The sequence below is a fragment of the Acidimicrobiia bacterium genome (assembly GCA_041676705.1).
In the GTDB taxonomy this organism is placed as follows: domain Bacteria; phylum Actinomycetota; class Acidimicrobiia; order Acidimicrobiales; family SKKL01; genus Actinomarinicola.
In genome coordinates, this window is record JBAYRL010000002.1 from 403,313 (window position 1) to 460,983 (window position 57,671).

General features: G+C 55.2%; 53 protein-coding genes, 1 tRNA gene and 1 pseudogene (2 of these 55 running past the window's edge). 17 read left to right on the plus strand and 38 right to left on the minus strand.

The window, feature by feature from the left end; all coding sequences use genetic code 11:
* The 4 genes from WC184_05390 to WC184_05405 form a co-directional block, all read right to left on the minus strand.
* On the minus strand, positions 1–1,027 hold the 5' portion of the coding sequence (locus WC184_05390) for an LPXTG cell wall anchor domain-containing protein (GenBank protein MFA7477310.1). It extends 803 nt beyond the left edge of the window; the window shows 1,027 of its 1,830 coding nt (coding positions 1–1,027); its start codon is at positions 1,025–1,027; its stop codon lies off the left edge, out of view.
* Between the two features lie 412 nt (positions 1,028–1,439).
* Positions 1,440–3,923, minus strand: a complete 2,484-nt coding sequence (locus WC184_05395; GenBank protein MFA7477311.1) for an AAA family ATPase — start codon at positions 3,921–3,923, stop codon at positions 1,440–1,442.
* A gap of 221 nt (positions 3,924–4,144) precedes the next feature.
* The gene (locus WC184_05400; protein ID MFA7477312.1) at positions 4,145–4,558 is read right to left on the minus strand and encodes a PaaI family thioesterase; all 414 of its coding nucleotides are present in this window, start codon (positions 4,556–4,558) and stop codon (positions 4,145–4,147) included.
* Positions 4,559–4,679: 121 nt separating this feature from the next.
* Positions 4,680–5,456, minus strand: coding sequence for a helix-turn-helix transcriptional regulator (locus WC184_05405; GenBank protein ID MFA7477313.1), 777 nt, complete (start codon positions 5,454–5,456; stop codon positions 4,680–4,682).
* A gap of 284 nt (positions 5,457–5,740) precedes the next feature.
* On the opposite strand from WC184_05405, the gene WC184_05410 reads away from it, so the two are divergent.
* On the plus strand, positions 5,741–6,238 hold the full coding sequence (locus WC184_05410; GenBank protein MFA7477314.1) for an ImmA/IrrE family metallo-endopeptidase: 498 nt from the start codon (positions 5,741–5,743) through the stop codon (positions 6,236–6,238).
* Between the two features lie 16 nt (positions 6,239–6,254).
* Positions 6,255–7,211: a hypothetical protein gene (locus WC184_05415; GenBank protein MFA7477315.1), complete on the plus strand. Its 957-nt coding sequence runs from the start codon at positions 6,255–6,257 to the stop codon at positions 7,209–7,211.
* Between the two features lie 62 nt (positions 7,212–7,273).
* Here WC184_05415 and WC184_05420 read toward each other — a convergent pair whose 3' ends face one another.
* The 4 genes from WC184_05420 to dnaK form a co-directional block, all read right to left on the minus strand.
* Positions 7,274–7,672: a helix-turn-helix transcriptional regulator gene (locus tag WC184_05420; GenBank protein ID MFA7477316.1), complete on the minus strand. Its 399-nt coding sequence runs from the start codon at positions 7,670–7,672 to the stop codon at positions 7,274–7,276.
* Positions 7,673–7,676: 4 nt separating this feature from the next.
* A complete protein-coding gene (gene dnaJ / locus WC184_05425) occupies positions 7,677–8,861 on the minus strand; it encodes a molecular chaperone DnaJ (GenBank protein MFA7477317.1) in 1,185 nt (394 codons plus the stop codon).
* 105 nt (positions 8,862–8,966) lie between these two features.
* The gene (locus WC184_05430) at positions 8,967–9,671 is read right to left on the minus strand and encodes a nucleotide exchange factor GrpE (protein ID MFA7477318.1); all 705 of its coding nucleotides are present in this window, start codon (positions 9,669–9,671) and stop codon (positions 8,967–8,969) included.
* Positions 9,668–11,524 carry a molecular chaperone DnaK gene (gene dnaK / locus WC184_05435; GenBank protein MFA7477319.1) on the minus strand — a complete coding sequence of 619 codons (1,857 nt, stop codon included), beginning with the start codon at positions 11,522–11,524 and terminating at the stop codon, positions 9,668–9,670. The genes WC184_05430 and dnaK overlap by 4 nt, the downstream gene beginning before the upstream one ends.
* A gap of 444 nt (positions 11,525–11,968) precedes the next feature.
* Between dnaK and WC184_05440 the strand changes: the two genes are divergently transcribed.
* The gene (locus WC184_05440) at positions 11,969–12,730 is read left to right on the plus strand and encodes a phosphoglyceromutase (GenBank protein MFA7477320.1); all 762 of its coding nucleotides are present in this window, start codon (positions 11,969–11,971) and stop codon (positions 12,728–12,730) included.
* Between the two features lie 78 nt (positions 12,731–12,808).
* Here WC184_05440 and WC184_05445 read toward each other — a convergent pair whose 3' ends face one another.
* Positions 12,809–14,578: a sodium:proton antiporter gene (locus WC184_05445; protein ID MFA7477321.1), complete on the minus strand. Its 1,770-nt coding sequence runs from the start codon at positions 14,576–14,578 to the stop codon at positions 12,809–12,811.
* Positions 14,579–14,733: 155 nt separating this feature from the next.
* Here WC184_05445 and WC184_05450 point away from each other — a divergent pair, with 155 nt between their 5' ends.
* Positions 14,734–17,010, plus strand: coding sequence for a heterodisulfide reductase-related iron-sulfur binding cluster (locus WC184_05450; protein MFA7477322.1), 2,277 nt, complete (start codon positions 14,734–14,736; stop codon positions 17,008–17,010).
* Positions 17,011–17,155: 145 nt separating this feature from the next.
* The gene (locus WC184_05455) at positions 17,156–17,638 is read left to right on the plus strand and encodes a hypothetical protein (protein MFA7477323.1); all 483 of its coding nucleotides are present in this window, start codon (positions 17,156–17,158) and stop codon (positions 17,636–17,638) included.
* A gap of 98 nt (positions 17,639–17,736) precedes the next feature.
* Here WC184_05455 and dcd read toward each other — a convergent pair whose 3' ends face one another.
* Positions 17,737–18,303 carry a dCTP deaminase gene (dcd, locus tag WC184_05460; GenBank protein ID MFA7477324.1) on the minus strand — a complete coding sequence of 189 codons (567 nt, stop codon included), beginning with the start codon at positions 18,301–18,303 and terminating at the stop codon, positions 17,737–17,739.
* Between the two features lie 321 nt (positions 18,304–18,624).
* On the opposite strand from dcd, the gene WC184_05465 reads away from it, so the two are divergent.
* Positions 18,625–18,695, plus strand: a tRNA-Gly gene (locus WC184_05465).
* Positions 18,696–18,809: 114 nt separating this feature from the next.
* Here WC184_05465 and WC184_05470 read toward each other — a convergent pair.
* From WC184_05470 to WC184_05490, 5 genes are all read right to left on the minus strand, one after another.
* Positions 18,810–20,027 (minus strand): CoA transferase, encoded by a 1,218-nt coding sequence (locus tag WC184_05470; GenBank protein MFA7477325.1) that lies wholly within the window; start codon positions 20,025–20,027, stop codon positions 18,810–18,812.
* 66 nt (positions 20,028–20,093) lie between these two features.
* Positions 20,094–21,290: an acyl-CoA dehydrogenase family protein gene (locus tag WC184_05475; GenBank protein ID MFA7477326.1), complete on the minus strand. Its 1,197-nt coding sequence runs from the start codon at positions 21,288–21,290 to the stop codon at positions 20,094–20,096.
* An 89-nt stretch (positions 21,291–21,379) separates the two neighbouring features.
* On the minus strand, positions 21,380–22,117 hold the full coding sequence (locus WC184_05480) for an enoyl-CoA hydratase/isomerase family protein (GenBank protein ID MFA7477327.1): 738 nt from the start codon (positions 22,115–22,117) through the stop codon (positions 21,380–21,382).
* A 158-nt stretch (positions 22,118–22,275) separates the two neighbouring features.
* Positions 22,276–22,719 (minus strand): hypothetical protein, encoded by a 444-nt coding sequence (locus WC184_05485; protein ID MFA7477328.1) that lies wholly within the window; start codon positions 22,717–22,719, stop codon positions 22,276–22,278.
* Between the two features lie 173 nt (positions 22,720–22,892).
* Positions 22,893–23,390 carry an OsmC family protein gene (locus WC184_05490; GenBank protein MFA7477329.1) on the minus strand — a complete coding sequence of 166 codons (498 nt, stop codon included), beginning with the start codon at positions 23,388–23,390 and terminating at the stop codon, positions 22,893–22,895.
* A 178-nt stretch (positions 23,391–23,568) separates the two neighbouring features.
* On the opposite strand from WC184_05490, the gene WC184_05495 reads away from it, so the two are divergent.
* A complete protein-coding gene (locus WC184_05495; GenBank protein MFA7477330.1) occupies positions 23,569–24,822 on the plus strand; it encodes a TrpB-like pyridoxal phosphate-dependent enzyme in 1,254 nt (417 codons plus the stop codon).
* 211 nt (positions 24,823–25,033) lie between these two features.
* Here WC184_05495 and WC184_05500 read toward each other — a convergent pair whose 3' ends face one another.
* The 3 genes from WC184_05500 to WC184_05510 form a co-directional block, all read right to left on the minus strand.
* Positions 25,034–26,224, minus strand: a complete 1,191-nt coding sequence (locus WC184_05500; protein MFA7477331.1) for a Fic/DOC family N-terminal domain-containing protein — start codon at positions 26,222–26,224, stop codon at positions 25,034–25,036.
* A gap of 135 nt (positions 26,225–26,359) precedes the next feature.
* Complete coding sequence (locus WC184_05505) at positions 26,360–28,117, minus strand: ABC transporter substrate-binding protein (GenBank protein MFA7477332.1); 1,758 nt, start codon at positions 28,115–28,117, stop codon at positions 26,360–26,362.
* 293 nt (positions 28,118–28,410) lie between these two features.
* On the minus strand, positions 28,411–30,174 hold the full coding sequence (locus WC184_05510; protein ID MFA7477333.1) for an ABC transporter substrate-binding protein: 1,764 nt from the start codon (positions 30,172–30,174) through the stop codon (positions 28,411–28,413).
* A 256-nt stretch (positions 30,175–30,430) separates the two neighbouring features.
* Between WC184_05510 and WC184_05515 the strand changes: the two genes are divergently transcribed.
* The gene (locus tag WC184_05515; protein ID MFA7477334.1) at positions 30,431–31,156 is read left to right on the plus strand and encodes a hypothetical protein; all 726 of its coding nucleotides are present in this window, start codon (positions 30,431–30,433) and stop codon (positions 31,154–31,156) included.
* A gap of 32 nt (positions 31,157–31,188) precedes the next feature.
* A complete protein-coding gene (locus WC184_05520; protein ID MFA7477335.1) occupies positions 31,189–32,505 on the plus strand; it encodes an SPFH domain-containing protein in 1,317 nt (438 codons plus the stop codon).
* On the opposite strand, the gene WC184_05525 is transcribed toward WC184_05520, so the two are convergent.
* Entirely contained in the window at positions 32,502–32,870 is a 369-nt protein-coding gene (locus WC184_05525) for a nuclear transport factor 2 family protein (protein MFA7477336.1), read from the minus strand. The genes WC184_05520 and WC184_05525 overlap by 4 nt on opposite strands.
* Before the next feature lie 100 nt (positions 32,871–32,970).
* Between WC184_05525 and WC184_05530 the strand changes: the two genes are divergently transcribed.
* From WC184_05530 to WC184_05540, 3 genes are read left to right on the plus strand one after another with little or no spacing between them, the layout of a single operon-like run.
* The gene (locus WC184_05530; GenBank protein ID MFA7477337.1) at positions 32,971–33,576 is read left to right on the plus strand and encodes a Maf family protein; all 606 of its coding nucleotides are present in this window, start codon (positions 32,971–32,973) and stop codon (positions 33,574–33,576) included.
* A gap of 9 nt (positions 33,577–33,585) precedes the next feature.
* A complete protein-coding gene (locus WC184_05535; protein MFA7477338.1) occupies positions 33,586–34,509 on the plus strand; it encodes a carbohydrate kinase family protein in 924 nt (307 codons plus the stop codon).
* Between the two features lie 22 nt (positions 34,510–34,531).
* Positions 34,532–35,446, plus strand: coding sequence for a pseudouridine-5'-phosphate glycosidase (locus WC184_05540; GenBank protein MFA7477339.1), 915 nt, complete (start codon positions 34,532–34,534; stop codon positions 35,444–35,446).
* 116 nt (positions 35,447–35,562) lie between these two features.
* Here the strand turns inward: WC184_05540 and WC184_05545 are convergent, their stop codons facing one another.
* From WC184_05545 to WC184_05555, 3 genes are all read right to left on the minus strand, one after another.
* Positions 35,563–35,769, minus strand: coding sequence for a hypothetical protein (locus WC184_05545; GenBank protein MFA7477340.1), 207 nt, complete (start codon positions 35,767–35,769; stop codon positions 35,563–35,565).
* Between the two features lie 74 nt (positions 35,770–35,843).
* Positions 35,844–36,089, minus strand: a complete 246-nt coding sequence (locus WC184_05550; GenBank protein MFA7477341.1) for a hypothetical protein — start codon at positions 36,087–36,089, stop codon at positions 35,844–35,846.
* 78 nt (positions 36,090–36,167) lie between these two features.
* Positions 36,168–36,860, minus strand: coding sequence for a hypothetical protein (locus tag WC184_05555; protein MFA7477342.1), 693 nt, complete (start codon positions 36,858–36,860; stop codon positions 36,168–36,170).
* Between the two features lie 80 nt (positions 36,861–36,940).
* On the opposite strand from WC184_05555, the gene WC184_05560 reads away from it, so the two are divergent.
* Entirely contained in the window at positions 36,941–37,840 is a 900-nt protein-coding gene (locus WC184_05560) for an alpha/beta hydrolase (protein ID MFA7477343.1), read from the plus strand.
* Here WC184_05560 and WC184_05565 read toward each other — a convergent pair.
* The 5 genes from WC184_05565 to WC184_05585 all read right to left on the minus strand — a co-directional run bounded on the left by WC184_05565 (position 37,806) and on the right by WC184_05585 (position 42,499).
* Positions 37,806–38,753, minus strand: a complete 948-nt coding sequence (locus WC184_05565; protein ID MFA7477344.1) for a type I phosphomannose isomerase catalytic subunit — start codon at positions 38,751–38,753, stop codon at positions 37,806–37,808. The genes WC184_05560 and WC184_05565 overlap by 35 nt on opposite strands.
* Positions 38,754–38,755: 2 nt before the next feature.
* The gene (gene hisG, locus WC184_05570; GenBank protein ID MFA7477345.1) at positions 38,756–39,595 is read right to left on the minus strand and encodes an ATP phosphoribosyltransferase; all 840 of its coding nucleotides are present in this window, start codon (positions 39,593–39,595) and stop codon (positions 38,756–38,758) included.
* Positions 39,592–39,870, minus strand: a complete 279-nt coding sequence (gene hisE / locus WC184_05575; GenBank protein MFA7477346.1) for a phosphoribosyl-ATP diphosphatase — start codon at positions 39,868–39,870, stop codon at positions 39,592–39,594. The genes hisG and hisE overlap by 4 nt, the downstream gene beginning before the upstream one ends.
* 46 nt (positions 39,871–39,916) lie before the next feature.
* On the minus strand, positions 39,917–41,125 hold the full coding sequence (locus WC184_05580; GenBank protein MFA7477347.1) for a CoA transferase: 1,209 nt from the start codon (positions 41,123–41,125) through the stop codon (positions 39,917–39,919).
* A 63-nt stretch (positions 41,126–41,188) separates the two neighbouring features.
* On the minus strand, positions 41,189–42,499 hold the full coding sequence (locus WC184_05585; protein MFA7477348.1) for an inositol-3-phosphate synthase: 1,311 nt from the start codon (positions 42,497–42,499) through the stop codon (positions 41,189–41,191).
* Between the two features lie 67 nt (positions 42,500–42,566).
* On the opposite strand from WC184_05585, the gene WC184_05590 reads away from it, so the two are divergent.
* Positions 42,567–43,484, plus strand: coding sequence for a LysR family transcriptional regulator (locus WC184_05590; protein MFA7477349.1), 918 nt, complete (start codon positions 42,567–42,569; stop codon positions 43,482–43,484).
* On the opposite strand, the gene dnaB is transcribed toward WC184_05590, so the two are convergent.
* The 9 genes and pseudogenes from dnaB to WC184_05635 form a co-directional block, all read right to left on the minus strand.
* Positions 43,481–45,838 carry a replicative DNA helicase gene (gene dnaB, locus WC184_05595; protein ID MFA7477350.1) on the minus strand — a complete coding sequence of 786 codons (2,358 nt, stop codon included), beginning with the start codon at positions 45,836–45,838 and terminating at the stop codon, positions 43,481–43,483. The two genes, WC184_05590 and dnaB, sit on opposite strands and share 4 nt — an antisense overlap.
* Before the next feature lie 249 nt (positions 45,839–46,087).
* Positions 46,088–46,537 (minus strand): 50S ribosomal protein L9, encoded by a 450-nt coding sequence (gene rplI / locus WC184_05600; protein ID MFA7477351.1) that lies wholly within the window; start codon positions 46,535–46,537, stop codon positions 46,088–46,090.
* Between the two features lie 158 nt (positions 46,538–46,695).
* Positions 46,696–46,947 (minus strand): annotated as a pseudogene (rpsR, locus tag WC184_05605) (30S ribosomal protein S18).
* Positions 46,947–47,393 carry a single-stranded DNA-binding protein gene (gene ssb / locus WC184_05610; GenBank protein MFA7477352.1) on the minus strand — a complete coding sequence of 149 codons (447 nt, stop codon included), beginning with the start codon at positions 47,391–47,393 and terminating at the stop codon, positions 46,947–46,949. Before ssb ends, rpsR begins: the two are co-directional and overlap by 1 nt.
* A gap of 14 nt (positions 47,394–47,407) precedes the next feature.
* A complete protein-coding gene (gene rpsF / locus WC184_05615) occupies positions 47,408–47,752 on the minus strand; it encodes a 30S ribosomal protein S6 (GenBank protein MFA7477353.1) in 345 nt (114 codons plus the stop codon).
* 128 nt (positions 47,753–47,880) lie between these two features.
* Entirely contained in the window at positions 47,881–48,510 is a 630-nt protein-coding gene (locus tag WC184_05620; protein ID MFA7477354.1) for a DUF192 domain-containing protein, read from the minus strand.
* 36 nt (positions 48,511–48,546) lie between these two features.
* Entirely contained in the window at positions 48,547–49,401 is an 855-nt protein-coding gene (panB, locus tag WC184_05625; protein ID MFA7477355.1) for a 3-methyl-2-oxobutanoate hydroxymethyltransferase, read from the minus strand.
* An 84-nt stretch (positions 49,402–49,485) separates the two neighbouring features.
* Complete coding sequence (locus tag WC184_05630; protein ID MFA7477356.1) at positions 49,486–51,636, minus strand: transglycosylase domain-containing protein; 2,151 nt, start codon at positions 51,634–51,636, stop codon at positions 49,486–49,488.
* A gap of 62 nt (positions 51,637–51,698) precedes the next feature.
* Entirely contained in the window at positions 51,699–52,103 is a 405-nt protein-coding gene (locus WC184_05635; GenBank protein ID MFA7477357.1) for a DUF5318 family protein, read from the minus strand.
* An 83-nt stretch (positions 52,104–52,186) separates the two neighbouring features.
* On the opposite strand from WC184_05635, the gene WC184_05640 reads away from it, so the two are divergent.
* Positions 52,187–52,927, plus strand: a complete 741-nt coding sequence (locus WC184_05640; protein MFA7477358.1) for a class I SAM-dependent methyltransferase — start codon at positions 52,187–52,189, stop codon at positions 52,925–52,927.
* On the opposite strand, the gene WC184_05645 is transcribed toward WC184_05640, so the two are convergent.
* Together WC184_05645 and WC184_05650 are read right to left on the minus strand one after the other, a co-directional pair.
* Positions 52,916–54,298, minus strand: a complete 1,383-nt coding sequence (locus tag WC184_05645; GenBank protein ID MFA7477359.1) for a CCA tRNA nucleotidyltransferase — start codon at positions 54,296–54,298, stop codon at positions 52,916–52,918. The genes WC184_05640 and WC184_05645 overlap by 12 nt on opposite strands.
* Before the next feature lie 35 nt (positions 54,299–54,333).
* Entirely contained in the window at positions 54,334–55,335 is a 1,002-nt protein-coding gene (locus WC184_05650; GenBank protein ID MFA7477360.1) for a histone deacetylase, read from the minus strand.
* 95 nt (positions 55,336–55,430) lie between these two features.
* On the opposite strand from WC184_05650, the gene WC184_05655 reads away from it, so the two are divergent.
* Together WC184_05655 and WC184_05660 are read left to right on the plus strand one after the other, a co-directional pair.
* On the plus strand, positions 55,431–56,156 hold the full coding sequence (locus WC184_05655) for a GNAT family N-acetyltransferase (GenBank protein ID MFA7477361.1): 726 nt from the start codon (positions 55,431–55,433) through the stop codon (positions 56,154–56,156).
* Positions 56,153–57,671, plus strand: the 5' portion of a protein-coding gene (locus tag WC184_05660; protein MFA7477362.1) for a DUF6049 family protein. It continues 587 nt past the right edge of the window; only the first 1,519 of its 2,106 coding nucleotides appear in the window; the start codon lies at positions 56,153–56,155; its stop codon lies off the right edge, out of view. The genes WC184_05655 and WC184_05660 overlap by 4 nt, the downstream gene beginning before the upstream one ends.

Here is a 57,671-nt window from a genome sequence, read left to right on the forward strand (position 1 = left end):
CAGGCTTTTCGGCGCATTCCTGGCCCGAATCCTTGGGATCAAGTTCGGTCTTCCAGATGTAGCTGCGACCTTTCTTATTCCACCCACTAGGAATGTCCGAGCCCCACTTGTAACTATCTTGCAAAGAGGCCGTTACCGTGGTCCAACCATTCTGTTTTGAGGTGGTGTAGTTGATACCGGGAGTCTGTGGGAGGTTCAACGATGCTGGATCGTCACAGGTAGCCGGGTTGACTGTAGGAGTTACGGGAACCACCGGGGTCTTACACTGCTTGCCAGTCAACTTCGCAATACTGAACGTCCAGGTTCTCTGAACATTATTCCCAAAGGTTACATTCGCAGCGGGCGTCGCCGTGACCTTTGTTTTCCCGTTCTCTACGGTCTCATGCCAGGTGTAGTAGTCCGATACAGACTTGGTGATCACACCGGGAGCGTCACAGGTGGCAGGTGTAGCCGACGCGGTGGGGCAGTCGATCGGCTCATTCACGGTCTTTGCATTACCAAAGGGCTGCCACCCGTCACCGTCTGGCGGTGTACTCCGGTAACCGGTCGTTTCGGGTGGGCCGTCCACCTCACGAGTAACTCCGGTGGCAACATACTTATATTCGGTAGTTATCTTCCGGTAGTACGTCTTATCCCACCAAGACCCAGTTTCCCATTCTTCCAGCACTGCGTTGTGTGATCCTTCGGAAGGGCTGGGTTGACCCCAGACTGGGCCAGCGCCGGGGTAATCCTCCCAATCGAACGTGTCGTAAGTGGTCCACCACCAACCGCTCTTTTCTTGGAACACTCCCTTAACCCACTTCTCATATTGATGTTGGGTTACGGTCGTAGGGCGCTTGTACATGCGTTGCTCAACTTGAACCGAGCACTCGTTCTTGCCACCACTGCCTTCGTGTCCGCCTCGGGCACCAGCATCGGCTAAGGGTGAGAAGGTTACAAGGCTTGCAAGCAGCGCCAGGGCCAGCAGGGCGGTGCTTAATATCTTGCCTCGACCGGCATCCGGTCGAGACTTGGGGTTCGTACCCATAAATGGTCTCCTAGACGTGACTTACAAAATGTCACCGGATACCAAATCCCACAGCACCCGGCTTAACGTCGGGGCCGGGTTCGCTCTCGCTCCCCACAAGCTCAAGCGACCAGTTAGCAGCCTGTGGATCAACACTCCCCTGCCAGCCAAAACACCCAAAGGGCTGTGACTGACACAACACAAGTTAACCACTCAGAGTGGTAAAAGCCATAGCCCGAACCAATATTAGGCCGAATGACTTATACGGCTGAACCACCAACAAGACGGTAAATTCAGCCCTATTTCTTTACAAATGCCCAGGTAGAAGCGGGTTTAAGCTACAACCACCTAGAGTGGCCAGAGGTTTACCCGTTGGCCACTCACAGTGATAATTACTCTTTTAATTCAACCCAGAAGCTCGCTGAAAAGTAGTTCAAGCCCCTGAAATGTGCAGCTCGCCATCGACAACACTCACCTTCACTGTGGCACCATCGGCCACCTGGCCATCGAGAATCATCAGCGCCAAAGCATCGCCCAACTCACGCTGGATAACCCGCTTCAATGGCCGAGCCCCAAAAGCCGGATCATAACCAAGCGCTGCCAAATGTGCTGACGCTTCACTACTAACCACCAGCGTTATACGGCGCTCAGCCAAACGCACCCGCAACCGATCTAGCTGAATATCAATAATCCGGCGCAGATCGTCTTCGTCTAGGGCACGGAAACGCACAATGTCGTCCACCCGGTTGATGAACTCGGGCTTAAAGAAATCACGCGGATCGCCAGGCAGGTTCGAGGTCATGATAAGCACCACGTTGGTGAAATTCACCGTGCGGCCCTGACCATCGGTTAGTCGCCCATCATCCAACAGTTGCAACAACACGTTGAATACATCGGCGTGCGCCTTCTCAATTTCATCCAGCAACACCACCGCATAGGGCCTGCGCCGCACCGCTTCGGTTAGCTGGCCACCTTCGTCGTAACCCACATAACCCGGAGGGGCACCAATTAGGCGACTAACCGAATGCTTCTCCATGTACTCCGACATGTCGATGCGCACCATGGCCCGCTCATCATCAAAGAGGAAATCAGCCAACGAACGGGCCAACTCGGTTTTACCCACTCCAGTGGGGCCCAAGAACAGGAACGAACCAATTGGCCGATCAGGGTCGGAAAGCCCGGCCCGGCTACGACGAATAGCATTCGCCACCACACCAACGGCGGCTTCTTGGCCAATAACCCGTTCTCCTAGTACCTCTTCAAGACGAACCAGTTTGGCCATCTCGCCTTCCATCAAACGAGAAACCGGCACCCCAGTCCACTTCGACACCACCTCGGCAATGTCTTCCTCGTCGACCTCTTCTTTCAGCATCTTCTCATCGGCCTGCAACACCGCCAACGCCTCGGTGGCTTCTTCCACCTCACGCTCAAGCGCCGGCAGCTGCCCATATCGAATTTCAGCGGCACGCTCTAAGTCATCTTCACGTTCAAGCTCAACTCGTTTGGATTCCAGGGTTGACTTCAACTCTTGAATCCGAGAAATGGCGTCTTTTTCGGCCTGCCAATGCGCCACCATGCCCGACTTTTGCTCGCGCAGTTCCGCAAGCTCGGCATCAAGAGCACTTAGACGCTCTGCCGAAGCGGCATCGGTTTCTTTAGCCAGCGCTACCCGCTCAATTTCGAGTTGGCGGATGCGTCGCTCGACCACATCTATCTCGGTGGGCATCGAGTCGATCTCGATCCGCAGCTTAGAAGCCGCCTCATCCACCAAGTCGATAGCTTTATCGGGCAAGAACCGCCCAGTTATATAGCGATCAGACAACACGCCCGCCGCCACGAGCGCCGCGTCTTGAATCCGTACCCCGTGGTGAACCTCGTAACGCTCTTTTAAGCCGCGCAGAATGCCAATGGAATCTTCCACAGTGGGTTCACCCACAAAAACCTGTTGGAAACGACGTTCAAGGGCCGGGTCTTTTTCAATATGTTCACGAAACTCGTCGAGCGTGGTAGCGCCAATCATGCGCAGCTCGCCACGGGCCAGCATGGGTTTAATCATGTTGCCCGCATCCATGGCGCCTTCGGCAGCCCCGGCACCCACAATGGTGTGCAGCTCGTCGATAAAGGTAATCACTTCGCCCTCAGCATCGGTAATTTCCTTCAAGACCGCCTTTAAGCGCTCTTCAAACTCACCCCGATATTTGGCACCGGCCACCATAGAAGAAAGGTCGAGCGAGATAAGTCGCTTGTTCTTTAAGCTCTCGGGCACATCACCCTCGGCAATACGGCCCGCTAGGCCCTCCACAATGGCGGTTTTACCCACACCAGGCTCACCGATAAGAACCGGGTTGTTTTTGGTGCGACGGCTAAGCACCTGAATGGTGCGGCGGATCTCTTCATCACGACCAATAACCGGGTCGAGCTTGCCCGCCCGAGCGGCTTCGGTGAGATCGCGGCCATATTTTTCTAGGGCCTGATACTGGTCTTCTGGGTTCTGGCTGGTGACCCGGTGGCTACCCCGCACCTCACGCAAGGCCACCAACAGGTCTTCACGGTTGATCTGGAGATGGTCGGCTAGCGCTAGCAGTAGGTGTTCGGTAGAGATGTATTCATCACCCAGCTCGGCCCGAGCCTTGTCGGCCTCATCAAGGGTGCGGGTGAAATCTCGTGACGCCCTGGCTTCTGAACCATAGGCCTTTGGCAGTTTGTCGATGGCGTCGTTGGTTTTATTCCGCAAGCTAAGCGGGGTGACCCCCAGCTTTTGCAGAATCGGAAGGACGACGCCTTCTTCTTGACCCAGCAGGGCCGCCACCAAATGGTCGGGGGTAACTTCGGGGTTCGAATTATCTCGGGCGGCACTAATAGCCGCGTTAACTGCCTCTTGGGTTTTTAAGGTCCAATGATTGGGATCAAGAGCCATTGACATCACACTTTCTTCTAAAAATTAACCTAGAAAACAAACTCGAAGAACACGATTCAATTAACAATGCCGCACCCGCCTGGCTCGCAGGTTTCTGCCAAGCGCTTCTAATTCATTCAACAGTTTTTGTTGCAGTTTCATGCCAAGGCGAGCTGGGTCGGTTCATCTTGCGGCAGCCGTAGGCGCCGGGTTGGCAGCAGCGGTGGCTTGTTTCCGTTGCGTTATCGAAAAATGCGGCTGTTCACCTGTCCGGTTGCCACAAGATTCTCGTTGGCATCTGTAACGTGCACTTCAGTGAGCGTCGCCGAACGAGTCCGGTGCACAACCTTGCCTGCCGCCGTGAGGTCGGTTTGTGCTGAGACTAGGTAGTTCACTGCGAGGTTTGCCGTCGCACCTCCGGAGGCTTCATCATCGGGCGAGATGCCAGATGCCGAGGCGGCAGCACCCACAATGTCGATCAAAGTAGCGATGACGCCCCCATGCAGCACGTTGGGAATAGTGGTCAGTTCTTCAGAAAACGGCATCGTCAGCGTAACTTGATCTACTTCTGCCGATCGTACCGAAATGCCCAGGGCCCGCGCTACGGGTGATTGGAGAACGACATTCTCGATCCAGTGCTGTGCAAGCGGGTGCATGTTGGACTCACTCCTCAAAGTTTGAGACGACTGGCTTCTTGGCGATCCAGCGTGGTCTCTTCATCAGCGCCTGTCGATAACCTCCCAGGTCATGCTCTCAAAATTATCAAGGCCCTATCCCTCATGACATCACGATAATAGAGTTTCTCGTGAACTCATCGGCTGGGTAGAACGCCTCGATTCGCAACTCGTCTACGGTGACATCCAGTGCTGATTCAACCATGGCGGAGACACTAAAAAATCGTAGCTCTGCGCCACCGACGGTGATTTCGAGCGGTAGAACGACGTCGGTTAGCACCGGTCGCCCAACGTCTTCACCTGGGTAGGAGGAAACTTCCGCTACAAGATCACGCAGCCGGGGGTCTCCATCACGTTCAGACCTGCTCTGCACCTGGGAAAGTAGATGCGCCCGCCACTGGCCAAGGTTCGCGATACGAGGAGCTAGGCCGTCGGGGTGCAAGGTCAGCCGCAATGCGTTAAGTGGAGACTCAAGGAGATAGGTAGCGCAGCCATCGAGCAGGAAATCAGTCGCGGCGTTGCGATCGACAATATTCCACCACCGGTCGAGGATGAGAGCGGGAAACGGCGTGTGGGCTTCCATCAGCGACTGCAGTGCCTTACTCACCGCCAGCAACTCTGGGGCGTCGAGCCCGCGCTCGGGATAAATCGGTGCAAGACCTGCCGCAAGCATTAACTGGTTACGCTCTCGAAGTGGAATCTCTAAGTGGTCTGCGAGACGCTCAATCATCGTGAGCGTTGGCTTTGACCGCCCCGTCTCCAAGTAGCTCAGATGGCGGGTTGACACGTTGGCACGGACCGCCAACTGGAGCTGACTTAACTGTCGTCTAGTCCTCCAAGCCCGTAGAAGCTCGCCAACCGGTGTAGTGCTGATCTTCATCACCTTCATCGTTCTAAAAGCCCGTTTGGTCCCCAGCGCCCGCTTTGCTTCTGCTTCTTGGGCACATAGACCAATTGAGCACTTCACAAGCTCGGCTTGTTAAAACACCTAACGTATCCGGCGTAACAAAGTGTCACAGCTAGTAGCTATCTTTGATATACACTTAATAGCACTGGCTCTAAGTCGATAGAATGCTTGGCTAACCAGCTATCGAAACTTGTCTTACGGCCTCAATCGTTAGCCCGATAATCTTGGTGCAACCTGCATTGTTAAGGACTGGGGAAATGCAGAATTTAACCATCAGCCAGATTGAAGAAAAAGCACAGGAACTGCTGGCCAAACACTTCGGTCGACAGTTTGAACCACCCATCAAAGTGGAAGACTTGCTGCACCGCCTCAGAGGTTCCATTGAGGTTCGTTACACCGAAGAAGCCGATCCCGAGTCGCTTCGCATAAAGGATGACGGCTCATTTACGGTTTTTCTTCCTATCAACACTTCGTACCGACGTGATCGTTTCACGATTGCCCACGAGCTTGGCCACCTCGTCCTGCACTACCCTCATGCCGAGGAAACAAAGGCCTATCGCCGCTATGGACAATCGCGGCAAGAAACCGAAGCCAACGCTTTCGCAGGTGCGCTCCTAATGCCAGAAAAAGCATTCCGCGATTTTTGGTATGAGCATCGACACCTCACCCATGACGCAAGACTTGATGCTGTCGTACGGCAATTTCAGGTTTCAAAATCCGCCGCAGATGTACGGCGTCAAGTTCTCAACGTTTAAAAATAAAAACCGAAACATGCAAGATCACGATACTGGGACCTCGCGGCTATTCCTTTCGGCCGACCTGGTGGGTTCGACCGCGTTCAAACAACGCGATCCCGAGGGTTGGCTGAACACAACGCTCGGCTTCTACCAACAATTTCCAAGCTTGCTAGCCGAAAAACTCATTGAGACATCGGGTCCAGATCAATCGGCTAGCTCTGTTATTCCTGATCCCATCGAACTGTGGAAGGCCCTAGGCGATGAGCTCGTCTTTTCGTGTTTGATCAAAGAAGAAGCACACGCCGCAGTAGCCATTAAGAGTTTCGTTGCGGCACTTGCACATTGGTCTAACGAGGTTGTAAGTGGCAAAAATCAGTTAGCGTTAAAAGGTGGCGCTTGGGTGGCAACCTTTCCGCTACCCGACCGAGCTATCGCTGTCATGTCGACCCCTTCATCGTTAACTCCAGCGTGGTTCGACCCCGACAAGGCACCTGAAGAGAACAACCGGTCGCTAATCGATGCAATTGGGAAAGGCGACTCATCAAAAGCTCTTTGGCTGGATTTCATTGGTCCAGGAATGGACCTTGGCTTTCGCATTGTTCAATATGCATCGGCCCGCAAATTTGTACTCAGTTTAGAAGCTGCTTGGCTTATTGCCGAGGCCGAAAGTGAGACCCAAATCTATTTTGACGGTGAGGTAGAGCTACGAGGTTTTGACCATGGCGGTGGTTATCCACTTTTTTGGCTCGATGTCGCGCTCCAACGGAGCGGCGACAACATTCTCGACCAAATACAGGGCCTAGCACCTGTGCAACTATCGCAAGTTTGTGAACTAGCCACTGCACTTTGTGCCGATAAGAGATGGCCCACGAAGCTCTACCTACCTGGTTCTAACAAGGCTCACCTCCAGGTTCACCATGATGCGGTTGAGCAAGAGGTTCACCGGTTGAATGAGATTCGAGACACACAGGGTCAGATTCCAGATCTCTAAAGACGTGTCCTACGCCTTGTTGTGGCTGTGTGCCGGGCGCCTTATTCGGGGCCGTTTACGTGCTAGCGGCGGCGACGACGGCGAGGGTCGTACAGCACTACCGCTTGGCTCACCGGCACTAAATCACGCCGATACTGCCGATGCGCAGCTTCCACCGCCTCTTCCGCTTGGCGTTGCAACGCCACCAACTCGGCCCGCAAACGGTCCATTTCGGCTTCCATTTCGAGCACCCGCTTCACCCCTTCTAGGTTTAACCCGTCGTTGGTGAGCGCTTGAATGCGGCGCAACAACCGCACATCAGCATCGCTATAGCGGCGATTACCACCGTCGGTGCGGGCCGGCTCTACCAAACCTTTACGTTCATAAATACGCAAAGTTTGTGGATGAACACCGGCCAGCTCGGCCGCCACAGAAATTACATAGACGGCCCGGTCTGAATATTTAGATTCATGCTGTGCCATCACTTCACACTCCTAAATGAGCACGAGGAGATTCATCGGATTGAACATCGGCCAAAGCCTTAATAGCAGTGCGTTCTTCATCGCTCAGCTTCTTCGGTACCGCCACTTCAACCGTCACCAACAAATCACCCTTGGTGCCCTTAGTTGGCACCACACCCCGGCCTTTCACCCGAAATGTTCGCCCTGAGGGAGTACCAGCAGGCACCTTCAAAGTGACCGGTGAACCGCCCAGGGTCGGCACCTTGATGTTGGCCCCTAAAACAGCTTCGGGGTAGGTAATTGGTGCTACCAAAGTTAGGTTTTTGCCACTACGGCCAAAGATTGCGTGTGGTTCGACCCGAACCGTTACGAACAGATCTCCAGCCGGACCACCGTTGCGACCAGGGCCACCCCGGCCAGCTAAACGAATACGCTGCCCATCATCAACCCCAGCCGGAATACGAACCTTAACGGCACGTGATTTCCGCTCGGTACCGCTGCCATGACAAGTGGGGCAGGCCTCTTCAATTACCGTGCCGCGCCCACCACAAGCTGGGCAAGGTTGGCTGAACGAGAAGAAACCTTGGTTGTCATCCAAGCTGCCTTTACCGCCACAGCGAGAACAGATTTTAGGGCTAGTGCCAGGTTTAGAGCCCGAACCGGAACAGGTTTCACAACGAACGTCAGAAACCAGGTTCACTTCGGTGGTAACCCCACCCACGGCTTCGGTAAAATCGAGATGCAACTCGGCTTCAATGTCGGCACCTTTAACCCCTTGGCGAACACCGCCACCAGCGGTTCCACCAGGCGCTGTGGGCCCACCGCGACCACCACGGCCACGGTTAAACAGCCCACCCAAAAGGTTGCCTAAATCATCGGTGGTGAAGGTGAACCCTGTGGTGCCATCACCAAAATTGGCACCACCTGGCGCAAAGCCGCCAAAGCCACCCGGACCACCCGCAGCGCCCATGGGCCCCAACCGACGAACCTCGTCGTATTCTTTGCGTTTCTCGGCATCGCCCACCACATCATAAGCGGCCGATACCTCTTTGAAACGCTCTTCCGCCGTGGCGTCATCGGGGTTAGCGTCGGGGTGTAGTTGGCGAGCCAGCTTCCGATAGGCCGACGTTATTTCTTTCTGCGTTGCCGTGTCCGACACGCCAAGGACCTGGTAATAGTCCTTTTCAAACCATTCTCGCTGAGCTGCCACTACACCTCCTCCATTTCTTCGTTACTTTGACGTTGCTTCACCAGAGGCCTTCAATACCTCATCTATTAGCGCAGGTAGCCAGGGTAATTAGCCCTCCACCTTCGCTTAGCCCTTCACCTTCACCATGGCTGCACGTAGCACTTGGCCTTTCCACACATAACCAGGGCGCATGACTTCAACCACCAGATGCTCGCCCTCATCACCATCGGCCGCTTCAAACATCACGGCTTCATGCAAGTTCGGATCGAACGGTTCATTCAACGGATCGACACGCTCTAAACCCTGTGCCGCCAGCGCACCCAAGAGAGCGTTCAGCACCGGCACCACCTCGGTAGAGCCATGCGCCACGCCAGCATCACAAGAATCGAGCACTGGCACCAACGCCTCGGCCATGCGACCGGTAGCGTTGTCAACCGCTAGTTGGCTGTCGCGTGCAACACGTTTCTTGTAGTTCTCGAAATCGGCTTGCAGTCGTTGTAGCCGATCGAGATAAGTGTCACGTTCAGCCACCACAGCTTCTAGCTGGTCAAGGGTGTTAGCGGTAAGGGTTTCCAAATCATCGGGAATGCCACCCTCATCACCAGAATCGGCATCACCGCCCGCTGCGCCCGCTTGGCCACCTGGAGGAGCGATTCCACCTGAACCGCCGCTGCCCGCAGCACGAGAGCCAGCACCACTACCACCACCAGGGCCCGGGCTAGGGCCGGAAGCACCGGGGCCACCGGAGGCAGGGTTAGCCGCCCCCGAGTTTGGCTCTTGCGCTTCGCTTTGGTCGCCTACCGGGCGGTCATTCGGGTCGGCGTTACTCACGCCTCCTCCTCATCAACCACCTCGGCGTCGATGATCTCAGCATCAACCACATCGTCATCCGATGGAGCATCGCCAGCACCAGTACCACCGCCTGCTTCGCCAGCTGACTGGTCGGCAGCCGCTTGTTCATACAAACGCTGGGTAAAGCTTTGGCTGGCAGTCATCAGAGCTTCGGTGCCGGTACGAATGGCATCAAGATCGGAGCCCGCCAGAGCTTCTTTCAGCTCAGCCAAACTGGCTTCAACCTTGGCTTTTTCGTCACCTTCAACCTTGTCGCCCTGTTCACGCAACACCTTTTCGGTTTGGTAAACCAAGGTGTCGGCGTTGTTACGCACCTCAACCTCATCACGGCGCTTGCGGTCTTCCTCGGCGTGTGCCTCGGCATCTTTCACCATTTGGTTAATGGCGTCTTTGTCAAGCGACGACTGACCGGTGATGGTCATCGACTGTTCCTTATTAGTGGCACGGTCTTTAGCCGACACATGCACAATACCGTTGGCGTCAATGTCGAACGTGACCTCAATTTGAGGCACACCACGGGGAGCTGGAGGCAGATCAACCAGTTGGAACTTGCCCAAAGTTTTGTTGAACTGCGCCATCTCGCGCTCGCCTTGGAGCACATGGATTTCCACCGAAGGCTGCATATCTTCAGCCGTGGTGAACACCTCGGTGCGGCGAGTGGGAATAGTGGTGTTGCGCTCGATCAGTTTGGTCATCACGCCACCCTTGGTTTCAATACCAAGCGACAACGGGGTCACATCAAGGAGCAGAACGTCTTTAACGTCACCCTTCAACACACCAGCTTGAACAGCAGCACCAACCGCGACCACTTCGTCGGGGTTAACCGACTTGTTGGCTTCTTTCCCGGTCATATCGGTGACCAAATCGGAAACGGCGGGCATACGGGTAGAACCACCCACCAAAATCACGTGGTCAATCTGACCCTTTTCCAAACCAGCATCTTTAATGGCTTGTTCGAAAGGTACCCGGCAACGATCAAGTAGATCGGCGGTTAGTTCTTGGAACTTGGCCCGGCTCAACTGGTAGTCGAGGTGAAGTGGACCAGCGTCGGTAGCGGTAATGAAAGGCAGGTTGATTTGGGTTTGTTGAACCTGCGAAAGTTCGATCTTGGCTTTCTCAGCTGCTTCTTTCAAGCGCTGCACGGCCATAGCATCATTGGAAAGATCGACCCCATGATCACCCTTAAACGAAGTGGTTAGCCAGTCGATAATGCGTTGATCCCAATCGTCGCCGCCCAGGCTGGTATCGCCATGGGTGGACTTAACTTCGAACACGCCGTCGCCAATTTCCAGCACGGAAACGTCGAAAGTACCGCCGCCCAAGTCGAAAACTAGGATGGTTTGGTCGGTGCCTTCTTTATCGAGGCCATAAGCCAACGCGGCTGCGGTGGGCTCGTTAATAATACGAAGCACTTCGAGACCTGCGATTTGGCCCGCTTCTTTGGTAGCGGTGCGCTGGGCATCATCGAAATAGGCTGGCACGGTGATAACGGCCTGGGTGACGGTGTCGCCCAGGTAGGCCTCGGCGTCGCGCTTTAGCTTCTGCAAAGTACGAGCTGAGATTTCTTGTGGGGTATAGGCCTTACCGTCGATGTCGATGGTCCAGTTAGTACCCATGTGGCGCTTCACCGAACGAATGGTGCGCTCGGGGTTGGTAATGGCTTGGCGCTTGGCTACTTCGCCGACCAGCACTTCGCCGTTTTTGGAGAATGCAACAACCGAAGGGCTAGTACGACTGCCTTCGGAGTTAGGGATGACCACTGGCTCGCCAGCTTCTAAGACACTGACGACCGAGTTAGTGGTGCCGAGGTCGATACCGACGGCCTTTGACATGTGTGTTACCTCTACGTGTTAGACAACTTGAACTGTTACCATCATAAAAGTTGAGTGCGGTATTGACAACCTTTCATTTTAGATTTTATTGATGAGGTTTTAGCGGGTTGCAGGCGCGCCAAAACGCACCCCTCCCACTACCTCAATTCTAAGTGTTTACCCCACCAGCCGCCCCACAAAACATGGCTTAGCCGCGACGCTGCCATGTACAAGCGCTCGTACTTTTAACGGCGCTGCGGAACGGATTGGCGGCAGGCACCAACCGAACCTTGACGAGCGGATCACTATCCATGAGGCGGGCCCTCACTTGAGCGAAGTAACTCTCGCCGAGGAGTGCACCACCGACTGACCAAACAATCGCAATGCCTCGCGACGGCGGGTGTTGTGTGATAACTCTCGATGGCGGTTGTCATGGCCATAGCGGCTATTTACTACTGTGTTGGCATGTCGCACACACTGATTCTCTTGCGTCACGGCCAAAGTGAGTGGAACGCCTCAAACCTTTTCACCGGATGGCACGACGTCGACCTAACTGCTCTAGGTGAAACGGAAGCTCGTGCCGCTGGACCGACCTTGGCCGAAGCGGGCCTTTACCCTGATGTTGTCCACACTTCCTTGCAAACTCGAGCCATCCGCACCGCCAACTTGGCACTAGCGGCGATGGACCGAGCTTGGATTCCAGTGCGACGCTCATGGCGGCTAAACGAACGCCACTACGGTGCCTTGACCGGTCTCGATAAGAAAGAAACCGTTGAGAAATACGGCGCGGAACAGGTGCACATCTGGCGACGCAGCTTCGACACTCCACCACCGCCAGTCGATCTCGATAGTCCTTATTACCCCAAAGCCGATGCCCGCTACGCCTACCTACCGGCTGACATATTGCCGCGAGCCGAATGCTTGGCCGATGTCATTGTGCGCATGTTGCCCTGGTGGTACGACGGCATTGTGCCCGACCTGCAATCCGGCAAGACCGTACTAGTTGCGGCACACGGCAACAGCTTGCGAGCGCTGGTGAAACATCTCGATGGAATTTCGGATGAAGAAATCACCGAGTTGAACATCCCTACCGGCATACCCGTGCTCTACAAACTGAACGACGCCATGGAAGCCAACCCGGTTTCCAACTTCGCCGAACGCTACGTAGGCGACACCGAAGCCGCGTTGGCCGCCGCTAAAGCCGTCGCCGCCCAAACCGGAGCCTAAATAGCCTGCCTTGGCTGAAAATTAGGCAACCCGAACCTCAATCGGCGGGCTAGCTCAACCGAACCCGCAATCGGCGGGTTAGCTCACCCGCACCTCGTCGGCAGTAATAGGTGCTTGGAGGCCGATAACCCATTCCGCCGCTTCGTCAACCCCACCGTTGATCACACTGGCGGTGCCCCCTTTGGTGGAGATGATGGGCCAAAACCCATGTTTAGGCGAACGCAGGTCGCTGCGTGCGATAGTGACCATTTCGGCCCCTGATTCCAACAGCGACGCTAAATCGGTGTTGGTAAGCCCAGCACCAAACAGCCGCACTTCTTGGCCTCCAGCACCGCCATGGGCTTCGTCACGTTCTTCTGACGATAACGGCAGGCTATACACGTTCGACCGTCCAATCAGCGCCATGAACCGTTCAGCACCAAACTGGTTCAGTTCCTCACGACCAGAAACCGCAAGCGCCAAACCAACCCCCAACGCCTCGGTGGTTTCCACCAAATCACGATGCGCCAACCTACCGTTATAAACCAACAAATCGGCCCGGCGGGCAGCCTCAATTTCTTCCTCGTCGGTAGAAACCACCAGCACTGCCACATCAACGTTCGATAAACAAACACCTAATGACACCGCCCATGCGGGCGCACCAATGAGGGCCACCCCGGTGGGGTCGGGCACCGCCACATGCAACCAACGCGACACAGGGCGAGCTAAAAGCCCATATATCACCACCGAGCCAGCCACCACCACAAAGGTAAAGGCCGCCAAATCGGCACCACCTTCCACTCCGTTTGCTTCGAGGCGCAGTGCAAACAACGCCGAAACTGAGGCCGCCACAATTCCCCTTGGTGCCAACGCTCCTAAATACATGCGCTCGTTCCGGCTGAGATTGGACCGCCAAGTGGACACCGCCACCGCTAATGGGCGAGCAACCAACACCAACACCGCCAACACACCGAGGGCCGGTAACAGATTGTCACGCAAGCTGTCGGCTTCCACCCGAGCCCCAAGCAACACAAAAATACTGCCGATTAACATCACGCTCAGGTTTTCTTGGAACTCAACCACGTGACGTACCGGAGCACGCCGCTGATTAGCCATGGTGATGCCCATAACAGTGGTGGCAAACAAGCCCGCTTCGCTACGCAGTTCGTTCGAAACCGCGAACGCCACGAAAACCGCGGCCAGGATCAAACCATTTTGAATGTGATCGGGCACCCAATGATGGGCCAACGCTCTAGTAACCACCACTGCCATAATAAAACCTATGGCTGTGCCTATCACCGCCGTGGAAGCCACTTCGGCCGCTATTTGAAACGGACCTTCGCCCTCCACCGCCACCACTTCCAACACCACCACACCCAAGGTGGCGCCTACGGCGTCAATAGTGATGCCTTCCCAACGAAGCACCCGTGCCAATCGCGGCCGCAGCCTTGCCTGGCGCAAGAGAGGGATAATTACGGTAGGGCCGGTGACTGTCATGAGAGCACCGAACACCGCCGCCACCCGCGCTGGCAGACCGCCCACATAATAAGCAGCCGCCGCCCCTACCAACCCGGTTATAAGCACACCAACGCTTAACAGGCGCACCAGCACTTTGCGCCAGCGACCAAACTCGCTCTTGTGTAAACCCAGGCCGCCCTCGAAAAGCAGCAGACCGACACCCATAGAAACAACGGGAAAGAGAAGGTCGCCTAACAAATCATCGGGGTCAATAAGGCCGAAACCAGGGCCAGCCGCCAGCCCAACCGCCAACAAAAGCAAGATCGAAGGCACCTTGAGCTGGGTTGCTACCCATTGGGCCACAATGCCCAACGCCAAGACCATTGCTATTAACACGGTGGGGTTGTCCACACCTATCCCCGTTTCAAAGCGGATATCGAACCAACGAGGCTAGGCCCAATTGCCACCGAGTTGGTGAGTTGATGACATATAAACCACCAGGGAATCTGTCATACTTTGGAAATTATTCGAAAAGTTGGGTGAAAAGCGACTACCGTCGCGCCGCGATGAGCACTTCACCCCAAACCACTGATTCGGCGGAAAAGAAACGTCTTCGGCCACACCAAATTGTGGTCATTCTTGGCGTAGCAATTGCCATCTTCACCGCACTGTCGGGTATCGCCGCGACCGTGTTGCAATGGCACGACGACTCCGAGATCCAGCGCGAGGTCTTCGGCAACGTCCCAAGTGGATTGCGCCTTATCTTCTATACCGTCATTCCAGTACTGCTGGTTTATGGGGCGGTGCTGTTCTCGCAACGCACCCGTAACTGGGAACGTGGCGCTCCTGATGAACGCCGCACCACGCCGAAGAACATCAAGCGCCGCCTGGCTGATTTCCGTGCCGGTGTGTTCATGCAGACCCTGCTGCGTGACCCCGCCGAAGGCATAATGCACTCGCTCATCTATTTCAACTTCTTGATTCTCATGGCCGTGACCACGGTGCTTGAGATCAACCACCAGATGCCCGAATCGGCCAAATTCCTGCATGGACAGGTGTACATGGCCTACTCATTTGTGGGCGATGTGGCTGGCGTGGGGCTCTTCGTGGGCACCATGTGGGCCATCATCCGCCGCTTTGTGCAACGGCCCTACCGCATCCGCATTAAGACTAAGCCCGAACACGTGCTCATTTTGGGAACCTTCTGGATGCTGGCGGTAACTGGTTTCACCACCGAAATGTTCCGTATTGCACTGGTGGGTCGACCTGATTTCGAGAAGTGGTCAGTCGTTGGCTATCCGCTCTCGGGCCTGGTTGAGAACATGAACAACCTCTCGGGCTGGCACCAATCACAGTGGATTATTCACGTGGTTGCCTTCGCGGTATTCCTCGCCATCTTGCCCGTCACCATGTTGCGTCACGTGTTTACCTCACCGATGAACATGTACCTGCGTGACCGTGAGCGCCCCAAGGGTGCCATGCGGGCCATGCCAAACCTCATGGAAACCGAGCTTGAAAGCTTCGGCGCTTCGACGGTGGAAGACTTCACCTGGAAACAACTCCTCGACACCGATGCTTGCACCATGTGCGGGCGGTGCACGGCTGTTTGCCCAGCTCACGCTACTGGTAAACCACTCGACCCTCGTGAAATTGTGCTGAAGACGGGTGAAGTGATGGCCGCCACCGGCGACCCGGTTGTTTCGCCTCCCATTGGCACCGTGAAAGACATCACCATTGGGGCCAACTCGCTCTTCGAACGAATTACCCCCGAAGAAGTTTGGGCCTGTACCTCGTGCAAGGCTTGTGATGAGGCATGCCCGGTCAACATCGAGATCCTCGACAAGATTCTCGACATGCGTCGCTATCTCACTCTCATGGAATCCGACTTCCCGACCGAGTTGGGAATTGCCTATCGCGGTATGGAGAACTCGGGTAACCCATGGGGCCTCAGTCAGTCAGAACGAGGTGACTGGGCTAAAGACCTCGACGTACCCATTCTCGATCCGAACGACCCCTTCAAGCACGAATACCTGTATTGGGTTGGTTGTGCTGGTTCCTTCGACGATAAGAACCGCAAAGTCAGCCAGGCCTTGGCCAAGTTGTTGAAGCGTGCCGGGGTTGACTTCGCCATCTTGGGCCCATCGGAAATGTGCACCGGCGACCCGGCTCGCCGTTCCGGGAACGAATACATCTTCCAGATGCTGGCCACCCAAAACGTGGAAATGCTAAACGGCATGGGCGTGAAGAAGATCATCACCCAGTGCCCGCACTGCTTTAACACTATGGGGAACGAATACCCACAACTGGGTGGACATTTCGAAGTGGTGCACCATAGCCAGTTCCTCGAATGGCTAATTGACACCGGCAAGCTCGACATGAGCGAGGCCCAACTCGATGAGCGCATTGTGTATCACGACTCGTGCTACCTCGGTCGCCACAACGACGTTTACATGTCGCCAAGAAACGTGATCGGCTCGCTGGCTGGCGTGCAGATTATCGAAGCTTCCGCCAACGGCGTGGAAGGCACCTGCTGTGGTGCTGGTGGTGCTCGGATGTGGATGGAAGAAACCATCGGCACCAAGGTCAACGACAAACGCTCACAAGAGCTGTTGGCCACTGGCGCTGATCGTATCGCTACAGCCTGCCCGTACTGCTTCATCATGATTGATGACGGCGTGAAGGGTGCTGGTGCTGAAGAAGTAGGTGTTGCCGACATTGCGCAGCACTTGTTGGAAGCACTTGAAAAGGGTGAAGCCGCCGCCGCTGCCAGCACGGTGAGCGGTAGCACTGGTTTAGATAGCGACGGCGCTGCCGGCAGTGGCGGCGGCTCAGCCGAGGCCTAAGGCGCTTAGGAACCTGTTCCTTCCATCGCTTCTCATAGGTGCACAAGCGGTACTGGTAGCTAAGGTGATGGCCACAAACGGCACTGGTCGTAGACGGTCATCGCCAAAGTGCTGGTAGCTATAAATCGGACGGATCGTAATTCGAGTGACACAAGACGCTTTAGACGAAACCGCTGAACTCAACGAGTGGGGTGATCCCCAGCCAACGAAGCGCCGTTTGCTGATCTCGGCACCCGACCCTGATGTGCTCGACACCTACGCCAGTTTGCTCTCTACACACGGGTTCGAAACCTTCCGTGGGCCGCTCGAATTTACGGCGCTCAATACGACCAAGGTCGAAGTGGCGGCTGTGGTTTTAGTCGGCATGGGAAGCACCGATGGCACTGCAATTTCACAGGTAGAGGCGATGCGAGGGAGCCAAAGCGCCCAGGCCCGAAACACTCCAGCACTTTTATTAGGGTCGAGCGAACAAAAGCTGCTGTTGGCCTGGGAAAGCGGCATTGATGCTTTCTTGCCCTTGCCGGTCGACCTAACCGACGTGATCGCTGCCATCAATGAAATTGTGGCTCGGCCCGTTGATGAACGAGCCGCGTACCGCCGATCGGCACTGGCGCAGCTGAACCTGTAACACGACCTCGGGCGTTACGGGTTCTTTAGCTTTTCCTCGGGCGCCGCGCCTCGGCGTACGACGCTACGCCTCGCTGTTCGGCGTGGTGCACCTCGGTGTTAGTTGTCGAAATTTTCCCAGTAGCGACTGGGACGAGGACCAACTTGGCCGTGGTATTTCGAACCTAGCGCAGCGCTACCGTAGGGTATGTCGGCCTCAGAGGTCATTTGGATAAACGAGATCTGGCCGATCTTCATATTGGGGTAGAGCGTGATTGGCAGGTTCGCCACGTTTGAAAGCTCAAGGGTGAGTTGGCCATTCCATCCGGCGTCGACAAAACCAGCTGTGGAGTGAATAAGAAGGCCGAGCCGACCAAGGCTCGACTTTCCTTCCAAGCGTGCCACCAAGTCATTTGCTAAGGCGACCCGTTCGGTGGTGGAGCCAAGCACGAATTCGCCGGGGTGCAGCATGAAGGGAATATCGTCTTCAACCTGCACGAGTTCAGTCAGCTCTTCCAGGTTTTCTTTCACGTCGATATGGCCCACAGTGTGGTTGCGAAAGACTCGGAAGTAACGGTCTAAGTGCAGGTCAACCGATGAGGGCTGAATACAGGCCGGGTCAAACGGGTCGATCTCAATGCGGCCGGACTCAAGCGCTTCTTTAATCGTACGGTCGGAGAGAATCATGCTCGTTGAGGTTAGTGCGCATTGTTGTTGGTTGCCTAAGTGGTTTCAAGGCCAACTATCTCGAGGTCGGTCGGACCCACTCGATGCACCGCCGATCTTGTAGTGAGTTTTCTGCGCATACCGGAGAAAACTCACTACAAGATCAACCAAATCAGCTGTGCCGGGTGGCCGCACTTGGGAACCCACGGCGCGAACCGCTAACGTACCTCTGTGGCCAGCGTGATTTTGCTGGCACATTGCCTTTAGTCGCATCCGCGGCAGGGCCGGTTCATCGATCGGGCACTGCTTTGTGGCTGCGCTCGAGGCAACCGACAGAATCATGCGGATGTAGTTCAATGGTAGAACATCAGCTTCCCAAGCTGAGAATGCGGGTTCGATTCCCGTCATCCGCTCTAACACCCAAAAACCGTTCTGACCTGGCAAAACAGTTTTTGGGGTTTGCCACTAAATACCGCGAAATGCCCCTCTTTTCATTAGGGGTGAGGTCAGATTGAGGAATGAAACTCTTAGTGGACTTTGTCATCGAGCACCACCCCTTCAGCGACCAGGGTGGCAATTTTCTTGGCATCAAATCCTATGTCACCCAAAACCTGGTAGGTGTGTTCCCCCAACGAAGGCCACGAGACACCTACCTCAAAGCTGCTGTCGGAAAATTTCACCGGCGCGGTTGGCATTAAATACGGGCCTGCCACGGGATGTTCGCCTCGGTAAACGTAACCCGCATCTTCACTAACTGGATCTAAAACCATGTCTTCTAAGAAGCGCACCCGACCACATGGGATACCGGCCTCTTGGAAACGTTGCACAAGCTCGGTGGTAGCCCAACCTTTCATTGCAATTTCGGTTTGTTCGTGAATATCCGCGGCTTCGGTGTCAACCAAACCCAAAATTTCTGCGTACTTTGGCGCCATAGCGCCGACGGCACCCACCGAAATTGCACCATCAGCGGTCTCATAAACGTCATAGTTGTAGGGGCGCTGCGGACGGTGAGAAACCCGCTCGGCCATTCGCCGCTCAATCGTGCTACCTGGAGCTTCGGCCTTCGCAACAAACTCGGGCTTCCAAGGGTCGTAATCATAAAACACGTTGGCACTGGCATGTTGAAGCGCTAAAGACGCCTGCATAAGTGTGGTGGAAACATGCTGGCCTCGCCCAGTCTCATTTCGAACGTGTAGAGCTCCAGCCAAAGCAAACGCCAACAACGTTCCCGACATGTAATCGGTTAGGAACGCCTCCCCCATAATCGGCTTGGAACCATTCGCCCCACCCACCGAGAGCATCATTCCGCTTTCGGCTTGGGCAATTGAGTCCACACAAGCCAGGTCTGCGTTGGGGCTATCAGGGCCATAGCCGCTGATCTCACCATATATAAGGCCGGGTTTTTCGCTTGACAATTGGTCGTACGCGAGCCCCAAACCACGCATTAGGCCGGGCCGCATGTTGGTGATAACAATGTCGGCGCTGAGGACAAGTTCTCGAGCTAGATCTCGTCCAGCATCGGTGCCCAGCGCTATCGGGATGCCCTGTTTACCTCGTGACTGGGTTACATACAAACGGCCGTGTTTGGGACCGAGGTTGTTGCTGTTGCGTGTGACGTCACCGGTTATGGGCTCAATTTTGATGACGGTGGCACCGCCATTAGCGAAGAGCTCTCCGGCATAAGGCACCGAGATGTACTGGCCGAACTCGACCACTCGAAGCCCTTCGTATACCCCCCTCGACATTTACTTAACTCCTTTTGGTTCCGTTGGATGGTCCTCGGCCGCATTTCCCCCATACGGCCGAGCTACCTAGGGCCTTGGGTCGCGTGGCAACTCCAAATATTTCTCTGCCAGCGTGTTGCGTTGAATTTCGTCGGTACCCCCGCCCAACGACATTCCACGGCAGTTAAGGAAATGAAACGCCCAGTAATCCGGGTCAACGTCGTCGGGCATCCACGCAGGTGAGGCAGGAAAGGCCAACTTGGCCGCCAATTCCGCCGCCGCTCGCCCTTGGCGAGTTCGCCACAACTTTCCAATCGAAGGATGAACCTGCCGACGTCCCAGCCAGCCCATCACTTTTTCACCGGTGTAAAGTGCCGCTAAATCCTGTCGAACGAGCTCATCATCAGCCATGCCACGTTCCTTTGCTAGTTCGACTAGCTGACGAAACGGTAACGGCACCCGACCGGATTTAGACCGCTCAGACTCGTTCACCCCCACCGACGCGGTGCCAGTTTGCACACGCTCATGAGCCAAAAGCGCCACGGCGTGACGCCAACCGTCATTCACCTCACCCACCACCCAATCCGCCGGGATTCGAGCATCGGTGATAAAGACTTCGTTGAATTCGGCAATTCCTGTCATTTGTCGGAGCGGCCGCACCTCAACGCCTTCTTGCTCGATAGGCAGAATAAACATAGTTATACCCCGATGTTTTGGAGCATCAGGATCGGTGCGGGCCAACAAAACAGCTAGCTGGGCGTTATCGGCACCAGAGGTCCAAACTTTTTGTCCGTTCACCACCCAGGTATCACCATCACGCACGGTGCGGGTCGAAAGTGCCGCTAAGTCGCTACCAGCACCCGGTTCGGAATATAGCTGGCACCAAATTTCATCGCCCCGTAAGCCCGGAGGAACGAAACGCTTGGCCAGTTCAGGGGAATTATCACGAAGGGTTGGTAGCACCATGCCGATACCGATGCCAAAGACAGCATCTTCTCGGGGCACGATTCCTTTAGATTCTTCGCGCCAAATAGCCATTTCATCGGCACCGCCACCACCCCCGCCGAGCTCGGAAGGGTAGTCAAGACCAGCCAAGCCTGCCTGGAAGAGGGCCGCTCGATAACTGCGAGCCTGGGCGATTCGATCGGCAGCAGGGTTTTCAGACTCCAACTCTTGCATTGCCTTTGGCAGATCTTCCTCGAAGAAAGCACGGATCCGCCGACGGAGCTCACCATGATCGCCAACATCAAAGCTTGTTACAGCTAGGTCAGAATCTTTGTCCATGTGAGATCTCCTTGGAGCTACTGATAAATGTCGGCGAACCCTTAATGGTGAAGCTTCGTGTTAATTAGATTTCGCCAGACGATTGTCATTTACTCATTCATCCTCTTCGGCCGAGCATCTGGCGCCTGCATGGCCTGCGCCGTGGCTAAGGCCCCACCAAAATCCATGCTCGAGAGAGCGTTAATAACTTCTTTAGAACGCGTAACGGCTTCGCGAGGGAAACCCGCCATCCGCTCGGCATACGCCAAAGCGCGTTCCAAAACGATCTCATCGGCCACCAACTCGGTGGTTAGGCCGCGTCGAAACATGCCAGCACCGTCAATTCGTTCCGCCATCAGTGCTAATTCGGTGGCCACCGCTCGACCATGGCGCACCATTAACCACACCAGATTGATTGGCGCGACCATGCCAATCGCCACCTCAAGAACATGGGTAAAGGCTGATTCCCCCGAGATCACCATGTCGCCCGCCCACACCAAGGCCGAACCACCACCAACAGCACCGCCAGTGTGAGCTACCACTAAAGGACGCTGGTCATCCCAAATTTCTTGGTGCAGGCTAAGCCAGTTTTCGCTGAAATGGGGCCGCCATTCGGGCGCTGGGTCGGCGTTAAAAGCGTCGAGGTCTAAGCCAGCGCAGAGATGCTCACCTTCTCCAGAAAGTACGACCGCGCCGGTTTGCGCACGAGTGTCGGCTAAGGCTTGGCGGAGGTTGGAAACCAGCGGCCCAACTAACGCATTGCGTCGATCAGGACGGTTTAACCGCAGGTGAGCCACACCGTTTGCGACCGTCGTTGTCACCAATGATGTTTCGGCACTCGCTTCCATTTCAACCCCCTTGACCTCATCGAAACGCCGCTTCCGATGGTCGCTAACCGACTCTCGGAAGCTCTGCTTGACTGGTCTGTATTAGGGCCAGCCTACTCTGGGTGAAGGGGGCCTTGAAGGAAACTCGTACTTATTGGAACAGCCGTTGTTGACCGAGCCTAAAAGCCGGGCTTGAAAACCATAAGGTAAAGGATGACAACCAAAATGAGGTGGCTCACGCCGGTGGCCATGCCCAAAGTGCCCTGAGCGTTCATGTCACCTTCGGCTAATTTCTTGGCAGCTGGACGGGCTACTGCCGCATAAACAGCCACCAAAACAATCCAAAGAAGGGCCGCCACCATCAGCCATGTTTGCGACATTTTGAACACTTTGTCGCTCATGCCAGCGATACCAAAACCCAATAGGCCCGAAAGCACTAGCCCTGGTAGCGAAAAACGAACAATGGTGGCTTCTAAGCTTCGGCCTGCCTCAAGATCGCCACTGACGTTCAGCCGAACCAAGATCGGCCATAGCCATGCTGGTGAGAATCCAACGATTGCCGCCAAAATGTGCAGCAACAACATGAAGTTATAGCTGGTGTCGCCAACCGCTGCGAAGAGCATGTTCCACTCCTAGGAAATGTGATGATCGTCGAGGTAAACCCTCGACGATGCTACTGGAACCCAACCTACACCACTTGGAAGGTGCCGGTTGTCACCACAAAAGGTACTCGCCGAAAAGCCGCAGACACCACTAACAACCCTTGAAGCGAACTGACCCAGCGCCCCAGCTTGGCCTATACGTGTGAAAGCTCGTAGGAAACAGGCACCGGGTTGGCGAACACATCACCCACCGGGCAGTGTTGGTTCACGGTGTCGGCCAGCTCTTGGTAACGCTCGGTAGTTTCAGGGCCCGAAATCTTGACCGAAGCCTGCACATCACCAAAACCGGCACGCACCGACGAATCAAGGCCCAAGAACCCTCGTAGATCGAGGTCGCCTTCGATATCGACTTTAAGGGAATCGAAACGAATACCTAGCTGCTCGGACCAGAACCGATAACTAATTGCTTGGCAAGATCCGAGTGCCGCTAGGGCATATTCAACTGGGTTTGGCCCCAGGCCGCCTCCACCAAGTGCGGCTGGCTCATCGACAGTGAAAGTGTGAGCACCGGCACGCACCGCTACTTCGGTCACACCCACCAGCTCATGGTTCGCCCGAGCCACAATGTTGGCCGCCGCAGCGTCGCTCTTCACGGCCTCTTTCAGACCTCCAATTACCTCAGCTAGTGCCATTTCAATTCCCTTCCACAATTAAATGAAGGCTTAATTCTGATAAATCTGATCAACTTAGTCAAGTATTAAAGAAAATCACCCCGCCGAAGCCAATGATTTCAGCAACGCTCACCAAGAAGACCCACATTCGCCCGTCTCCAAATGCACTGATGTGGCGGGAGTCATAATATGTAGCCTCATGCGCTTCGATCTTCCCCAATCTCAACTGCCCACCGCCTGGTTCAACGCTCTTCCTCGAATGAGCGAGCCCATGCAACCACCACTTCACCCCGCCACTCGCGAACCAGTCAGCCCCGACGACTTGGCACCGCTCTTTCCCATGGCCCTCATCCAGCAGGAAATGTCGGCCGAGCCGTGGATCGACATTCCCGGTGAAGTGCTCGAGATTCTGAAGCTGTGGAGGCCAACGCCCCTGGTGAGAGCAGTCCGGCTGGAACAAGAACTGGGCACACCGGCGCGCATTTATTACAAAGACGAATCGGTCAGCCCGGCTGGATCGCATAAGCCCAACACCGCAGTGCCGCAAGCGTATTTCAACAAGGTTGAAGGCATTACCCGACTCACCACTGAAACTGGCGCTGGCCAGTGGGGCACCTCACTCGCCTTCGCTGCCGCCCAATACGACCTCGAGTGCAAGGTGTACATGGTGCGCACCTCGTACAACTCGAAGCCCTATCGCCGCATGCTGATGGAAACCTGGGGTGCCAGCTGCGTGCCCTCGCCCATCGACGACCCCGACAGCCCCGGTTCATTGGGCATGGCTATTAGTGACGCCGTGGCCGACGCCGTTGGTCGCGATGATTCTCATTACGCTTTGGGCTCGGTGCTAAACCATGTGATTCTGCACCAAACCATTATCGGTTTGGAAGCCAAAGAACAACTGGCCATTGCAGGTGAAGACCGCCCGAACGTGGTTATTGGCTCATGCGGGGGTGGCTCAAACTTCGGTGGCATTGCGTTGCCATTCTTCGAAGACCAGGCTGTGCGTCTTTTAGCGGTCGAACCTTCGTCGTGCCCCACACTCACCCAAGGCACCTTCGAATACGACTTTGGCGACACCGCCGGGCTAACCCCGCTAATGCCCATGTACACCTTGGGTGCCGACTTCATGCCGCCTGAAATTCACGCTGGCGGGCTGCGCTACCACGGCGATAGTCCGATTGTTTCTGCGCTGGTAAAAGAAGGTCGAATGGAAGCCGTAGCGGTTCCACAAACCAAAGTCTTCGATGCCGCCACCATTTTTGCTCGCACTGAAGGCAAACTGCCCGCACCCGAATCGGCGCACGCCATTCGCGCCGCCATCGACGAAGCCCTAGATGCCAAAGCCAAAGGTGAAGAACGAGTAATCTTGTTCAACCTTTCGGGCCACGGATTCCTCGACTTGTCGGCCTACGACGCCTACAACAACGGCGAGCTATCCGACGATCTGTAAGTCAATGCAGCCCTGGCGCTAAACCATTCAAGCCTAAGCACTAGCAAGGCTCCAGGCAGGCCAAACTCAAGCCTTGGCACAATGCGGCACACAAGTGCAGTGGTTGAAACTTTGGATGCACACACCAAATTCGAGTTTCAACCACTGTCTAGGGGCACAGCTTCGACCTTCGACCCACAGTGGCTTGGCCAGCCTTCGATCCACCTAGGTCTCAACTATTGATCACTTGGAATACACGGCGATTCCAAAACAACCGGTCGTAACGATCGTCGCCGTAAGGTTCTAGCACGTTCAATTTCACTAGCTGAGCAATGGCGTTCCGGCTCGCTTGATCAGAACGACGGTATCTGGTGACCACATCAGCAACGTTCAGCACTGGGTTAGCAATGAGATCGTCAGCGATGTCAATCGCAAGGCGACCGCGTGGAAGGTTGGCACGAACAGACTGTGCGAGTTCCTCTTTCAGCACGAGTAAGCGCTTAATTCTCTGGTAGCCAGCATGTGCTTCGTCTCTGACTGCGGTCGCTAGGAACTCAATCCACGGCGCCCACTCACCACTTTGGCTAACCCGCAGCAGGTGATCACGATATTCGCTAGCTCTTTCGGTGAGCCACACCGACACTGATAGAACCGGCTGGTTGAGCTCTTTTTCTGCCATGAGTTGTAACACCATCACGAGACGGCCAACGCGACCGTTCCCATCGGTAAAGGGATGGAGAGTTTCAAACTGATAGTGAGCCATGGCTACACGTGCCAAGAGCGGGATCGTCTGTCGCGGCTCATCGGCCAAGAGCCAGCTAAGCCATCGATCACACATAGCGCGCAGAGCATCTCCCGGAGGAGGTGGCACAAAGCGTGCCTCATGAATCGGGCGATTCTTGGTGCCAATAAACACCTGGCTGTCACGGATCTCTCCCGCCTTGGGGCCATCGCTCGACGTACCTTCAACCATTAGGGCCTGCAGAGATGAAATAAGCCCCCAAGTAATCGGTCTCTCATCAATCCAGTCGAACGCATACGCTGCTGCCCGTGTGTAATTCAGCACTTCTGCGACATCTGGTGCGATATTTTCTCGCTGATTAGAAGCTTCAAGAACTTCAGCGGCCATGACCTCGGGCAGAGCGGCAAAGGTTCCTTCCAATGCCGACGTTCCAATTGCCTCACGCCGGGTCACAACACGAGTTATCAACCGAGGGTTCGGGATCAAGTCGGCCATAGCGTCAAGCCTGGCTAACGCTGCTCTGGCCTCTGTGATCACCAACCAAGTGGAATCAGGCAGCTTTAACTCATTGGGTAGATCGTGAGGAATGTAGGCATCAATTGCGTAATCCGCGCCAATACGAGCGTCAAAGCCAGAAATAGGCACCGTAGTCCCAACCGGTGAATTAGCTAGACTGGCCATAACTGGGATTCTAGACAACCAAATCCCAGTTTCAGCCTCGAAACTTGGAATTACATTGATGAAATTCGAGTTTCGCTAAACCTCAAATCGTGCAAAATCATGAATGATTCGGTTTCATGTCGCCGACCACCTACATCATCGCTGGATGAAGATGTTGTAGAAGCGTGCATAGCCATAATCGGCACCAGTACCGGGCGAGCCGTCTGGCAACAGCCAGCTAGTAACGCCTTTAATGTCGTCGCGGTAGCCAACCATGGTGGGTGTACCCACGTTCCAAACATATGGTACGAGTTCCGACGTGACCCGGTTGATCTCGGAAACCGCTTCGAATCGCACCTCAAAATCGGTGTTGGTCGCCAGCACCTCTAGCGCTTCGTCAATCCTCGGGTCAGTGAGGTTTGAGGGGTTGGAAGCTGTGGTTGCCACTGGACCAAACGCACCACGGAAATAGGTGAGCGGATCGGATTCACCAGCACCAGCGCGATAACAAGCCAACATAAAGTTGCCCTTGAAAGGCGGATCGGTATCGGCGGTACCCACCACGTGAGCAATCATGGTGGCCTGATCCACCTGGATAAGCTCGAGATCGATACCAATTTCGCCCCATAGACTTTGCAGCAGTTGAGCGCCCTGCAAAAGGCTGGGGTCAGGCTGGCACTCATAAGTAGCGGTCACGGCTGCACCTACCGGCTTGCCGTCGGAACGGTCGGGATCGGCCTTGTACTCTTCCACCAACTCCGCCGCCCGTTCAGGATTGGCGCCGTCAATGCCCGGATAGTCAACCATCGCCTCACGTGAGAACCACGGACTATCCTCAGCGAAAGCCCCTATGGCATTTGGCACCAAGCCGTCGTCATCACGCACCCGAGCCATGGCGTCTTGGTCGTTGGCATAGGCCAGCGCCCGACGAATGCGAACGTCATCGAGCGGCGGGACCAAGGTATTGATCATGGTTACCGACGACTGGTTTCCAGCCGACAACGCGCCATCAAAACCACCCGAATCCATCATGGAAAGAACACGTTTAATGCTCGGACCCCGCAACGACTGAATCATCTGAATATCATCAGCCGCCAAAGCCGCTACCCGGCTCTCATCGTCGGGAATCACCCGGAACTCAATGCCATCTAGATAGGGCAACTGGTCACCGTTAGCAGCCGTCATCCAATAGTTCTCGTTGCGCTTCACCACCAGGCGGTCATCACGAGTCCACGACACAAACTCGAAAGGCCCTGTGCCAACCGGACGGTTTCCAAAGCCTTCCGGGTCGGCCTCATAAGCTTCACGCGAAATCGGATAGCCGATATTGGCCCGAATAAGGTCAGGGAAACCGGCATTTGGTTCGCTAAGTACATATTTCACGGTGAGATCATCGACAATCTCCATGCCCGTCACCCCAGCATTCACCAAGGTGCCACGGTTGCGAGCACCCTCAGCAAAGTGCAGTGTGTCGAAGTTCCACTTCAAGGTCTCGGCATCGAGTGGTGTGCCGTCGTGGAATTGCACCCCCTCACGTAAGGTCACGGTCCACTCGGTCAGTTCATCGTTGGCTTCTAGTGATTCGGCCAAGAAGGGCTTATACAAACCATTGGCATCGAGGTTCACCAGCGGATCGTAAATCGACAAGGCAATGATGGTGCCCGGAGCAGCAAATGAACCTTTCCCAGGGGTCCACTCGTTGGTTTCGGTTTCTACCCCCACCACAATCTTGCCGCCATAGGAAGGCGACACCTCTTCTTCGGGCTCGCTGGTTTCACCACCACTTGGCTTGGTGGTACTGGTTCCTCCCGAGGAGGCATCGTCGTTGTCGTTCCCCCCACAGGCACCAGCAACGATCGCTAAAGCAGCCATCAACGCCAACAGCCGCATCAGGCCTTTTCGCTTTCTAGTCAAAGCAACTCCCCCAATTAATTGTCAGTTGATTAATAACGTTTGTTATTTACACGTACCAATTATTTATCAGAGGTAAGCCTGCCACACAAGCTGGCCTGATTCGAAGCCTTACATGAGAAAAACCCCGCTTTTATTATGGAGCTAACAAAAGCGGGGTTTTTCTAAATCACAGCTAGGTTCTCACTGCCCACTACCCAGTAGGGGCCATGCCCTCGAAACACTTGGCACCAACAGTGCTTGGCGTTCCGAGGACGCTCAACAAAGAGCCCTCAACAAAGAGCCCACGTTGGGGCCTACTTAGCGATGAAGGCCGTGTAATAACGAGCGATACCGTCTGGGGTACCAGTACCCTCAGTGCCGTCTGGGAAAAGCCAGTCTGGGATTCCGAGCACGTCTTTGCGGTAGCCAATCAAAGTCGGAGTACCCGAGTTCCAAATGTGGGGAACTTGCTCGGAAACCACGGTGCTGATCTCAGCCATAGCCTCGTAGCGATCACTGAACGCCGAACTTTCACGCAGGCGCACCAGGGCATCATCGATACGAGGATCGGTGAAGTTGGAGACGTTGCCAGGTGTGGTGTCGGAAGGACCAAAGTAGGCCAGCATATTGAGAAGGGGATCGCCTTCGCCACCACTTGAACGCCAGCAAGCGATCTGGAAGGTGCCTTTACGAGGTGGATCGGTGTCGGCGCTGCCCACCACGTTGGCCACCATGGTGGCCTGGTCAACCTGAATCAACTCAAGATCAATACCAATGCCTTGCCACTGGTTCTGCAAAAGCTGAGCCGTTTGCATGAGGCTCGGGTCTGGCTGGCACTGATAAACGATATTGATGGGGTCGCCAGGGGCCTTACCATCAGAACGGTCCGGGTCAGCACGATATTCTTCCACCAACTCGGTGGCACGTTCCGGGTTTAACTCGGAAGCACCTGGGTAGTCGGCCACGGCTTCGGCAGAAAACCACGGACTATCTTCAGAGAAGAAACCGTTCGCCAGAGGCACTAAGCCATCATCGTCGCGGACCTTAGCAATAGCGTCACGATCGTTCACATAGGCCAAGGCCTGGCGAATTCGCAGGTCGTCTAGGGGTGGCGAAAGGGTGTTCAACAAGCTGTTTGACGACTGGTTACCGGCATACAGGCTGGCTTCGAAACCGCCATCTTCCACCATGCCCAACACCTTCTTGATGCTTGGGCCGCGCAGAGTTTGAATCACCTGAATGTCATCGGCCGACAGGGCGGCGGTACGGCTCTGGTCATCGGGAATTACCCGGAACTCAATGCCATCAAGGTAAGGCAACTGATCGCCATTGACAGCGGTTTGCCAGTAGTTTTCGTTCCGCTTCACGACTAAGCGGTCATCACGGCTCCAAGAGACAAACTCGAAAGGTCCGGTACCTACAGGATGGTTGCCAAAACCTTCAGGGTCGGCCTCATAAGCGGTGGGTGAAACGGGATAGCCCACGTAGCTGCGCAGATATTCTGGGAAGGCAGCGTTCGGACCACTGAGGGTGTACTTAACGGTCAGATCGTCAACTATCTCCATGCCAGTGGTACCAGCGTTAAGCAGAGTTCCCCGGTTGCGCACACCTTCGGCGAAGTGCAGGTTGTCCCAGTTCCACTTCAGCGCTTCGGCATCGAGGGTCGTGCCGTCGTGGAATTGCACTCCTTCACGCAAAGTGAGCGTCCACTCTGAAAGATCTTCGTTCGGCTCCATCGACTCGGCCAAGAAGGGGCGGAATCGGCCTTCTGGGTCAAGCGCAATTAGTGGATCGTAAAAGCTGAGGGCGATCATGGCGCCGGGGGCCGTGAAGGTACCACTCTTTGGATCCCATTCGTCGGTTTCGGTTTCCACGCCCACCACGATTTTGCCGCCGTAGGAGGCCTCTACATCTTGGTTTTCATCGCCACCTGTTTTACCGGGCTGGATTGCGGTTGAAGGGGTATTGGAACCAGATTCCTTATCACCATTATCACTTCCACAAGCGGCTCCAAAAACCGCTAATGACATCAGTACTGCTAATAGCCGAAGACCTAATCGGCGTGGCCTACTACTCAAGAATTTCTCCTTATTGGCACTGGGCTTAGCCAACTACGAAAAGCCCCCCAATTGATTAGTTCGATTAACTAACCAACCCGGTCATGACATCACGGCTTCTTGTTGACATGCAAAATAATAGTGACAAAATTCACTTATTAACAATTTGTCAATAACGGTTGTTATGAGAAAGACGCCCATTCACGGGCATTGCAGCCTTTAATCGCCCTGAACGGACGGCCAGCGAGTACGGTTGATACATGCAAGGACGGCATCGATGACAGGCATTTATCTCTTTGCCTTGGCCGCGGGTCTACCTCTTATTATCTGGTCGCTGCTATCGGGGGGTGACCACGGCGATGGCGGATACGACAGCAATTACGAACTCGGAAGCGGCGATTTCAGCGGTGGCGATCTCGCCGGTGACCTTGGCGGCGGCTTCGGAGGCGGCGATGTGGGTGGTGACATCGGCCTAGGCGATATCAACATCGACACCGGCGACCTTGGTACTGGTCACGGCGGCCTATCTCATGTGGGAGACCACGGCGCTTATGGCACTCACGAAGGTTTTGGGGCCATCATGCTGCGCCTCTTTCCCCTCAGCTCCATTTCAATATTCCTGTCCGTTTTCGGCATGACTGGGGTTGCCCTTGGCCTAGTTGGGAACTCGACTGTAACCACCCTCGGGTTTGCCCTCGCGCTTGGACTTGGTGCCGGAGCATTAAACAGCACCGTGTTTTCATATCTACACAAGAGCGAGTCAAACACCGCTGTAAGCGATTCGTCGCTAATGGGTGCCACCGGACACGTGGTGCTGCCTATTGGCATCTCGCGACGAGGTCGTGTTGCGCTAAGTATGCACGGCCAAACGGTTTACCTAAGCGCTCAACTGCTCGAAAGTGAAAACGGCACAAATCGCCTCGACATACACGCACCAGTTTTGGTGGTTGAAGTTAAGCACGGAATAGCAACCGTCGTCCCCATAGAAGAAAACTTAACCTAATCTAACGAGATACCGCCCTGGAGGAATTACCTATGACCGGCCTAGTACTTGGCTCGATTCTCGCCTTCATCATCATCGTGGTCATCTCGGTGGTGAACAACCTCATCATCATTTGCCCACCAAACCGCGTAGCGGTGATTTCAGGGCGTACCCGACAACTAAGCGATGGTCGCACTGTTGGTTACCGTGCTATCCGGGGTGGTCGAACCCTACGGGTGCCGCTTTTGGAACGGGTGGAATGGATGGAACTGAACACCATTCCAATTGAGGTGTCAGTGCAAAACGCCTACTCGAAAGGTGCCATTCCCCTCAATGTGCAAGGCATTGCCAACGTTAAGGTTTCAAGCCTTGAAGGGCTTCTGCAAAACTCGGTAGAACGATTTCTAGACGTGCCGCAATCAGAAATAGCAGCCATTGCCAAAGAAACCCTAGAAGCCAACCTTCGAGGCGTGTTGGCCACACTCACTCCCGAAGAAGTCAACGAAGATCGACTGAAATTCGCCGAAACCTTGATCGACGAAGCAGACGACGACATCAAGACCTTGGGCCTAGAACTCGACGTACTGAAAATCCAAAATGTGACCGACGAGGTGGGCTACCTCGACTCGGTTGGACGTCGCCGCACCGCAGAAGTATTAAAAGAAGCCCGCGTGGCTGAAGCACAACGCACCGCAGAAGCCGAAGAATCAGAGGCCCTCTCACGTCAGCGTGCCGAAATCGCCCGAGCCCAAGCCGACCTGCAAATTGTGGAAAAGCGGAACCTTCTTCGAGTGCGCGAGGCCGAACTTGAAGCTCTGGCAGCCGCGGCCGAATCAGAAGCGTTGGTAGCCGGTGAAAAAGCCCGGGTGATTGCCGAACAAGAACTTGAAACCGAACGGGTCAAGCGTGAAACACAGCGTTTGGAAGCCGACGTGGTTGCTCCCGCTAAAGCCGATCTGGAAGCCAAGGAGCTGGCCGCTAAGGCCGAAGCCGCCAAGATCATCGAGTCGGGTAACGCTCAAGTTGAAGTATTCCGCCGATTGGTTAACCAATATCAGGAAGCAGGCGAAGATGCGCAGCGAGTATTCGTCTTGCAGATGCTGCCCGACTTGATCGAAAAGATCACCAATACCGTCAGCTCGGTCGACATCGACAAAATTTCAATCATCGATTCTGGCGGCACGGGCTCGGGCATTCCCGGCATGATGGGGCAACTACCCGGTGCGGTGATCAACCTGGTGGAACAGGTTGAAAATGCGACTGGTGTCGACCTGCTAAAAGCGCTGCGCCACACGCCGACCCAGCCCGCTACCCAGGTGGTCGCGGTGGAAACTAACTCCACTGACCACGAAGGGCCGAATACTCCTTAGACCACCGTTTCTTGATGCAAGGCTAAGCGCCAGCGCCCATCATTAAACACGTAGGTGCTGGCCACAATGGCTTGATATTCTGACGCGAAATCGCGACGTGCCTGTACTCGATAAGTGAGCACCGCCGCTTCAGCACCAAGTGTCATAACCACCGGGTTGCGCAGCTTGAACCATGACCACGGCGGCATGTCCATGGCATCAAGGGCTGCTTCATGCTGCAGGAGACCGGCCCCAGGCAGCACCATTAGCGCATCGTCGGTCAACAATGAGCTGTAATAGGCCCGACCTCGCCCTTGATGTTGTGCCTCCCACCCTTCGGTCTCTAGCTGAAGCAGCACTTCTTGGAGCTCATTATGTGTAGCCATCACAATGTCCTTATCGTTGTACCGGCACGACCAGCGTTCCGACGCTCCACCTAGGGCGTCGCCTCGTCAACAAACTACAACCCGAACCGGAGGTTCATAGGTGTTATCTCAGTATCCACAGGCCATAGTTCTAGCTTCGGCATCGCCTCGCCGACTAGAGCTGCTACGCCAAATTGGGCTTCGACCCATTGTGGAGCCAGCAGATATTGATGAAACCTTCGACCCTACGCTGCCATTAACTGATGCTCTGGTGACACTTGCCGAGAACAAAGCTAACCATGTGGCCAAACGCTACGCCGCCAACGTCACCCATTTCGCACCGGTGGTAATTGGTGCCGACACCGTGGTGGTTCTAGACGGCCAAACCATTGGAAAGCCCACAAGCGCGAAAGATGCGGCCCAGACTCTAAGCGCACTCGGTGGACGCACCCACCAAGTGATGACAGGTGTCAGCGTTATTGACACCAATAGCGGGGAACGTTACCAAGGGTTGGCCACCACCGATGTAACCATGCGTGCACTAGAAACCAATGAAATTGATGATTATGTGGCTAGCGGGGAAGCTTTCGATAAGGCCGGGGCGTACGCGATACAGGGTCAAGCCGCCGTTTTCATTGAAGAGATTAAAGGTGACTACTCGAATGTGGTTGGCCTGCCCGTGGCGATTGTTTACCAACTGCTTCGCCAGATCAACAAAGCTCGATAACCTCAAAGTGTGATTGCGACGCTGGGCGACCTGCTTGAAGATATCGTGGTACGGCCAATCGTGGCCCCCGAAGCTGGTACCGACACCCCTTCCCTAATCGACCATCGCCGTGGTGGCAGCGCCGCAAATGTGGCGGCCATGGTGTCTCGTCGGGGTGGACAAGCACGCTTTATTGGCTGTGTGGGCCAAGATGCTCGCGGCGCAGCGCTAGTGCACGAACTTTCAAGTGATGGTGTTGACCTGCGTGTTTCCTATTCGGCCGTAGAACCAACGGGCACCATTGTGGTCACCATCGATTCCCTGGGCGAGCGCAGCTTTTACACCAGCCGTGGAGCATCAACCCAGCTCATGGACTATCGGCCGGACTGGCTCGATGGCGTCAGCGCCTTGCACATCCCGGCCTATTCATTTAGCCAGGAACCAATCTCACTGACCGCCACCACCACGGCCATCAACGCCCGAAACCGGGGCATCCAGATCAGCCTCGATGCATCCTCTACTGGCCTGTTGATGGACATGCCTCCCGATGCTTTTCATGCTTTGGTACGGGTACTTGAACCCGATGTGGTGGTGGCGAACGCCTCTGAAGCAGCCCTCTTGGGTCTGAGGGAAGGCAAACCACAACGAGGTGCCAAATTGACCATCATCACCCGCGGCGCCAATGCAACCTTGCTCATTGAACCCGATGGCACCACCCATGCCGTAGATGTTGAACCGGTCGACACGGTGATCGATACCACCGGCGCGGGGGATGCTTTTACCTCAGGCTGGCTGATGGCGCGAACCGCCGGTGCTGACATCCATGAAGCCACACAACAAGGTCATGAACTGGCCGCTTTAGTCTTGAACCAAACCGGTGCATCGATTCCGCCACTGACTTCCGCCTCAGGGGCCGAAGCTCGCAACGCTGCCGAGACCTCGAACACCAAATGACCCGCCAAGAAAGTAGCTCGCTATGAACAACCTGGTTGTGGCCGACGAAGTGGCCGACGCCCTGCACGACAAGCGCCCTGTGGTGGCCTTGGAATCAACCATTTTTTCTAACCTAGGTTTGCCGTCGCCAGCCAATGCCGACGCGCTTGACCGCTGTCTCGCTGCCATTCGCAACAACGGTGGGGTACCGGCGGTAACGGCGGTGCTTGATGGCGTCCCTCGCCTGGGTATCACCCCCGATGAGCACGAGCGAATCTTAGGTAATGGGCGCAAAGCTGCCGCCCGTGATTTGTCAGTGGCCATTGGTCAGCACTGGTCTTTTGGGGCCACCACCGTTTCGGCTGCCTTGAGCTTGGCCTCAGCCGGTGGGGTGCAAGTATTTGCAACCGGCGGAATTGGAGGAGTTCACCGCGATTCAGCTAGCACCGGTGATATTTCAGCCGACCTTGGCGCAATCGCAACGAAACCATTAGTAACGGTATGTGCTGGGGCCAAGGTCTTTCTCGACCTGCCCGCCACTTTGGAACACCTCGAAACGTTGGGAGTGCCGGTGCTTGGCTGGCGAACAAACGAGTTCCCGGCCTTTACTACGCCCACTAGCGGCCTGCCGATTCACACTCGGGTAGAAGATGCCAGCGAAGTAGCCCGTATCGTGAGGGCATCGGCACAACTTGGTCTTGCCACCGGAACGCTAGTTACGGTGCCCATTAAAGCGGAAGACGGCCTCTCCCAGTCCGAAATCGATCAGGCCTTGCAAGCAGCGCTTGACGCCGTTACTGAAGCTGGCATCGTTGGTCCAGCTGTTACGCCGTTTGTGTTAGAACACATTGCCGCCACAACCGAGGGTCGCTCGGTGCCTGCCAACTTAGCTTTAGCTGAACAAAATGCGATGGTAGCTACCGAGATCGCCAGCGCGCTGCTCGACCTAGACGAATAGCGCCGAGCGTGTGGCGTGTGCGGGTCAACACCAGTTAGAGGCTGCGCGTGTGAACGGTGGAGAACGCTGCCGATCTTGGTTTGAGCACCGCGTTGTTGATGTTCTTTGTGCCGCGATTAGGAACTTAGCAACGACGCTAAGGCCCAAATAGCAGCTACTGCGCCTATGGCCGCATAAATCAACGATCGGGCTAGCGGGGGCCGTTCCAGATCGCCTTCTTTGCGGGCTTGGGGGGGCCGCAATAACGCCGCCAAATTACCCACTAAGAGGGCAGCACCCACCGCGAAGATAAGCCACGGTAAAAGATCGTCGCCTAAGAGCACAGCACTATAGGTTAGCGATCAGAGCCAAAAAGCTCACAGCGGAGCGCCCGAAAGCCTCCGCTGTGAGATTAAGCCTAGTTAGCAGGAATGGGTTCCCACCACTGGCACCACCATTCGCCGCCAACCAAAATACGAAGTTTCGGATGCCAGCAATACGAGATTTCAGCGGTGTTTTCCAGGTAGAAAAGGCAGTTATCGCAACGTTCGTCGTTGTACGGCTTTGCCTTCAAAACAGCATTATCGGCCAAGTGACGAAGCTCAATCGCCAGCTTTTCGTCGATCTCTTTCGGCTCTGGATCGGGAATTTGATAGTCGGACATGCCCCTTAGGGTACTACACCAGCAAAACCGCTTCCTACGAGCTAGATACGACCTTTCTATGGACTACATACATGGTTCCTATTGAAGCCGCGGGGGTAGATTCTCGCTGTCACCCGATAGCACCAAATCAAAATCGGGTTCCACCACTTCATGTCTAGCCCAGACAAGGCGTAGCTCTTCGGTACCCTCAGCACGCTCCACAATGGAGTAGGCCAGAGCACCCGTTAGTGGATCGAAACAGAACTGAGCAGCTTGTCCATAGGGCGGTGCGTGAATCACCCGGGCCAAGCGCAGATTGAAACAGTCGTCGTCACGCTCCAGTCGATATAACGGGATCTCCCCTTCGAAATAGCCATGCCAGCGAGCTATTTCAACCGCCAGCGTGGCACCATCGGAAATATCGTCGTCACGAGTTTCAAGACCATTGCTAAGCACTCGTCGTGTGGTGTTTTGCACCACAATATGTGGCAACTGCAACTCGGCACCTTCGGTTGTGCTGCGCTGGAGTTCAGCCACCGCCACATAAGTTGCGCTTCGGTAACGCTCCCACGCCAGAACGAACTCATCGATCAGAGACACCCCATTTGGCCCAATGGGCACCACAATCTCGTCTCTAGCTGCGACTTTGATTACGTCCGACGCCATCCAAGGTAGCTTCGGAGACCACTGTGCCGCCGCCGCTCCAACACCACTTCCAAGGGCCAAACCGATAAACGCCCAAACCCATAACTTGGCCGACTGGCCAGTGATTCGCGCTGCGGGCATGGACATGTCAAGAGCTTAGGGGAGGCAGAGTAGCGTTCAGATGTCGTATCGTCCTTGAAGGAAGCTTTCAAAGGGGAGAATGTTCTATGACCGCCACCAAGTCTGGTATCGCCAAAAACGGCGACCTGGAAATCTATTTTGATGCTTTTGGAGACCCCTCCAAACCGGCGTTGTTGCTGGTCTCAGGCTTAGGCAGCCAATGCATTACCTATTTGGACGAACTCTGTGAGCGCTTCGTTGAAGCCGGGTTTTACACCATCCGCTACGACAACCGCGATGTTGGGCTTTCCACTAAGTTCTCCCATGTAGAACCCGACTTTGGGGCAGTCATTACCGCCTTGCAAGAAGGTCGGGAACCCGATGTTCCCTATCGCTTGAGCGAAATGGCCACCGATGGCATGGCCGTCCTCGATCATCTGGGCATTGAAAAGGCGCACGTAGCTGGCATGTCGATGGGTGGCATGTTGGTGCAGACCATGGCCATTGAACACCCCGAACGTCTCTTGAGTGTCACCTCAATCATGTCTACTACCGGAGATCGCAATGTGGGGCGTGCCACTCGTCAGGCCAATGAACTATTGCTGAAACCAGCTGGCACCACCAAAGAAGACGCCATCGAAAGGGCTATTGAAGGTGCTCAAGCTTGGGGTTCACCCGAACATTTTGATGCCGATCGTATCGCCGAAATTACCGGTCGTTCCTATGACCGTGCTTTCTTTCCTGATGGCGTGGCCCGTCAGTTGATGGCTATCAACTCATCGCCCGATCGCACCGAAGCGCTTGCCGCTACGACCACACCCATGCTGGTTTTACATGGTGACCAAGACAATCTGATTGACCAAAGCGGAGGGTTGCGTACTGCCGAGGTAACCCCCGGTGCCAAGCTGGTGATTCTAGAAGGTATGGGTCACGATCTGCCGATGGCTTACTGGGACCGAATTGTGACCCTAATTAGCGATCACGCTCGTGAGGCGGTCCGTAGCTAAGAGCTAGAAAGTCACTCTGGGCCACGAGCGACCTTGGCCCAGCAGTGGTTGGAACCATAACGGTTTCACCGGCACGCAGTGTTAAGCCTGCTATTTCGGCTTGCCCCGCCACCACCAGCAACGCTCGCCAGCGCGCCCCCGGCGAAATCACAAATTGCTCGGCATCGTGCCCGCTGACCGAAGGGCTGTGGCTAAGCCGATCAATTTCGAACCACGGGCAGCGCAACAGTTCTTCCACCCCTGGAGCAACTTGGCGGACCACGGGACGTGGGGGTGCAACATCTAACTCGGCACAGGCCAAACCTTCGCTCAGATGCAGTTCTCGTCCACTCCGCCCCCAATCGAAAAGTCGATAGGTGGTGTCGGAAGCTTGTTGCAGTTCAAAAAGAACTAATCCACCACCAATGGCGTGCACCGTGCCCGCTGGGACATAAATAACTTCACCCGCATTGACTTCGGTGAAGGCCAAAATCTCTGGCAACGAACCATCTTGGGCACGGCGGGCAACTTCCTCAGCCGATACTCGGTGCTTAAAACCCAGGTAAATACCGGCACCTTCTTGGGCCTCGAGCACCACCCAAGCTTCGGTCTTGGCATCTCCAGTGGATGGGTGAACCTGCACCGAAAGACTCTCGGCGCAATCTAACCTTTTACCCAGCAACTCGATAGAGCCACCGAAAGCTTCGGGATGAGCAGCCACAACATCGGCCAAGTATTGGCCCTTATAGCTACCCGAACCAATAACAGCGAGCCCATGGGGGTGGGTTGATAAATCCCACGCCTCACCGATTTGTGGCCCCAGACGATTACCGCCCCAAACACGCTCGGCCAGGTGTGGCTGCAACAAGAAGGGTTCGTTCAAGGAACCGGAAAACACCACGGTCGTATCACTTCGATCGGTCTTGAGCGGCATGGCTATGGCAATACGGCGTCAGTCGGCAATGCCACAATTCCTGTGGCCCCTAACGCCCGCAACGACGATAGTTTCGCCCACAGCTGGGAGCGTTCCACGACCAAATGAGCAGCTACCAGATCGTCGCGTTCAGCCAACGGGAGAACCGTTGGAGCGGCCAAACCTGGGAACACTTCTTGCAGACGGTGAATTTGGTCGGGTGGCAAATGCAGCAACAAGTATTGATGACGCCGAGCTGCCAAAGCAGCGTTTATTCGCAGTTCAAGGTCTTCCAAACCCTGGGTTTGCGAACTACGAACAAAACGCGCTTGGCATCGCTGCATTTCTGCCACCACTCGCAAACGGTTGCGAGCCAAGCTGTTGCCGGTTTCACGTAAATCGACAATGGCATCAGCCATTCCCGCGGCACACACACCTTCGAGAGCGCCCCCCATGCCTACCACGGTTACCTCGACGTTGGCTTCGGCGAACCAGCGCTTTGTCACCTCTGGCATGTGGGTTGCCACCACAGCACGGTTAAAATCACCCACGGCTTTGCGTGTGTCGTCTTCACGGGCGGCCAGAACCAAGTCGGAACGGGCAAAACCCAAATCAATAGCGGGCCACTGGTCAATCTCGTATTCCAGTGCAATATCAGTGGAAATGAAGGCGGCGTTCAACCGTCCATTTGCCAACCAGGCAGCAGCATCGCGTGGTCGCATTTCAATAAACTCGATGCCTTCAATGGTGGCCCGGGCGTCCGCACCACGAAAGACACTGACCGAAAACCCGGCCTGGTCTAAGAGCACCAAGCACTCGTCACGCAGCCGACCCTTCGACGGTAAACCAACTCGAATCGTCATTTACCACGCTCCTCCAAGACTGCTAGCACCTCGGAAAACTCTACGTTCACCCCGGCCAGGCCCACCATAAAATGATAGATAAGATCGGCGGTTTCTTCGGCAACGCGTTCGTGCGACACCTGGGCACGCCCAAGTTCCAAACACAGCTCGAAAGCTTCTTCCATGATTTTGCGCTGGGTACGTTCCGGGTCGCTGAGCAAACTAGCGGTGTATGAACCGGGTGTAGGGTTGTCTCGACGCGACTTTATAACGGATTCGAGGTCTAAAAGTGCCACGCTTGAACGCTAGTGCGCCCTGGCCCGTATTCCTAAAGGCAAAGCCCTACTTAATCACGCCGGCATTCCGCAACGAAGCAACGCGATCGGCGGGAACACCGAATTCGTTCAGCACTTGGTCGGTATGTTCGCCGACCTCCGGGCCTACTCCTTGTACCACCAGCGGGTTCGATGACAGCGTAAAGGGTGCCGCCAAGGTGCGAAAAGGTCCGGCCTCAGGATGGTGCACCTCGGGATACATCTCCATCTCAATAGTTGCCGGATCGTTAATAAGGTCGGGCATTTCAGCAATTTTGGCCCAGATTATGCCGGTGGAATCCATGGGCTCTTTCCACTCGTCGGCTGATTTAGTGGCAAAGACCTGATCGAGGATGCCGATAAGTTCTTCGTTGTTGCGAAACCGATCAACTGGTGTAGCGAAACGCGGGTCGTCGATTAGATCGGGTCGTTCCACGGCGTGGCAAAAACGATCCCAAAGACCTTGATTAAACGTGGAAAGAATTATCCAGCGTCCATCTTTGGTCTCAAAGGTTGTGTTCATGGGGCTAAACGCCTGATTTCGAGCGCGTTTATTTGGCTGTTCCCCATCGACCAGGGCCACCGCGACGTCACAAGCCACCGTCCAAGCCGCAGTCCGCACCAGCGCTGTTTCCACCATCTGACCTTGACCAGTTTTATCTCGCACTCGAAGCGCCGCTAGCACTCCAGAAAGTAGAGCTAGACCGGTGGGATGGTCACCTTGGCCGGGACGAAACACCGGCGGCGGTCCGCCAGGTTCGCCCATGAGGCTCATGATGCCACCGCGACCAAAAAAGGCCGTCAAGTCGAAGGCGATGCGGTTGGCGTCATCGCCGGTACTGCCATATCCGGTGACCAAAGCGTAAACGAGGGCGGGGTTGGCGGCGCGAAGCTGCTCGTAGCCGAGACCAAAGCGTTCTAAACGCCCAGGCAGAAGGTTGGTGATAATCACATCGGCGTCAAGCGCCAACTCACGCACTAACGCCGAGCCTTCCTCGCTGCCGAGATCCACCGCCAAGGACCGTTTACCGCGATTGTCGAGGTGGAACGGGTAGTCGGTTTTGGGTGCGCCAGGAGGACGAACAGGCTGTCGCAAAGTATTGCGCATGGAATCACCCGCTAAGGGTTCAACCTTGATCACATTCGCACCCATATCGGCCATAATGGCCCCGGCGCTCGGCCCGGCCACCCAATTGGCCAGCTCCAGCACCGTTATGTCGCTTAGTGCACCATTCATTTCGCTCACCCCTCACATCTCGAAGGGTGAGCTTAGCCGTTCTTAGGTTTACGAAACCGGGCTCTAGGCCTCGGAGTGGGTGACGGGCTCTTCGCCCATCCATTCACGCAAGGTGTTTTTCAACTTGATCTGCTGAATGAAAATGTCGTGTTCGGGTGCCACTTCCAAATTGGCCGACTCGGGTGCCTTGAAATAGAAACTGAGCCATTCCTGCACCCCGAAAGCCCCGGCACGTTGTGCTAGGTCCATGAATAGGGCCAGGTCGAGCACCAGTGGTGCTGCCAGAATCGAGTCTTTACACAGGAAGTTCACCTTGAGCTGCATGGGGTAGCCCATCCAGCCAAAGATGTCTATGTTGTCCCAACCTTCTTTGTCGTCGCCACGGGGCTTGTAGTAGTTGATTCGCACGACATGGTCGAGATCGCCGTAGAGATTTGGGTATTCGCCCGGTTGCAGAATGGTGTCTAGAACGCCAAGCTTCGAAACTTCCTTTGACTTGAAGTTTTCGGGTGCGTCGAGCACCTCACCGTCACGGTTACCCAGAATGTTGGTTGAAAACCATCCGCTCATTCCTAACATGCGCGCTTTGAGGCCAGGGGCCAGAATGGTTTTAACCAAGGTTTGTCCGGTCTTAAAGTCTTTACCGGCAATGGGCACCTGATTGCGTTCGGCAAGCTCGATCATGCAGGGCAAGTCAACGGCGAAGTTGGGGGCGCCGTTGGCAAAGGGAACCCGCGACTGCAGCGCGGCGTAGGAATAGATCTGGCTGGGAGAAATCGCCGGGTCGTTCGCTTTTAGTCCGGCCTCGAAGCTTTCGATGCTTTCATGCACCGGATCGGCTTCGTGGAAAGCTTCGGTTGAAGCACACCAGACCATAACCAACCGTTCGCAATCGTTTTCTCGGCGGAAGTTTTCGATGTCGGCCATCACCGCTTCTGCTAGTTCCCATTTCGTGGGAGCGGTCTTGACCCGTACTCCTTCGAGGCGGCTAACCCATTTTTGATCGAACACGGCATCCATCCCCACAATGCCTTCCAGCTCACCGGAGAGAGGGGCTAGATCTTCAGGGCGTAAGACACCAGCAGTTTCAGCTGCTTCCAGCACGTTGGGGGAAATTGGGTCCCACCCGCCGAAAACTAGGTCATTCAGGTCGGCCAGAGGCACGAACTCTTTGATAAGCGGGTTACGGTTTTCGCTGCGCTCACCGAGGCGAATACGAGCATTTTGGGTGAGAGATCCAATGGGGGCTTCGCCAGCATTGCGCGCAGCGATCACACCGGCAATGAAGGTTGAAGCCACAGCACCAAGGCCAGGAGTCAGAATTCCTAGGCGTCCTGTTGCGGGTGCAAGGTTTCGGGCAGTAGTCATGATCATATAAGATCAGTTTTTCAGTACTAAATGCAAGCACCATTAAGAAAGCCTGAAGTATTTCCGGAAAAATATGGCTGATGTTTCGCTTCCCAATTTAACTGTGGCCCAGCTTGAATACCTGGTGGCGGTCAGTAAGGCCGACACGTGGGCCGAAGCCGCCATCGAAGTCGGAGTAACACCTTCCGCCTTGTCACAGGGCTTGGCCGAGCTAGAACGACGACTCGGTGTGCCATTGTTTGAACGACAAGGTCGGAGGCGTGTAATTACCGCCGATGCCACGGTGGTGTTGCGCCACGCCGAAGCCATGCTTTCACACACACATGACCTGGCTAGGTGGGCCGAAGGCCACCGCCTGGGAATCCTTGGCCAAATTCGTCTCGGCATGATCGACGCCGCAGCCATATACCACTACTCCGACGCACTCAAGCAGTTCCGAATCGACCGACCAGCAGTTGATCTACACCTCACAGTGGCTCCTTCCGCAGCGCTACTAACCGCCCTAGACCGCGGTGAAATCGACGTGGCGGTGTGCGTCAGCCCGCTCAGCGTGCCGAGCCATATCGAAATTCGCGAGCTGTTGGTTGAACCGCTTCGCATCTATGCTCCAAGCCAGGCCGACACCACCACCACGCCCGCCATTTGGGGGCCTTGGGTCACATTCCCACCGGGAAGCCACTCGCGTGAACTGATCGCCAAAGAAATTCGAGCCTTAGGTAACGCCTTTGAGGTGATTGCTGAATCGCATCAACCTGATGTTCTGCGCGGCATGGTCAACATGGGTATCGGCTGGACAATTCTGCCTATCTCGCAAGCCGAATTGGGCCCCGAACCGCTAAGACCAGTTAAACAAGAGCCGGTCGCCTATCGCCGCTTAATTGTGGCGCAACGAACATCAATTGAACCGAACACCGCGCTTAATGACCTCATCAACGCTTTGGTCAAAGACACGCCACAACTAAACGGCACGCAACCGTCAAAACCTTCTTAAACACCTTTCGCCATATTGGCAAAACGGGTGTAATGGTCGAGGAACGCCAAGCGAGTAACGCCAGTTGGACCGTTGCGATGTTTTGAAACGATGATCTCAGCGGTGCCACGATCGGCGGAATCAGGGTTGTAAACCTCGTCGCGATACAGAAACATCACCACATCAGAGTCTTGTTCGATTGAACCTGATTCCCGGAGGTCGGCCAACACCGGTCGTTTGTCTTGGCGCATTTCCAAACTGCGGGAAAGCTGTGAAAGCGCTACCACTGGAGTTTCCAGCTCGCGGGCCAAGATTTTTAGGCTACGACTGATTTCAGACACCGCCACCTGGCGGTTCTCGGCATTGCCGCTGCCACTCATCAGCTGCAGATAGTCGACCACTACCAGTCCTAAATCGCCCACCCGGCTTTTCAGCCGTCTAGCCTTCGAGCGAATCTCCATAACCGTGAGGTTCGGATTGTCGTCAATCCACAGCTGAGCGTCGGCTAATCGGCCCGTGGCGTGAGCAATCTTAGTCCAGTCTGACTCTACTAATTTGCCGTTGCGCAGCCGCGACGAATCGACTCGGGCTTCTGAACACACAATGCGCTGGGTTAGCTCAAGTTGGCTCATCTCGAGAGAGAAGAACAACACCGGACGGCGACTTTCAAGCGCGGCATGGGTGGCCATACCCAACGCAAAAGCGGTGTTATGCGTAGGCGTCATGTTTCGACCGGCCAGATACAGGTGTTTGGGCGAATTAACGGTGATGCACCGTACCGGTACCGATTCAGTCTCGGTGATCGCGACAATGGCTCGCTCTCTGGCGGGTGCTTGGGAGCCGAGTTGTTGTTGCTGCGCGGCTTCCACCTTGCGCGGCAGACGAAATACCAACTCTGGCGACTGCCAAAGCAACACCCAACCCTTGGTAGTCTCCCATTCAGTTTCCGACAGCGAGACCCAAAGGCCGAGCGAAACAATAAGCTCATGCAACTGATTAGCTAGGCGCGTTGGTCCGACCGTGACCTCGCAACCCCGCGATGACACCACACCAGCGGTGTCCATAAAGCCTTCTAGTAACGCCCAACGAGCTTTAGCACTACCTCGCAAGTAGCTGGCAGGAATGAACGGTGGAATGCCTCCCAAAAGACCTAACCGCTGTAGTTCGGTGGCTAAGTTCCGCTCGCCGCTGCGATAACCGGCTAACTCGAACTGGGCCTTGAAATGGGCGGCATCATCGATTTGCATCTCGGTTAGAGACTTCGGTGACCCAGGCGCAAGTTCGGTTTGACCATCGTTGCCACCCATGGTGGCTTGGCCCGCTAGCCAACAACCCAAGACATAAGGGTCGGTTACCAATTCACCACCGGCAAAATCGAGTGGCCGTGCCAGCGGAACGCTCCAACGCCATGCATCGCCATGGCGAACACCACCGTCTAACAGCTCTGCCGTATTCAGCACTCTTGTCGTAGGTGCAACTTCGTGCGCCTTGTCGATGACCCACCATTGGTGCTCGGCGTCGGCGACCAGGGTTTCGCCATCGTCAAAGGTCAGCTCGTAACAAGTACGATTTTGGTATATGGGCGAACAATAGGTGACCCGAGTGGCAACACCAGCTTCATCGATTACCTCGTCGCCAATTTCTAGCTGGCCCATGGTCGTCCACCCGCTCGGGGTGGGAATGGGGGTATCAAGAGCTAGGGCTTTCCCCATGGCCGGACGCGCGCCAACCACGTATAAGGCGTTCGGTTGCAAGCCTGAAAGCAACTCGTCTAAATCGTGGTATCCGGTGGCCACCCCTGTTATAGCGTCGCCACGTTCATACAGTTGCTCCAACCGGTCGAGGTTGGCGGCCAGCAGATCGTGAATGGGGGCCATGGTGTCGGTAACTCGACGTTGAGCGACGTCGAATACCAGTTGTTCGGCGGTATCAATCACCTTGGTCACGTCGTCGGGAATGTCGTATCCCAACTCGGCGATGTCGCCTGCCACGCTAATAAGACGCCGCAACAAGGCGTGTTCTTCAATGATGGCGGCGTAGCGCAAAGCGTTAGAAATGGCTGGCGTGCCTGCTTGAATTGAAACCAGCTTGGCAGCGCCGCCCACGGCTTCCAATAAGTCGGCTCGCTGCAATTCGGCGGCCACGGTAACCGGGTCAACAGGTTCACCGGCGCCAAACAACGACGTGATCGCTTCAAAAATATGTTGGTGCGAAGGCTTATAAAAGTCTTCCGCTCGGACTACCTCAACCGCGTCAGCAATAGCTTCTCGCGACAGCAACATGGCGCCTAAAAGCGACTCTTCTACATCGAGGTTGTGCGGTGGGGTGCGAACACCTTTGCGTGCTGGGGAAAACTCGCCATATTGTTCAGCCATTGATGCCCATTGTGAGATATTTCGCCTGTGGACAGCTATACCCAAAACTTCGGTGATTACAAAGAAAACTTGTGTATAAGTGGGATAAGGCTGTGAATAACTTGTCTAAACGTGTGGATTCTCGCGATTTACGCCATTAATCGGCGATTTCCTTGAAAACCCTTTTCCCGGAGCTGTGGAGAACTCGAGGTATCTGTGGATAAGTTTTGGGGGCTAAACCTGAACTTAACCCCCAAACTTTAGGTCCTGCTATTGCGCTGCGGTGACTTCAATTGTGATGGGAAACTCGACTTCAGCGTGCAATTTGGCGGGAACGCTGTGCGTGCCGACCGTGCGGATTGGTTCGTCGACCAAAATTTGGCGGCGATCAATTTCAATGGAAGTTTGAGTTAGAACCGCTTCAGCAATTTCAGCGCTACCAACAGAACCGAAAAGCTTGCCCTCAGGTCCAGCTTTAGCCGTGATGGCAATGACGGTTGGTACCAAACGGCTGGCAATTTCTTGTGCGCTGGAACGCAAAGTCGCGTCTTTCTGTTCCCGCGAACGGCGCATAGCAGCAGCCTGTGCCTCAGCTTTAGGTGAAGCTGCAAAGGCTAAACCTTTAGGAAGCAAGTAGTTACGTGCGTAGCCGTTAGAGACTTCGACCACGTCACCACGCTTGCCCAAGAGCTCTACATCAGAACGCAGAACTAGCTTCATTCTTCGCCCTCCGCTACTTCGGTGGTATCGGTGGTTACGTCTTCACCTTCGTCGGCCACGGCACCAGGAGGTGGTGCGCTTGGACGTGGTGGTGGGCCATCGGCACGAGCCGAACGTTCGCCGCGATCGGGACGCTGACCCCGCTGGGTAGTAACCCGGCTGATGTATGGCAACAGGGCCATTTCGCGGGCGTTCTTAATTGCGATGGCAATTTCGCGCTGCTGCTGAGCATCGTTGCCGGTTACGCGGCGAGCCTTGATTTTGGCTCGGTCAGACATAAAGCGACGAAGCAGGTTGACGTCTTTATAGTCAACGTATTCAACCCGCTCTTGGGTAAGCAGACTGATTTTTTTCTTGCTGCGGCGAGCGTTGTCTTTGTTCTTATCTCGCCTTGGTGGTGCTTTAGCCACTAGAAGGGCTCCTCATCCATGTCGTAGGCGGGCGGTTCATTCGGTACGGAGTAGCCGCTACCAGAGCCGCCACCCGAGCGCATTCCGCCGCCGTCACTTCTTTCGTTCTTTGCGATGTTTGCGGTGGCCCAACGTAGAGAAGGGGCCACGTCATCCGCAATGATTTCAACCTTGGATCGACGTTGTTTGTCTTCCGTTTCCCAAGAACGCTGTGAAAGCGATCCATAGACTATGACCCGAGAGCCACGGTTAATGGACTCGGCCACGTTTTCGGCTAACTGCCGGAAACACGTGATATCGAAGAACGACACTTCGTCTTCGCCGTCTTGTTTGCGACGATTCCACGCTAGGCCGAAGGTGGCGACTGCCATCCCACCGGGCGTAAAACGCAATTCAGGGTCGCGGGTAACGTTTCCTACAACGGTTACGGTGTTATCAAATGCCATTGGGATCTCCTCCCTTATCCAGCAACTGCTGGCGCGGCCTCCCCACCGATAAGACCGCGGCGTGCGGCCTCGTTGTCGGGAAGACGCAGAATCTTATGACGGATCGAATAATCCGCAATTTGGAGGAAGCGGTCTACATCAGCAAGATCGGCACCTTCCGTTACGATTTCGAGGACGACGTAGAAGCCTTCCCACTTTTTATCGATCTCGTAAGCGAAACGGCGACGGCCCCACTTGTCAGTGGTGGCGAGCTTGCCGCCTTTGGCGCTAACCATGTCAGAGATTTGGTTAATAACGCCCTGGACAGCCGACTCTTCGAGCTCAGCATCCAGAATGATCATAATTTCGTAGGCGCGCATAAGTAGCGCATCACCTCCCTCTGGACCCAACCAAAGTTGGGGTTCCACACCTTGTGGAACAGGGTCATTAATTGACCGTGCAATGCTAGCGCACCTTCGGGTGAATACCTCCATTTCACCATGATGCACTAGCCCTGTGACATTATGAGTTGCCACGGCACCACTTGTTCGTCCTCCACAGCGCTTCGAAGCTCGGAAGCCACCGCTGTGTCTTGGGCCAATTCCAGCGCGTAATAATAAGGTGCCCGAGCAAAATACTGGGGACAATGCGGCTGGTCGACACAAGGCTCCATGGCCGCCACGTCAACCAAAGTTCCATCGGTGTCAAACCAAGCCACCACCAAGGCTAAGGGTGTGTTCTTCATCCAAAAAGCACTAGAAGAGGTCTGCTCGAAGGTAAACAACATGCCATCGAACGGCTCAATGTTGGCTATGTCCATAAGGCCTTGGGCACGCAACGTAGCGGTGTTGGCCACCAAAACACACAACTCGAAGCTGCGCGATTCTCCCAGACGCAACTCAACCAAACGCGAACCAAACGCGGCCAATTCGCCGTCGCTGGTGTGACAGTTCGTATCAGTCTCCTCGTCTGAGCGAGGGTCTTGCACTCTGCCGTTTGTTTCCTCGGTGCCACCATTTGGCGCCGCTAAGTCTTGGCTTGGCTGCTGAGCATCACCATTTGGCACCGAAGTAGTGCACGACGATAAGGCTGCCAGCAGCGTCGCCGTGGCTAACACCGTTATGAACAGACGCGCCAAAGGGTTAAAGCGTTTGGAAATTTCGATGCCCTTAGGTTAATCGCCGCTTGAACCGTAAAGGCCCAAAGCTTCAGCTTCTGCCTCGCCCAGCTGATACGACTCGGCTTCACCGGGAAAAGCCTTACTACGCACATCCGCAGCAAAAGTACTCAAAGCGGTCACCGCATCGGCGCCTAAAGATGCGTAGCGGCGCACAAACTTCGGTTTAATACGGTCTTCAATCCCCAAAACATCGTGATAGACGAGCACCTGGCCATCACAATCGGAACCAGCACCGATTCCTACCGTCGGCACATCGAGCGAGTCGGTAATTAACTTGGCAACTGGCGAAGGAATTCCTTCTAACACAATTAGAAAACAACCGGCAGCTTCCAATGCTTTGGCGTCTTCAACCAGCTCAAGAGCAGCTTGTGACGTTTTTCCTTGAACCTTGAAACCACCCATTTGATGTACAGATTGTGGCGTCAGGCCCAAATGACCGACCACGGCAATTTCGGCGTCCACAATGGCCTCAACCATGGGCACTCTTTTTCGACCGCCCTCAAGTTTCACCGCTACAGCACCAGCGCGAATTAGCTCGGCCGCATTCCTTACCGTTTCACGGGCATCCACGTGGTAACTCATCCACGGCAGGTCGGCAATTACCATGGCTTTAGGTTTCGTTCTGGCCACTGCGGCGGTGTGGTGCGCCATATCGGCCACTGTCACCGAGAGAGTGGTGTCATAACCAAGAACCACCATCGCTAAAGAATCACCCACCAGAATTAGCTCGGCACCCGCTTCGTCAACACTTCGGGCCGAGGGGGCATCGTAGGCGGTAATCATAACCAACGGGTCATGTCCATGGCGCACTTTATGGGCGCGAACGGCTGGTACCGTGATCTTGCTCATGAGAGCCTCCTTTTTCCGTCCAACGCCAAGGTTGGCTGTCGGCGGTACTTCCACGATATAACGCGGAACCACACGAGCAACTAGCTAAGGCTCATCATTTTCGTCTGGTGGCACCTGGGTAGTGGAGGTAGTAGAGGTAGTGGTTGGTGTCGAAGTAGTGGTGCTACTTGGTGGCGGTTCAACCACAGTTGAAGTAGTGGTGCTACTTGTACCGGGCGAATCCGTCTCATCACTAGTTGTAGAAGTGGTTTCTTCTGTTACTGGCGGACACAGCTCGATTGGGGTCGACGGGTCGGTGGTGTCAGTGCCGTCAACCGGACAGCGCAACACCGTTGGGGTGGTTGTAGGTGCGGTGAGCGTAATCTGGGGGAACTCGCAACGCTCTCGGCCTTCCAGAGCGCGTTGCATAAACGCCCCCCACATTTGCGCTGGGAAAGAACCACCGGTTACCGAAATGCCCCGAAAATTGTTCATTCGTCGGGGCCTTCCTTCAGAGTCAGCACCGGGATAGCCCATCCAAATAGCGGTACTTACCTGGCAGCTGTAGCCGACGAACCAAGCATCACGGTTGTTGGTGGTGGTTCCGGTCTTCCCCGCTACTACCTGGCCCGCAACCGCTGCTGAACGGCCCGTACCGCCGGTCACCACACTGGCCAAAGAATAGGTCACCTCATCGGCTACTTCAGCAGGAATAACCTGTTCACGACGTCGGTAAGGCTCCCACAGAACGCGTCCCGAGGCGTCGGTCACTCGTTCAATCATGATGGGATCACCATGAGCACCCCGGTCACGAAAGGTGGTGTAGGCCGAAGCCATATCGAGAACCGAGACTTCTCCGGCGCCTAACACCACCGAGGGGACATCGGGCAAACGGGCACTGACTCCGGCCTTGCGGGCCAGCTCATTCACCCTGGCTGGGCCAAGGTCTAATATCAGCCGGGCATAAACGGTGTTCGAAGAAACACGCATGGCGTCTAGCAGCGACCACTCGCCGCTTGGCGAACCGCCCCCAGTGACTTCCCAGTCGCTGCCGTTATTAGCGCCTTCGAAAACCGCTTTGGACGGCGCTTCATAGACGCTGGAGAGCTCTTCACCGTCCATTAACGCTCGGGCCAACGCAAAAGGTTTATAAGCCGAACCTGGGCCACGCCCAGAACCGCCACCTCTTTGTCCAAGGGCCAAGTTCACCTGTGAGGTGGAAAAATCTGTTCCCCCTACCATGGCCAAAACGTTGTTGTTCTCATCAAGAGAAACCAACGCCGCCGCGGGATCATCAGGATTGTTCGGATCGAGCGTGCTCGTAATCACCTCGTACGCCGCTTGTTGGAGCGAGAGATCAAGCGTGGTGTACACCCGAAGACCGCCCCCATATGTGGCGGCAGCCCCGAACTCTTCAATAAGAAATTGGCGTACCGCGTCAACAAAATACTCGGAACCGAACTCGGCGCCCTGAACTTTGCCCATACCTTCTCGCGCTTCACGAGGTAGCACCATGGCAGCTGTGGTTTGAGCTTCGGCCTCGGCCATCTGGGCGTCAGTTATCACTCCGTCACTTAACAAACGCACCAAAGCGTTGTGTCGCCGCCGATCAGCTTCTTCAGGAAAACGAGTCGGCTCACCAGTTTCAGGAGCCCGAATCAGACCCGCGAAAAACGCCGCCTCCGAGAGGTTTAACTCGGCTGCTGGTTTACCAAAATAGGTTCGAGCAGCTGCTTCCACACCGTAGGCACCCCGACCGAAGTAAATCGTGTTGAGGTAACGTTCCAAAATTTCTTCTTTAGACAATGAACGTTCAAGTTTCACTGCCAACGCGGCTTCACGAAGTTTTCGCATCAAGGTGCGATCGTCGTTCAAATAGACGTTCTTCACATATTGCTGCGTAATTGTGGAACCACCCTGGGCTACTTTTTTATGTCGCAGGTCGGTCCACAAAGCACGGCCAATTGAAATCGGGTCAACACCGCTGTGGCTAAAGAAATTACGGTCTTCTTGGGCCAAAATAGCGTCAATAACGTTGGGCGAAATGGCGTCCAACGGAACATAAATTCGATTTTCGGCCCCACTCAGTGCCGCCATAGCCGTTTCGGGTCCGCATTCAGTCACCCCAGCGGCACAAATGTATGACGTCTCAACCAGCGGTTCAGCCGGGGGTAGTGGCACTTGGTACAAAAGCCAAACCAAACCGGCAGCACTAGCAATTCCAAGCAACCCAAGCAGGAAGAAAAGCCGTCTCACTCGCCACAAAATCGAACGACGTGGCTCGCTAGAGGTCGCTTTGGTTGATTTAGATCTCTTTTTCAGTTCACCCGTCCGATCAAAAACGTTTGCGCTAGGTGATTCCACCAACAACCAGGACAAACCTCAACGATGTAACAGGTGTACTGGTTGCCTTTAGCGGCCTTAGCCGCAAAGTCACGCAATTCTGCTTTTGATGTTATACAGCGGCCAAAGGCGGGAAGGCGCGGGCCAAAGACGTAGGTGACCAAAACCACGTTCTCGTCTTTGCAGATAGGGCAAATTTGTTTGGTGGGTTCGGCCACCGATTTGGCCGCCCGGCGCAATTCTGGGTGAGCGTCGCAGACTTCGTGTTGCGCAAGCCGTCCACGGTGGTATTGATCGATTACCCATTGCCTGGCCATGCGGTAATCGATCGTGCCGGGTCCTGGCGTACCCGCCGCCTCGCGATGCGACAAAAAACTCACAATTAGACCCTACCTAGGGTTTCCAACGAGACACGACGTCGCCAATACACATCTCAAGGCTGGTTTCACGCGAAACTAGAACTATGGATGCCAAAGCCACACCCTCCATTCAACCGCACACCTTTCCTTTGGGCCTGCCACTTCCCCTGGACCAGGTGCATTATGGGCCAGATATTCCCAACGAGGGCGAGCTGCGACTTCTGGGTGACCTTTCGGGCAAAAGGATTTTGCAGCTGGGCTGCGGTGACGGACACAACACGGTAGCCCTGCATCGTAAGGGTGCCCGGGTAATTGTGGTGGAACCCGACCCCATTCGTGTGAAGAATGCTCGCGACCTTTTTGAGCGTGAGGGCACCCGGGTCGAGATTTTACAAGGCGATGTCGCCGATTTGGCCAGTGTGCGCGCCGAGTCGATTGATATCGCGCTTAGCGTATACACCTTGGCAGGGGTGTCCGATCTGGCCCGAGTCTTTCGCCAGGTACATCGGGTTTTACGGCCCGATCTGCCCTTTGTTTTCTCGCTTCCACACCCTGCTTTCGCCATGGTCGATGTCACCACCAAGCGACCGGTTAAATTAACTCGCTCTTATTGGGAGGAAACACCGCGACCGTGGGCACTGGGCGATGACGACGATTCCGAGGGCATCGACTATGGCCATACCTTTAGCCGTCTCTTCACCTGGCTAACCCGCTCGAATTTTCGGGTCGATATTTTGATGGAACCCGAACCTAAAGATTCCAAAGAGCGCTCACCGTTGTGGGTGGACGCAATGGCCACCGTGCCCTCCACCCTGGTCCTCCGGGCACGCAAGCTAGGTTTCTGATCGGTGTTCCGCCCACCATTCGAGCAGCTGATTTTTTAAGGTTTCCTCGTCCTTAGGGCCTTCTTCTAAGCGAATTTCCAACAAGAAATTCATGGCCTCACCCACCATCGGACCGGGTTTCAACCCCAAGAGATCCATTACCGCTCGACCGTCTAGGCCAGGGCGAATGCTGGCCAGCTCTTCTTTGGCCTGTAGCTCACCAATGCGCTGTTCCAGCTCGTCCATCCGAGCCGCCAAGGCGTCAGCCTTACGTTTGTTGCGAGTGGTGGAATCACAACGGGTGAGCTCAATCAGCTCGGGCAACAGCGGTCCGGCATCACGTACAAAGCGTCGTACCGCAGCATCAGTCCAGCCCATTTGATAGGTGTGGAAACGCAGGTGCATAGCCACCAAAGCCGTTACGGCGTCCACCTCGTCTTTGGCGTAACGAAGCTCGGTCAACCGTTTGCGGGTCATCCGAGCTCCAACCACCTCATGGTGATGGAATGCCACGCCACTATCGGTAATTGTCCGTGTTCGCGGCTTGCCGACGTCATGCATTAAAGCCGCTAAACGCACAATTCGTTCGGGCCGAGTTTTGGCCACCACCGCAATGGTATGAGTTAATACGTCTTTGTGACGATGAATTGGATCTTGTTCGAGGCGCAAAGCCCGCATTTCAGGCAGGAACTGATCCGACAGTCCGGTGTCCACAAGGAACCAGAGCCCAGCCGATGGGTCATCAACCACCAACAATTTGTTCAGTTCATCACGGACACGCTCGGCCGAAACAATGCCTAAGCGATCTTTCATCGCAACGACGGCTTCTACCAAACCCTCTTCGGGAACTAATCCATAGCCAGCTATAAAACGAGCGGCTCGCATCATTCGCAAGGGATCGTCACCAAAGGACATAGCGGGGCTAAAAGGAGTTCGTAGCCGTTTTCGAACCAGGTCTTCCGCACCGCCAAAAGGGTCAATCAAGCGTGGTTCTGGCACCGCTAGAGCCATGGCGTTGACCGTAAAGTCGCGCCTGGCCAGATCTGCTTCGATGTCTGTAGAAAACTCGACGGTCGGCTTGCGTGAATCGGCGGAATAACTTTCGCCGCGATGAGTGGTGATTTCGTAGCTACGCTCACCGAAACGAGCCGCTATCGTGCCAAACTTGATGCCTTGATCCCAAATGGCGTCGGCCAGCGGTGACAAAACAGCCTTAATGTCTGGCGGTGTGGCATCAGTGGTGAAATCTAGATCGGGTTGGGAAAGTTCACGCCCCAACAGCAGGTCGCGCACTATTCCACCCACCAAGTACAGCTTGAATCCAGCCGTGGCGAAGGCCTCGGCTAAGGGCTTTACTTCATTGAGGATGGGTTCAAGACGCTTGGGTACCACGGCGTTCTAAGGTAGCGGTCAAACGGGGTGTCCGCTTAAGCCAAATGGATCATGGCTACATCGTCCACCACGTTACGACCCGGTCCACCCGAGGTGGGCTTTTCTTGATACGAGCGCTCATCAAGCAGTCCCGCCAAGGCCGCCGCAGTGGAATCTCGCAAAGCTTCTAGGTCGTAGCCGCCTTCCAAGAAAGCAATCACCCGGCCTTTGGGTACGAAACGCAACACATCTCGGGTCAGATCGGAAAAGTCACCCGCTGATAGGCCCATCGAGGTCAGCGGATCAGCTCGGTGCGCATCGAATCCGGCCGAGAGCACCAACCAGGTGGGGTTAAATTCAGCCACTTTGGCGGCAAGTACCATATCGATTCCAGTACGCATAACATCGCCCGTCGTTCCGGCAGGTAACGGGAAATTGATGCTCGACCCGCGACCTTCGCCGGTACCAATGTCAAACAACGCCCCGGTGCCGGGATAAAGCGGGTATTCATGGAACGACACGTAGAGAACCCTGGGATCCGCATCGAAGGCAGCCTGAGTGCCGTTGCCGTGGTGGGCATCGTAATCAACTAAGAGAACCCGTTCCCCCTGATTCGCCAAGGTGGCCGCTGTGATGGCGGCGTTCGAAAGTAGACAGAATCCCATGGCACGATCGGGCATAGCGTGATGGCCCGGAGGCCGAACAGCGCAGAATGCGGCGTCCGCTTCGCCAGCACGTAGGCGTTCGATAGCTTCCAATCCGGCCCCAGCAGCTAGCAAAGCTGCCTCCCACGAAGCGGGAACCACGATGGTGTCGCTGTCTATACTTCCACCACCGCCGAGACAGAAACGTTCTAAGGCGTCAATGAAACCGGCAGGGTGTATCACATCAAGCTCTTTCTTGGTGGCGGCCCGTGGCTCAATTTCCACGATGCCGTCTTTTACACCCGAAAGCTCAATGGCGTCATGCACAGCACGAAGTCGGGCTGGATTTTCAGGGTGCCAACTACCGGTTTCGTGTAGTGCAAACTGAGGGTGTGAAAAGAAAATGAGTGACACGCTCTTCCACGCTACCGCTAAATGACACCCGGTAGCTTGCAAATTTCTCGTCGTCTATCCTCACCGCCGACCCATTTTCAGCCAAGATTTAGATGTTGAACCGGTTACCGATACGCCAATACGAAATTTTGCAGTACGGCTCTGATCGCTTGCGAGTCGCTCCGTGGCGCTCCGATTCCTCCGTGGCTGAGATTATCGGCACCACCAATAGCACCCCCTTACGAGTCGCTTCGATTCAAAATGCAATGCGGCTCTTAGAGTTGGCCGGTTATCGATGCGTCATGACCAACGCTTTAAGCGAGACCGAACGTCGAAGCTTTTTACAAGCCGGTTTCGAGGTTTATGAATCACTTCATCTCCTCACCCATACCCTCATCGATGTCCCCAAGCCACGCCGCGGTCAAACGAAACGCGGCTTCACCCGTGATTACAACGCAATTCTCGAGGTCGACACCGCAGCCTTTGAGCCATTTTGGCGTCTGGATGAACGAGGTTTGGTCGATGCCATTGGCGCTACACCTAGAACTCGGGTTCGGATCGCACCTGGTAAGCACGTTTGTGGCTATGCCATAACTGGGCTTTCGGGTTTTCGTGGTTATCTACAACGCCTGGCGGTTCACCCCGACTACCAAGGCTCGGGCATCGGCTCTAGCTTGGTAATCGACAGTCTGTATTGGCTGAAACGTCACCGATGCCAAATAGCCATGGTTAACACCCAAGAATCAAACGAGGGCGCTCTCCGCCTCTACCAGAGCCACGGATTTATTAACCAGCCCTCGGGGTTAGCCGTGTTGCGATATTCCTTTGAGCACCACATATGAGTGAGGTGCGGCCAACGCTTTCCTGGCTTCAGCCGGCCCGATGGCAAAGCAGTGCAATTTGGTTGAACCTGCGGATACTGGCCTTCACGATGGCCGCAGTGATGATAGGACCATTGGTGGTCACTGCGGCCATCATCGTTGTCGCCTCGCCAAGCGCAGCCTCTTCCAGCCTTGCCACCTCAAACACCTCGCCTCATACCGCGCAGCTTCAGAACCAACCTCAAACCGGCGGAATGAATTTCGTTGGTTTAACCACCTGGGTGAAACCCAACGATGAGGTCACGTTACAACTACGTCTTGATGACATTTCGCCAGAAAGTCGCTTGGTGGTGAACCTTCATGGTCGACTACCCATGCGTGCTCGGGTGGCGTCAACGATTGAAGGGAACAATCTCGGTCGGGTCGTTCGCCAGGTTGAGAATTCTAAGGTGACCGAGCTTGAAACTGATGCTCAAGGCAACGTCAGCATCCGTTTTAAGGTTCGTAGTGGTGTTGGAGATACCCAAGCCATTCTGCTCACCAAAGACGGTGTTTACCCACTTGAAATTCAGCTTCGAGACGAGACCGGACAAGTAACCGAATCATTCGTGGTCCACTTTGTGCGCTTGCCAAACAATGAGGTGAACCCGCTCAGCGTGGTGCTAGTACAGCCGCTTAGGTTCGAACCGGTGCTTGATCAAAACGGAGAAGGTCACCTTTCCAGTGCTACCGAGGCCGAATTGCGTTTGGTGACGGAACTTTATCGTGCGAACTCCGATCTTTCCGTCACTTTCCAAGTGACACCCGAAACTTTGGTTGGTCTACGAAGCTCCAACGACCCCGATCGCACCGAGCTTTTCGATGAACTAGCGAACCTCTTAAGCACCAATACGGTCACCGCCGCCACTTTTGTGGAGGTGGATGTGGACGCGCTGATCCAAGCCGGCCTTCGTGACGGCCTTGGCAGTCAGCTGGCGCTAGGTGCGTCCACCTTGGTGACTCTGATGGGGGTGAACAATGAAAGCGGTACGTGGGTAGCTGATTCTGATTTGAGACCGGCCGGGCTAGACGAACTGGCTAAGCGAGGTGTTTCCCGATTAATTGTGTCTTCAGATTCACTAGAGGGAGAACGACCCGAGATTTTGGTGCAGCCTTTCGACCTCGCAACGCCCTCGGGCGGACGCTTGCAGGCATTGGCCACCGATGAAGTGTTGCAAAGTTATTTACAACCGGGTCTCAACCCGGCGCTGGCTGCCCAGCATTTCACCGCCGATATGGCAGCGATTTGGTTCGAACGACCCGCCTACAACCGAGTTGTAGCGGTGGTGTTACCGTCGGGTACTGCGGGGCTAGCACTTTTGGCTGAACTACTACCACAGTTCCAACAAACCCCCATCTTGTCACCCACTGACATGCGAGGTGCGCTTGAAAATGCCGATCCGGCGGCCGCTGACGGTATCGATGCCAAGGTAGAAAACCCCAGCGAACGTTTAGTATTAGCGCTGAAAGATGCCAGCAGCTCGAGCAACTTAAACG

Bases quoted from the DNA above. Each gene is read 5' to 3' on its own strand.
- WC184_05395 (MFA7477311.1), bottom strand. From the start codon at position 3,923: ATGGCTCTTGATCCCAATCATTGGACCTTAAAAACCCAAGAGGCAGTT.
- WC184_05400 (MFA7477312.1), bottom strand. From the start codon at position 4,558: ATGCACCCGCTTGCACAGCACTGGATCGAGAATGTCGTTCTCCAATCA.
- WC184_05405 (MFA7477313.1), bottom strand. From the start codon at position 5,456: ATGAAGATCAGCACTACACCGGTTGGCGAGCTTCTACGGGCTTGGAGG.
- WC184_05410 (MFA7477314.1), top strand. From the start codon at position 5,741: ATGCAGAATTTAACCATCAGCCAGATTGAAGAAAAAGCACAGGAACTG.
- WC184_05415 (MFA7477315.1), top strand. From the start codon at position 6,255: ATGCAAGATCACGATACTGGGACCTCGCGGCTATTCCTTTCGGCCGAC.
- WC184_05420 (MFA7477316.1), bottom strand. From the start codon at position 7,672: ATGGCACAGCATGAATCTAAATATTCAGACCGGGCCGTCTATGTAATT.
- dnaK (MFA7477319.1), bottom strand. From the start codon at position 11,524: ATGTCAAAGGCCGTCGGTATCGACCTCGGCACCACTAACTCGGTCGTC.
- WC184_05440 (MFA7477320.1), top strand. From the start codon at position 11,969: ATGTCGCACACACTGATTCTCTTGCGTCACGGCCAAAGTGAGTGGAAC.
- WC184_05450 (MFA7477322.1), top strand. From the start codon at position 14,734: ATGAGCACTTCACCCCAAACCACTGATTCGGCGGAAAAGAAACGTCTT.
- dcd (MFA7477324.1), bottom strand. From the start codon at position 18,303: ATGATTCTCTCCGACCGTACGATTAAAGAAGCGCTTGAGTCCGGCCGC.
- WC184_05470 (MFA7477325.1), bottom strand. From the start codon at position 20,027: ATGTCGAGGGGGGTATACGAAGGGCTTCGAGTGGTCGAGTTCGGCCAG.
- WC184_05475 (MFA7477326.1), bottom strand. From the start codon at position 21,290: ATGGACAAAGATTCTGACCTAGCTGTAACAAGCTTTGATGTTGGCGAT.
- WC184_05480 (MFA7477327.1), bottom strand. From the start codon at position 22,117: ATGGAAGCGAGTGCCGAAACATCATTGGTGACAACGACGGTCGCAAAC.
- WC184_05485 (MFA7477328.1), bottom strand. From the start codon at position 22,719: ATGCTCTTCGCAGCGGTTGGCGACACCAGCTATAACTTCATGTTGTTG.
- WC184_05490 (MFA7477329.1), bottom strand. From the start codon at position 23,390: ATGGCACTAGCTGAGGTAATTGGAGGTCTGAAAGAGGCCGTGAAGAGC.
- WC184_05495 (MFA7477330.1), top strand. From the start codon at position 23,569: ATGCGCTTCGATCTTCCCCAATCTCAACTGCCCACCGCCTGGTTCAAC.
- WC184_05500 (MFA7477331.1), bottom strand. From the start codon at position 26,224: ATGGCCAGTCTAGCTAATTCACCGGTTGGGACTACGGTGCCTATTTCT.
- WC184_05515 (MFA7477334.1), top strand. From the start codon at position 30,431: ATGACAGGCATTTATCTCTTTGCCTTGGCCGCGGGTCTACCTCTTATT.
- WC184_05520 (MFA7477335.1), top strand. From the start codon at position 31,189: ATGACCGGCCTAGTACTTGGCTCGATTCTCGCCTTCATCATCATCGTG.
- WC184_05525 (MFA7477336.1), bottom strand. From the start codon at position 32,870: ATGGCTACACATAATGAGCTCCAAGAAGTGCTGCTTCAGCTAGAGACC.
- WC184_05540 (MFA7477339.1), top strand. From the start codon at position 34,532: ATGAACAACCTGGTTGTGGCCGACGAAGTGGCCGACGCCCTGCACGAC.
- WC184_05550 (MFA7477341.1), bottom strand. From the start codon at position 36,089: ATGTCCGACTATCAAATTCCCGATCCAGAGCCGAAAGAGATCGACGAA.
- WC184_05555 (MFA7477342.1), bottom strand. From the start codon at position 36,860: ATGTCCATGCCCGCAGCGCGAATCACTGGCCAGTCGGCCAAGTTATGG.
- WC184_05560 (MFA7477343.1), top strand. From the start codon at position 36,941: ATGACCGCCACCAAGTCTGGTATCGCCAAAAACGGCGACCTGGAAATC.
- WC184_05565 (MFA7477344.1), bottom strand. From the start codon at position 38,753: ATGCCGCTCAAGACCGATCGAAGTGATACGACCGTGGTGTTTTCCGGT.
- hisG (MFA7477345.1), bottom strand. From the start codon at position 39,595: ATGACGATTCGAGTTGGTTTACCGTCGAAGGGTCGGCTGCGTGACGAG.
- WC184_05580 (MFA7477347.1), bottom strand. From the start codon at position 41,125: ATGAATGGTGCACTAAGCGACATAACGGTGCTGGAGCTGGCCAATTGG.
- WC184_05585 (MFA7477348.1), bottom strand. From the start codon at position 42,499: ATGATCATGACTACTGCCCGAAACCTTGCACCCGCAACAGGACGCCTA.
- WC184_05590 (MFA7477349.1), top strand. From the start codon at position 42,567: ATGGCTGATGTTTCGCTTCCCAATTTAACTGTGGCCCAGCTTGAATAC.
- dnaB (MFA7477350.1), bottom strand. From the start codon at position 45,838: ATGGCTGAACAATATGGCGAGTTTTCCCCAGCACGCAAAGGTGTTCGC.
- rplI (MFA7477351.1), bottom strand. From the start codon at position 46,537: ATGAAGCTAGTTCTGCGTTCTGATGTAGAGCTCTTGGGCAAGCGTGGT.
- ssb (MFA7477352.1), bottom strand. From the start codon at position 47,393: ATGGCATTTGATAACACCGTAACCGTTGTAGGAAACGTTACCCGCGAC.
- rpsF (MFA7477353.1), bottom strand. From the start codon at position 47,752: ATGCGCGCCTACGAAATTATGATCATTCTGGATGCTGAGCTCGAAGAG.
- panB (MFA7477355.1), bottom strand. From the start codon at position 49,401: ATGAGCAAGATCACGGTACCAGCCGTTCGCGCCCATAAAGTGCGCCAT.
- WC184_05640 (MFA7477358.1), top strand. From the start codon at position 52,187: ATGGATGCCAAAGCCACACCCTCCATTCAACCGCACACCTTTCCTTTG.